The sequence below is a fragment of the Blastococcus sp. CT_GayMR19 genome, from assembly GCF_004570385.1.
In the GTDB taxonomy this organism is placed as follows: Bacteria; Actinomycetota; Actinomycetes; order Mycobacteriales; family Geodermatophilaceae; genus Blastococcus_B.
This window is the reverse complement of the sequence record NZ_SPQL01000007.1, coordinates 1-57,671: the sequence shown is the minus strand read 5'-3', so window position 1 is coordinate 57,671 and position 57,671 is coordinate 1. Positions and strand designations below refer to the sequence as shown.

At 70.9% G+C, this 57,671-nt stretch carries 40 protein-coding genes and 1 pseudogene (1 of these 41 running past the window's edge); 24 read left to right on the top strand and 17 right to left on the bottom strand.

Annotation, left to right across the window (positions count from 1 at the left end; genetic code table 11):
• The 5 genes from E4P39_RS11360 to E4P39_RS11345 all read right to left on the bottom strand — a co-directional run.
• Window positions 1-124, bottom strand: the beginning of a protein-coding gene (locus E4P39_RS11360; RefSeq protein WP_135136655.1) for a glycerophosphodiester phosphodiesterase family protein. 713 nt of this gene lie to the left of the window's left edge; 124 of the gene's 837 nt are visible here — the first part of the coding sequence; its start codon is at window positions 122-124; the stop codon falls past the left edge of the window.
• Window positions 125-239: 115 nt separating this feature from the next.
• Window positions 240-1,229 carry a glucosyl-3-phosphoglycerate synthase gene (locus E4P39_RS11355; protein WP_135136654.1) on the bottom strand — a complete coding sequence of 330 codons (990 nt, stop codon included), beginning with the start codon at window positions 1,227-1,229 and terminating at the stop codon, window positions 240-242.
• Complete coding sequence (locus tag E4P39_RS23195; RefSeq protein WP_280790849.1) at window positions 1,226-1,357, bottom strand: hypothetical protein; 132 nt, start codon at window positions 1,355-1,357, stop codon at window positions 1,226-1,228. Before E4P39_RS23195 ends, E4P39_RS11355 begins: the two co-directional genes overlap by 4 nt.
• A 27-nt stretch (window positions 1,358-1,384) precedes the next feature.
• Entirely contained in the window at window positions 1,385-3,955 is a 2,571-nt protein-coding gene (locus tag E4P39_RS11350) for a diguanylate cyclase (protein ID WP_135136652.1), read from the bottom strand.
• Window positions 3,952-5,922 carry a GGDEF domain-containing phosphodiesterase gene (locus E4P39_RS11345; protein ID WP_167761790.1) on the bottom strand — a complete coding sequence of 657 codons (1,971 nt, stop codon included), beginning with the start codon at window positions 5,920-5,922 and terminating at the stop codon, window positions 3,952-3,954. Before E4P39_RS11345 ends, E4P39_RS11350 begins: the two co-directional genes overlap by 4 nt.
• A gap of 303 nt (window positions 5,923-6,225) precedes the next feature.
• On the opposite strand from E4P39_RS11345, the gene E4P39_RS11340 reads away from it, so the two are divergent.
• From E4P39_RS11340 to fdh, 4 genes and pseudogenes are all read left to right on the top strand, one after another.
• Entirely contained in the window at window positions 6,226-7,332 is a 1,107-nt protein-coding gene (locus tag E4P39_RS11340; protein ID WP_167761788.1) for a hypothetical protein, read from the top strand.
• Between the two features lie 227 nt (window positions 7,333-7,559).
• Complete coding sequence (locus E4P39_RS11335; protein ID WP_135136648.1) at window positions 7,560-7,808, top strand: hypothetical protein; 249 nt, start codon at window positions 7,560-7,562, stop codon at window positions 7,806-7,808.
• A gap of 7 nt (window positions 7,809-7,815) precedes the next feature.
• Window positions 7,816-8,013 (top strand): hypothetical protein, encoded by a 198-nt coding sequence (locus E4P39_RS11330; protein ID WP_135136646.1) that lies wholly within the window; start codon window positions 7,816-7,818, stop codon window positions 8,011-8,013.
• A pseudogene (fdh, locus tag E4P39_RS11320) lies at window positions 8,010-11,288 on the top strand (formate dehydrogenase). Before E4P39_RS11330 ends, fdh begins: the two are co-directional and overlap by 4 nt.
• 44 nt (window positions 11,289-11,332) lie before the next feature.
• Here fdh and E4P39_RS11315 read toward each other — a convergent pair.
• Window positions 11,333-13,780 carry a GDSL-type esterase/lipase family protein gene (locus E4P39_RS11315; protein WP_135136642.1) on the bottom strand — a complete coding sequence of 816 codons (2,448 nt, stop codon included), beginning with the start codon at window positions 13,778-13,780 and terminating at the stop codon, window positions 11,333-11,335.
• Complete coding sequence (locus E4P39_RS11310) at window positions 13,777-14,868, bottom strand: PASTA domain-containing protein (RefSeq protein WP_135136641.1); 1,092 nt, start codon at window positions 14,866-14,868, stop codon at window positions 13,777-13,779. Before E4P39_RS11310 ends, E4P39_RS11315 begins: the two co-directional genes overlap by 4 nt.
• A gap of 635 nt (window positions 14,869-15,503) precedes the next feature.
• Between E4P39_RS11310 and E4P39_RS11305 the strand changes: the two genes are divergently transcribed.
• From E4P39_RS11305 to E4P39_RS22330, 4 genes are all read left to right on the top strand, one after another.
• Window positions 15,504-17,255: a streptophobe family protein gene (locus tag E4P39_RS11305; protein ID WP_135136639.1), complete on the top strand. Its 1,752-nt coding sequence runs from the start codon at window positions 15,504-15,506 to the stop codon at window positions 17,253-17,255.
• A gap of 13 nt (window positions 17,256-17,268) precedes the next feature.
• Window positions 17,269-17,727, top strand: a complete 459-nt coding sequence (locus E4P39_RS11300) for a hypothetical protein (RefSeq protein WP_135136637.1) — start codon at window positions 17,269-17,271, stop codon at window positions 17,725-17,727.
• A complete protein-coding gene (locus E4P39_RS11295; protein WP_135136636.1) occupies window positions 17,724-19,991 on the top strand; it encodes a zinc ribbon domain-containing protein in 2,268 nt (755 codons plus the stop codon). Before E4P39_RS11300 ends, E4P39_RS11295 begins: the two co-directional genes overlap by 4 nt.
• A gap of 221 nt (window positions 19,992-20,212) precedes the next feature.
• Window positions 20,213-21,280, top strand: a complete 1,068-nt coding sequence (locus E4P39_RS22330) for a hypothetical protein (protein WP_167761787.1) — start codon at window positions 20,213-20,215, stop codon at window positions 21,278-21,280.
• 31 nt (window positions 21,281-21,311) lie between these two features.
• Here the strand turns inward: E4P39_RS22330 and E4P39_RS11280 are convergent, their stop codons facing one another.
• Window positions 21,312-22,517 (bottom strand): glycoside hydrolase family 3 N-terminal domain-containing protein, encoded by a 1,206-nt coding sequence (locus tag E4P39_RS11280; protein ID WP_135136633.1) that lies wholly within the window; start codon window positions 22,515-22,517, stop codon window positions 21,312-21,314.
• A gap of 151 nt (window positions 22,518-22,668) precedes the next feature.
• Between E4P39_RS11280 and E4P39_RS11275 the strand changes: the two genes are divergently transcribed.
• The 4 genes from E4P39_RS11275 (at window position 22,669) to E4P39_RS11260 (ending at window position 29,846) form a co-directional block, all read left to right on the top strand.
• Window positions 22,669-23,721, top strand: coding sequence for a 4Fe-4S dicluster domain-containing protein (locus E4P39_RS11275; RefSeq protein ID WP_135136631.1), 1,053 nt, complete (start codon window positions 22,669-22,671; stop codon window positions 23,719-23,721).
• A gap of 46 nt (window positions 23,722-23,767) precedes the next feature.
• On the top strand, window positions 23,768-24,808 hold the full coding sequence (nrfD, locus tag E4P39_RS11270) for an NrfD/PsrC family molybdoenzyme membrane anchor subunit (protein WP_135136630.1): 1,041 nt from the start codon (window positions 23,768-23,770) through the stop codon (window positions 24,806-24,808).
• A gap of 765 nt (window positions 24,809-25,573) precedes the next feature.
• A complete protein-coding gene (locus tag E4P39_RS11265) occupies window positions 25,574-27,961 on the top strand; it encodes a glycosyltransferase family 2 protein (protein ID WP_167761784.1) in 2,388 nt (795 codons plus the stop codon).
• A gap of 646 nt (window positions 27,962-28,607) precedes the next feature.
• Entirely contained in the window at window positions 28,608-29,846 is a 1,239-nt protein-coding gene (locus E4P39_RS11260; protein ID WP_167761783.1) for a DUF1996 domain-containing protein, read from the top strand.
• Between the two features lie 70 nt (window positions 29,847-29,916).
• Here E4P39_RS11260 and E4P39_RS11255 read toward each other — a convergent pair whose 3' ends face one another.
• The 5 genes from E4P39_RS11255 to E4P39_RS11235 all read right to left on the bottom strand — a co-directional run bounded on the left by E4P39_RS11255 (window position 29,917) and on the right by E4P39_RS11235 (window position 35,768).
• Window positions 29,917-30,258 (bottom strand): hypothetical protein, encoded by a 342-nt coding sequence (locus E4P39_RS11255; RefSeq protein ID WP_135136627.1) that lies wholly within the window; start codon window positions 30,256-30,258, stop codon window positions 29,917-29,919.
• Window positions 30,259-30,455: 197 nt separating this feature from the next.
• Window positions 30,456-31,622: an endo-1,3-alpha-glucanase family glycosylhydrolase gene (locus E4P39_RS11250; protein ID WP_135136626.1), complete on the bottom strand. Its 1,167-nt coding sequence runs from the start codon at window positions 31,620-31,622 to the stop codon at window positions 30,456-30,458.
• Window positions 31,619-32,587: a hypothetical protein gene (locus tag E4P39_RS11245; RefSeq protein ID WP_135136625.1), complete on the bottom strand. Its 969-nt coding sequence runs from the start codon at window positions 32,585-32,587 to the stop codon at window positions 31,619-31,621. The genes E4P39_RS11250 and E4P39_RS11245 overlap by 4 nt, the downstream gene beginning before the upstream one ends.
• Window positions 32,588-32,742: 155 nt before the next feature.
• Complete coding sequence (locus E4P39_RS11240; protein WP_135136624.1) at window positions 32,743-34,128, bottom strand: alkaline phosphatase family protein; 1,386 nt, start codon at window positions 34,126-34,128, stop codon at window positions 32,743-32,745.
• The gene (locus E4P39_RS11235) at window positions 34,125-35,768 is read right to left on the bottom strand and encodes a glycosyltransferase family 39 protein (RefSeq protein ID WP_167761779.1); all 1,644 of its coding nucleotides are present in this window, start codon (window positions 35,766-35,768) and stop codon (window positions 34,125-34,127) included. The genes E4P39_RS11240 and E4P39_RS11235 overlap by 4 nt, the downstream gene beginning before the upstream one ends.
• A 515-nt stretch (window positions 35,769-36,283) precedes the next feature.
• Between E4P39_RS11235 and E4P39_RS11230 the strand changes: the two genes are divergently transcribed.
• Window positions 36,284-37,861: a right-handed parallel beta-helix repeat-containing protein gene (locus tag E4P39_RS11230; RefSeq protein WP_135136622.1), complete on the top strand. Its 1,578-nt coding sequence runs from the start codon at window positions 36,284-36,286 to the stop codon at window positions 37,859-37,861.
• 346 nt (window positions 37,862-38,207) lie between these two features.
• Here E4P39_RS11230 and E4P39_RS11225 read toward each other — a convergent pair whose 3' ends face one another.
• Window positions 38,208-39,365: an LCP family protein gene (locus tag E4P39_RS11225; RefSeq protein ID WP_245159776.1), complete on the bottom strand. Its 1,158-nt coding sequence runs from the start codon at window positions 39,363-39,365 to the stop codon at window positions 38,208-38,210.
• 275 nt (window positions 39,366-39,640) lie between these two features.
• Between E4P39_RS11225 and E4P39_RS11220 the strand changes: the two genes are divergently transcribed.
• Entirely contained in the window at window positions 39,641-40,558 is a 918-nt protein-coding gene (locus E4P39_RS11220; RefSeq protein WP_135136621.1) for a hypothetical protein, read from the top strand.
• A gap of 90 nt (window positions 40,559-40,648) precedes the next feature.
• Here the strand turns inward: E4P39_RS11220 and E4P39_RS22325 are convergent, their stop codons facing one another.
• The 3 genes from E4P39_RS22325 to E4P39_RS22320 all read right to left on the bottom strand — a co-directional run bounded on the left by E4P39_RS22325 (window position 40,649) and on the right by E4P39_RS22320 (window position 42,494).
• The gene (locus E4P39_RS22325) at window positions 40,649-40,789 is read right to left on the bottom strand and encodes a hypothetical protein (protein WP_167761778.1); all 141 of its coding nucleotides are present in this window, start codon (window positions 40,787-40,789) and stop codon (window positions 40,649-40,651) included.
• A 178-nt stretch (window positions 40,790-40,967) separates the two neighbouring features.
• Window positions 40,968-41,276, bottom strand: a complete 309-nt coding sequence (locus tag E4P39_RS11215; protein ID WP_135136620.1) for a hypothetical protein — start codon at window positions 41,274-41,276, stop codon at window positions 40,968-40,970.
• Window positions 41,277-41,573: 297 nt separating this feature from the next.
• Window positions 41,574-42,494, bottom strand: a complete 921-nt coding sequence (locus E4P39_RS22320; RefSeq protein ID WP_167761776.1) for a hypothetical protein — start codon at window positions 42,492-42,494, stop codon at window positions 41,574-41,576.
• A 165-nt stretch (window positions 42,495-42,659) separates the two neighbouring features.
• On the opposite strand from E4P39_RS22320, the gene E4P39_RS11200 reads away from it, so the two are divergent.
• From E4P39_RS11200 to E4P39_RS11155, 10 genes are all read left to right on the top strand, one after another.
• Window positions 42,660-43,328 (top strand): hypothetical protein, encoded by a 669-nt coding sequence (locus E4P39_RS11200; protein WP_209306489.1) that lies wholly within the window; start codon window positions 42,660-42,662, stop codon window positions 43,326-43,328.
• 162 nt (window positions 43,329-43,490) lie between these two features.
• Window positions 43,491-44,561 carry a glycosyltransferase gene (locus E4P39_RS11195; protein WP_135136618.1) on the top strand — a complete coding sequence of 357 codons (1,071 nt, stop codon included), beginning with the start codon at window positions 43,491-43,493 and terminating at the stop codon, window positions 44,559-44,561.
• Entirely contained in the window at window positions 44,554-45,507 is a 954-nt protein-coding gene (locus tag E4P39_RS11190) for a glycosyltransferase (RefSeq protein ID WP_135136617.1), read from the top strand. Before E4P39_RS11195 ends, E4P39_RS11190 begins: the two co-directional genes overlap by 8 nt.
• Window positions 45,488-46,555, top strand: coding sequence for a glycosyltransferase family 4 protein (locus E4P39_RS11185; RefSeq protein ID WP_135136616.1), 1,068 nt, complete (start codon window positions 45,488-45,490; stop codon window positions 46,553-46,555). Before E4P39_RS11190 ends, E4P39_RS11185 begins: the two co-directional genes overlap by 20 nt.
• The gene (locus tag E4P39_RS11180; RefSeq protein WP_135136615.1) at window positions 46,548-48,143 is read left to right on the top strand and encodes a hypothetical protein; all 1,596 of its coding nucleotides are present in this window, start codon (window positions 46,548-46,550) and stop codon (window positions 48,141-48,143) included. Before E4P39_RS11185 ends, E4P39_RS11180 begins: the two co-directional genes overlap by 8 nt.
• Window positions 48,144-48,342: 199 nt before the next feature.
• Window positions 48,343-49,707, top strand: a complete 1,365-nt coding sequence (locus tag E4P39_RS11175) for a polysaccharide biosynthesis tyrosine autokinase (RefSeq protein ID WP_135136614.1) — start codon at window positions 48,343-48,345, stop codon at window positions 49,705-49,707.
• A gap of 243 nt (window positions 49,708-49,950) precedes the next feature.
• Complete coding sequence (locus E4P39_RS11170; RefSeq protein ID WP_135136613.1) at window positions 49,951-51,867, top strand: hypothetical protein; 1,917 nt, start codon at window positions 49,951-49,953, stop codon at window positions 51,865-51,867.
• Window positions 51,868-51,869: 2 nt separating this feature from the next.
• Window positions 51,870-53,369: a lipopolysaccharide biosynthesis protein gene (locus E4P39_RS11165; protein WP_135136612.1), complete on the top strand. Its 1,500-nt coding sequence runs from the start codon at window positions 51,870-51,872 to the stop codon at window positions 53,367-53,369.
• Between the two features lie 247 nt (window positions 53,370-53,616).
• Window positions 53,617-54,936 carry a UDP-glucose/GDP-mannose dehydrogenase family protein gene (locus E4P39_RS11160; RefSeq protein ID WP_135136611.1) on the top strand — a complete coding sequence of 440 codons (1,320 nt, stop codon included), beginning with the start codon at window positions 53,617-53,619 and terminating at the stop codon, window positions 54,934-54,936.
• A gap of 481 nt (window positions 54,937-55,417) precedes the next feature.
• On the top strand, window positions 55,418-57,671 hold a 2,254-nt coding region (locus E4P39_RS11155), incomplete at its 3' end, for a PKD domain-containing protein (protein ID WP_167761774.1).

The window sequence follows — 57,671 nt, the reverse complement described above, 5'->3', positions numbered from 1 at the left end:
TCATCCGCACGTCGCACTCCACCGCGTCGGCGCCGATCGCGGCTGCGTGACGGTAGGCCGCCAGCGTGTGCTCGGGCGCCTCCGCGGTCGCCCCCCGGTGGGCGACGACCTCCGGATCGCTCACCGTGCTGGGGGCAGAGCGGCGGTCGGCACCCGGTGATCATCCCGTGTCGGGATGCCGCCCCGCGACGCGACCCACCCCCGCGGCCGAAATGGCCATGTCGGTCGCTGGGAGGCCGTCAGCCCGCCATCCCGGCCCAGCGGGAGCGGTATTCGGCGATCGTCGCCATCGGCGGACGCTCGTCGACGCCGACCGCGCTGCTCCGGGGCACGAAGGCCGTTCCGTCGTGGCGGAACTGGGTGAGCAGCCCGCTGGCGTCGAGCAGGGGCTGCCCCGGACGGCTCCCGGCCCGGGCCAGCACCGTCGACACCACCTGCCCGGCCATCGTCCCGAGCGCCTCGTCGCTCTGCGAGGTGTGCCGGCGCACGCCGAGGTCGACCTGGGCCATCGCCGCCAGCCCGGCCAGCTCCAGCAGGTCGATGAGCAGCCCGACCTCCACGCCGTAGGCCGCCACGAACGGGACCTGCTCGAGCACCGACCGCCGCCCGGCGTACTCGCCCCCCAGCGGCTGGACGAACCCGGCGAGTTCCGGCCACAGCGCGTTGAGCAGGGGCCGGGCGGTCAGCTCGGTGACCCGGCCGCCACCGGCCGGCCGGGTGCCGCCGTCGAGCTCGAGCGGCCGGGTGTAGCAGCCCTTGACGTAGTGCACCTGCGGATCGGTCAGCAGCGGCGCGAGCAGGCCGGGCACGTAGTGGGCGACGTCACCGATGAGGTCGGCGTCGAGGAAGACCACGAGGTCGCCGGAGGTCGCGGCCAGCGACTTCCACAGGGCCTCGCCCTTGCCGGGGCGCGTGCCGTGCGCGGGCAGCACCTCGGCGGTGGCCACGACGTCGGCCCCCGCCGCACGGGCCACGGACGCCGTCGCGTCGGTGGAATCGGAGTCGACGACGAGCAGCTCGTCCACGAGGGGCACCCGCCGCATCCACCGCTCCCGCAGCTCGGAGACCAGCCCGCCGACGGTCGCCGCCTCGTTCCGCGCGGGCAGGACGACGCTGATGCGGTGCCCGCCGCGGCGCTTGGCGCGCAGCAGGGCCGGGACGTCGAGATCGGCCGCGGTCGTGGCCGACGTGGTCCGGTGCTGGAACCAGGCGCGGGCGTCGGGTCTCATCGGCCCACTGTCGGCCAGGGCAGCCGAACCGGCCAGGACGGCACGGCGATGTTCATCCGTTCGTCACGGGGGATGCTGCCGGGCGACACCTGGGCCCGCGGCACGGCCCGGCCCCGTCGCTCGATCACGCGAGCAGCGTAGGCGGCGGTCGGGGATCAGCCGGGGACGGCGGCGAGCAGGCCGGCGAGGGCGGCGGTGGTCAGGTCGTAGGGCTGGTTGCGCCCGTGCACCAGGTCGGCGCCGGCCGCCACGGCGGCGTCGCGCAGCTCCGCGGTGGCGATGCCGCCGGCGATCGTGACCAGGTCGAAGTCCGAGGCGCTGCGCACGATCGAGGCCAGCACCTGCAGCGCCCGGTCGGTGTCGTCGCGGGCGGCGAGGGCGGCAAGGTCGATCCGGACGACGTCCAGGGGGATCCGCGCCAGGAGCGCGAACAGGCTGTGGCCCATCCCGTAGTTGTCCAGGCAGAGCCGCACCCCGGTGCGGCGGGCGGCTTCCAGCTCGGGCACCAGGGCGGCCGACGACGTCAGCAGCGTCTCCTCGGTGAAGGAGAGGATCAGGCGGGAGGGGGCGAGACCGGAGTCCGTCAGCGCACCGGCGACCTGCTCGGCCAGCCCCTCGGACGTGACGTGCCCCGCGGGCAGGCTGACCGCGACCGCGATCCGCTCGTCGGGCAGGCCGGCCACCTCGACGCAGGCCCGGCGCAGCAGCCAGCGCTGCAGCTCCGCCGACCGGCCCTGCCGCTCGGCGTTGCCCCAGAGGTCCTGGCCGCGCAGCACGCCGTGCACCGCGTGCTCCCACACCGGGACGGCGTGCACCAGATCGATGCGGCCCTCGGCGTCGCAGGCGGCGTCGAGACGGACCGTGAAGTCGCCCTCGGCGATCACGGCGTCGAGGTCCAGGCCGTCCGGCACGATCGAGGGGATGTCCGCGCCGGCCAGCCGGACGCAGCCCTTGCCGGCCTGCTTGGCGGCGCGCAGCGCGGCGTCGGCCTCCCGGAACGCGGTCTGACCGCCGGCCGCCTCGAGCGAGGCGACACCGACGGAGGCGCCGACGGCGAAGGTCCAGTCGCCGACGCGGTGCGGCATGCCCAGGACGTCGACCACGCGCTGCGCGACCTCGGCTGCCTCGCCCAGCGAGCCGGTCACCACGACGGCGAACTCGTCACCGCCGAGGCGGGCGACCAGGTCGTCGTCGCGGACGACGGTGTTCAGCCGCCGGGCGACGTCCACCAGGAGCTGGTCACCGGCCTCGTGCCCGGCGACGTCGTTGACGGCCTTGAAGCCGTCGAGGTCGAGGACGAGCAGGCAGCGGGGCGTGGGCGCGGGGGCGGCCAGCTCCTCGAACAGCTGCGCGCGGTTGGGGAGCGCGGTGAGGTGGTCGGTGTAGGCCATCCGCTCGAGCTCGCGTTCCCGGCTGCGGCGGGTGGTCACGTCGCGCAGGTAGAGGACGCGACGGTCGCTGCCCGGGCGCACGGTGGTGGTGGCCTCGAGCTCGCCGACGTCGCCCTCCCCGCGGTCGACGCGGAAGTGCAGCACCGGACCGCCGTCGCCGCTGCCCTCGATCGAGGTGCGGACGCGCAGCCGGTCCTCGGGCTCGACCAGGAGCAGCAGGGAGCTGTCGTGGACCCCGTCGGGCGGCAGGCCGAGCATGGCGCGGGCGGCCGGCGAGGTGAACAGCAGCCGCAGCTCGTCGTCGACGATGGCGACGCCGTCGGAGCTGGACTCGACCAGGCTCCGGAAGTCCTCCTCGTTGCGCACGAGGTCCTCGGTGACCCGACCGTCCTCGCGGATGCGCAGGCCCAGGCGGACGGCGATGAGGCCGAGCACCACGGCGATGCCCAGGTCGGCGGCGCTGCTGACCGAGCGGCCGTGCAGCAGGCTCTGGCCGATCGCGAGCGGCACCCCGAGCATGGCGAGGACGACCAGCGCCATTCCCCAGGGGCTGACCCGGGGGGCGATCGCGCGGGCGTTGCGGTCCTCGTCGGCCGGCGGCGCGGAGGCGGCGGCGAGGACGACGGCCTGCAGCCCGAAGGCGACCGAGACGTCGGACATCGCGACCCACACCGGGGACGGCGCCACGATGGCCATGGCCTCGGAGCAGGCGGCGGCCGCCTGGCAGCCCACCGCACCGATCATCACCGTGGCGGAGCGGCGCAGGGCCGCCGTCGAGACGGTGCACAGGGCGCCGGCCCCGCCGAGCATGACGGCGGCGTACGCGCCGTAGGTCAGGACGAGGGTGCGCAGGTCGTCCGGCGCGTCCGCGGGATTGACCAGCGGTGTGCGCAGGACCTCGGTGACCACCAGGAGGGCGACGGTGACCACCGCGCCGTCCAGGACCAGCGCCGTCCACCGGGTGCGGCGGACCCGGCGGGCGAGCATCGCGCACGTGACCAGCGGCGAGGAGGCGCCGAGGAAGAGGATGACGTCGTCGATCCCGAAGCCGTCGAACTCCGGCCCGGGGAACAGGCCGGCGAGCAGCTGGGCGGTCATGAACAGCGCGGCGCCGATGGTGATCGCCCACCAGGGGCGGGCGACCGCGGCGTCCATCCTCCGGATCCGCCGGAAGACCGACCGGACGGTGGACCCGGCTACGCACGCGAGCACGAGCTCGTCCCACTGCATGCCCGTGCCGTCCGGCGCGCTGAACGGCACCGCGAACGCCAGGCCGATCAACCCCAGCGCGACGGTCCAGCGGATCTCCCGGGGAATCCCGGTCGTCCCGGTCATGCAGGCATCGTGAGGGATGCGGCCGCTTCCGTGGCGGACCTCGGGGCGGGAATCGCCGCGGGCAGCTCGACATAGGCCTCCCAGGCGCCGTCGGCGAGCAGAGCCGCCTCCAGCGGCCGGGAGAAGACGTACCCCTGCAGGTACCGGTGGCCCATGTCACGCAGCAGGCCGAGGACGGCGGGGCTGTCGACGCCCTCGACGATGACGGGCAGGCCGAGGCTGGCGCCCAGCTGCAGCACCGCCCGGCACAGCGCGCGGCGCTGCGGGTCGTTCTCGACGTTGGCCAGGAAGTGCTGATCCATCTTCAGCACGTCGATCGGCATCCCGACCAGGTAGGCCAGCGACGACCACCCGGTCCCGAAGTCGTCGACGGCGATCCGGACACCGAGCTGGCGCAGCACGGTGAGGTCCTCGATGACATGGCTGTCGTCGAGCAGCACCGACTCGGTGATCTCCACGATCAGGCGGGAGGCCGGCAAGCCGCTGGCCTCCAGCGCCGCCAGCACGTCGGGCACGAGCTCACCGCTGCGCACCTGGCGGGCGGAGACGTTCACCGCGACGCTGCAGGCTTCCTCACCCGGGCCTGCGTCGCCGAGCGAGGCGATCGTGACGCAGGCCTCGCGGAGCACCCACCGGCCGAGCTCGGTGATCAACGCCGACTCCTCCGCCAGCGGGACGAACTCGACCGGGGAGACGTCGCCGAACAGCGGGTGCCGCCAGCGCAGCAGCGCCTCGACGGAGACCGTGCGCTGCATCGCCACGTCCACGACGGGCTGGAAGACCAGACGCAGTTCGCCGCGGGCGAGAGCGCCGTCGAGGTCGGTGCGCAGGGCACTGCGGCGGTCCTGCTCGAGCCGCAGCGCGTCGTCGTAGCGGTGGACCGAGCCGGGGCCGTCGGCCCGCGCGCTGCGGAGGGCGAGGTCGCCGTGCCGCAGCGCCTCGCCCGTGTCGACGTCCTCCGACAGCGTGGTCACGCCGGCGGCCGCGGTCAGTCGCAGGATGCCGCCGCTGGGGGTGCGCAGGGGGCCGACGGCGGCGACCAGGCGGGCGGCCACGATCTCGGCGTCGGCGATGCCACCGTCGACCAGGACCACGAAGTCGCCGTCCTTGCCCCGGGCCAGCCAGTCCTCACCGCGCAGGGCGCGGGTCAGCCGGGAGGTCACGGCGCGCAGGACGGCGGCCTCGGTGCTGGGCGCGAGGACGTCGTCGGCGAGCCCGTCGATGCCGATGAGGGCCAGGGCATGGCGGGAGTCCGGGGCCCCCCGCTGGACCGCCCCCAGCCGGCGGACCAGCGCGGCGCGGTTGGGGAGGCCGGTGACGGGGTCGGTGAGGGAGAGCTCGAGCAGGTCGGGGTCCACGTCGGCCACCGGGGCGCGAGTGACGTCGCGGCAGTACAGCACGAGAGCTCCGACCTCGGGGTCGGAGCGCAGGTCGCGGACGGCGGCCTGGATCAGCCGCCATCGGCCGTCGGCGTGCCGGACGCGGGCGGTGCGGACGGTGAGTTCGTTGTGCCGGCTCGGCGGCCCGTTCAGCGCGCCCAGCAGCGTGGGGGCGTCGTCCGGGTGGACGGCGGCCTCGATGGGCCGGCCCAGCGCAGCGGCCGGGTCGACGCCGAGCAGGTCGGTGACGGCCTCGGAGACGAAGGTGACGCGGAGGCGCGCGTCGAGGATGACTACGGGGTCGACGCTGCTCTTCACCAGAGTCCGGAACGACACCTGGCTGCGGTGCAGGGCCCCCGCGAGCCGGCGCTGCCGCTGCCAGAGCACGGCCTGCGAGGCGACGAGCAGGAGCAGCCCGGTGGACGCGATCAGCAGCCCGGATCCACGGACACCCGGCACCGTGACGACGACGGTGAGGACCGCCGCGGTGGCGACCACGAGAGCGGGAACGGCCAGGAGCCCGGCGCGCCCGTTCGCGGGCGTCGCCGGGCGTGCAGCCGCAGGCTGCCCCAGACCAAGGAGGGTCACGTCTTCTCTGTCGGGATGCGAGGGGCCGCGCTGCAGCCGCGTTCCCGGCTCCTCACCCGTCCGGGTGACCCGTTCCGCGGGGCGCGGAGTACGGCGTGTCCCTTCGCGACGCGCCGTCCCGCCGCCCTTTCGTGCAGGGAGGGTTACGGCTCGGGTGTGTTCCGTCGGGCGAGGGGTACGTCGGCGACGCGCTTCGCAGCACGCGCGGGACGCCGCCGTCCTCCGGCGGATCCGTTCCGCGCCGCCGATGGCAGGGGTCCGTGCTGCTCGGCGCCTCGGCGCGGCGGGTTTTGGGGGAGAGACATGAGCCTGGGGCACCAGGGACGGCACCGGAGCTCCGGCGACGGTCACGAGGGACGGCACCGCGATCCGCACGAGGATCGGCACGAGGAGCAGCGCGAGGGGCGGCACCGGGCGGTCGCCGTCCAGCGCGCAGCCATCCCTCCCCTCCTGACGGCGAGCGGAGCCGTGGCGGCCGCCGCGCTGACGGCACTCGTCCTGTCGGGACAGCAGGAGTCGCTCGGCCATCTGTTCGCCGACCGCCAGCAGGAGCCCCGGCCCTCGGCGACGTCGCCGAACGCGCGTGGGGGCGCACCGACGGACGCCGACATCGCCCTGGCGGGTTCCTCGCCGGGTTTCGGTGGGATGGGCAACAGCCTGGGCGGCAGCGTCTGGGACGTGCTGTTCCAGCAGGACCCCGGCGGTTCGTCGTCGGTGCTGGCCCTGCTGTGCGACGGACTTCTGGGCGGCACCGCGAGGACGGCAGCCGCTGGTACGGGCGGTTGGGGGTCGGGCGGCCCGACGATGACGAGTGCCTGGATGCCGTCCTCGTCGGCGTGGACGTCGACGCCGCTCTCGTCGGCGTCCGGCGCCGGCGGCTCGTCCGGCCCGGGAACGCAGCCGGCGGCCCCGGCGGTGGTCGCCGACCCCGTGTCCGCACCGCCGCCGTCGGGCGGGAGCTCCGGCGGCGGCGGGTCCGCCGTGCCCGTGCCTGGGCGCGACGCGACGGAGCCGGTCGTCGCGCCGGTGACGACGGTGGCCGAGCCGGTGACCAGGGCCGCCGAGCCGGTCGTTGCCCCGGTGACGACGGTGGCCGAGCCGGTGACCAGGGCGGCGGAGCCGGTGGCCGAGAAGGCGGAGCCGGTCGTTGCCCCGGTGACGACGGTGGCCGAGCCGGTGGTCGAGACGGCGGAGCCGGTGGTCGAGAAGGCGGAGCCGGTGGTCGAGACGGCGGAGCCGGTGGTCGAGAGGTCGGAGCCGGTGGTCGAGACGGCGGAGCCGGTGGTCGAGACGGCGGAGCCGGTGGTCGAGACGGCGGAGCCGGTGGTCGAGGAGGCGTCGAGGGAGGTCGAGCGGGCGTCGGAGTCGCTGCCGTCGACGGATGAGGGCTCGGTGAAGCTGCCCGGTTGAGCGGGCGCGCACGGGCCATCCGGGCGTTCTCGGGGCAGCGCGTCGCGGCCGCCGGGCTCGTCGTCGCGACGCGTGCCTGACGTGGTGAGTTCCGTGCCTGACCCGTCCGGTAGCGCTCCGGAGCCGCACGGCCCACGATGTCGCGCATGACCTCAGCGCGGAGGCAGTCAACGGTCCCCGAGTCACGACCATCGGCCGGTCCGCGCAGCCCCGGTGACCTGCGGCGGATGGTGCTGCTCCTGGAGACCGCCGCGGTCCTGGAGGCGCGCGCCCGGCGGTGTGCCGACCCCGCTCAGGTGCCGGTGCTGCTGCGCCGGGCCGAGCATCGGCGCCACGAGGCCGGGCGGTTGCGGCAGGAGCTCGCTGCCAGGGGCGCGGCCCTCGCGCCCGAGCAGATCGAGCGGGACACGGCGACGGTTGCTCGCCGTGGACAGTTCATGGCGGCGTCACCCGCCGGTAGTGGAAGTCGATCATGATGCCGTCATGATCCTGGCCCTGCTCATGGGATGGCTGGTCGTGTCCGTGCTGTTCGCGGCACTGTGGTCGCTGGTGGTCCGCCGCAGCCACGAGTTGAACTTCGGACAGAGCGAGGCTCTGTTCGACGCGACGGAGGGAACCGGGTTCCAGGGGCTGCCGTCGCCGCGCCGGACCCCGGGCGGGATGGCAGAGTTCCCGGGGTGAAGACCTGGCTCGACGCCTGGCCGGTGTACCGGCAGCTCACGGGATCCGACCCCCTGGGTCGCGGCAAGGCCGCGCGCAGCAAGGCGACCGAGGCGGTGGTGTCGCGGACCGCGACCGCCGACCGGATCGCGAAGAGCGTCTGCCCGTACTGCGCCGTCGGCTGTGCGCAGAACGTGTACTTGAAGGACGAGAAGATCGTCCAGATCGAGGGCAATCCGGACTCGCCGGTCAACCGCGGCCGGCTCTGCCCCAAGGGCAGCGCCAGCAAATCGCTGGTCACCAGTCCGACACGGGTGACGAAGATCCGGTACCGCCGCCCGAACGGGACCGAGTGGGAGGACCTCGACCTCGACACGGCGATGGAGATGATCGCCGACCGGGTGCTCGAGGCCCGTCGCAAGACCTGGCAGGACGTCGACGCCGAAGGCCGGACACTGCGCCGGAACATGGGGATAGCGAGCCTCGGAGGGGCGACCCTCGACAACGAGGAGAACTACCTCATGAAGAAGCTCTACAGCGCGCTGGGAGCCATTCAGATCGAGAACCAGGCGCGCATATAGCACTCCTCCACGGTGCCCGGTCTGGGCGCCTCGTTCGGTCGTGGCGGTGCCACGAACACCCAGCAGGACCTCGCGAATGCCGACTGCATCGTCATCGAGGGCTCGAACATGGCCGAGTGCCATCCGGTGGGCTTCCAGTGGGTGACGGAGGCCAAGGCGCGGGGCGCCAAGGTCATCCACATCGACCCGCGGTTCACCCGGACCAGCGCCGTCGCCGATCTGCACGTCCCGCTGCGCGCCGGCTCGGACATCGTCTTCCTCGGCGCGCTGGTCAACCACGTGCTGAGCAACGACCTGTACTTCAAGGAGTACGTGGTCGCCTACACCAACGCCGCCACGATCATCGGTGCGGAGTTCCAGGACACCGAGGACCTCGACGGACTGTTCTCCGGCTTCGACCCGGAGACGCAGCACTACGACCAGAAGAGCTGGCAGTACGAGCCGGACGAGACCGGGGCCGACGGTATCTCCGAGGACCAGCCGGGGGAGGCGCAGCAGCAGGAGCGGCTCTCGCAGAAGGGCGCGGTGAAGGACGCGAAGCAGGCGGAGGCCGCGGGCTCCGGCGGGCCGCCGCTGCACGGCAAGGGCAAGCGGGACGAGACCCTGCAGCACCCGCGCACGGTGTTCCAGATCCTCAAGCGGCACTTCGCCCGGTACACGCCCGAGATGGTGAGCGAGGTCTGCGGCATCGAGCCGGAGGCCTTCGCCAAGGTCGCCGAGTGGGTCACCGCCAACAGCGGCCGCGAGCGGACGACGGCGTGGGTGTACTCGGTCGGCTGGACGCAGCACACGGTGGGCGCGCAGTACATCCGGACGGCGTCGATCCTGCAGGCTCTGCTCGGCAACATGGGTCGCCCCGGCGGCGGAATCATGGCGCTGCGCGGGCACGCCAGCATCCAGGGCTCCACCGACATCCCGACGCTGTTCAACCTGCTGCCCGGCTACCTGCCGATGCCGCACGCCCACCAGCACCAGTCGCTGGACGAGTACACCGCCGAGGCCGCCGGGACCGGCGGGTTCTGGGGCAACCAGCGGTCGTACATGGTCAGCCTGCTCAAGGCGTGGTGGGGGGACGCGGCGCAGCCGGAGAACGACTTCTGCTTCGACTACCTGCCCAGGATCGACGGGGACCACAGCTCCTACCGGACGATCAGCGACATGGTCGCGGGGAAGGTGACCGGCTACTTCCTGGTGGGGGAGAACCCGGCGGTGGGGCACCCGAACTCACGCATGAACCGCCTGGGGCTGGCCAACCTCGAGTGGCTCGTCGTCCGCGACCTCCAGGAGATCGAGTCGGCCAGCTTCTGGTACGACGCGCCGGAGATCGAGACCGGCGAGCTCGTCACCGAGCAGATCGCGACCGAGGTCTTCCTCATGCCGGCCGCCTCGCACGTAGAGAAGGAAGGCACCTTCACCCAGACGCAGCGGATGCTGCAGTGGCGGGACAAGGCGGTCGAGCCGCCGGGCGACGCCCGCAGCGACCTGTGGTTCTACTACCACCTGGGCCGGATCCTGCGGGAGCGGCTGAAGGACTCCACGGATCCGCGGGACCGGCCGCTGCTGGACCTGACCTGGGAATACCCGACGCACGGCGAGACGGCGGACCCGGACGCCGAGGCGATCCTGCGCGAGATCAACGGCTTCGGCCCCGACGGCGAGCCGCTGTCGTCCTACATGCAGATGAAGGACGACGGATCGACGTCCGGTGGCTGCTGGATCTACTGCGGGGTCTACGCCGACGGGGTCAACCAGGCCGCCCGGCGCAAACCGCGTCAGGAGCAGAACGAGGTGGCCCCCGAGTGGGGCTGGGCGTGGCCGCTCAACCGGCGCATCCTCTACAGCCGCGCCTCGGCCGACCCCGAGGGCAAGCCGTGGAGCGAGCGCAAGAAGTACGTGTGGTGGGACGAGGCGGCCGGCCGCTGGGACTCGACCGGCGACGTGCCCGACTTCGAGGCCACCAAGCGCCCGGACTACGTGCCGCCGGACGGCGCCAGGGCGCAGGACGCCATCGGCGGTGCCGACCCGTTCGTGATGCAGAGCGACGGCAAGGCCTGGCTGTTCGCGCCCAAGGGCGTCGTCGACGGGCCGCTGCCGGCGCACTACGAGCCGGCGGAGTCGCCGGTCGAGAACCCCCTGTACGGCGTCCAGTCGAACCCGGCCAAGGAACAGATCCGGGCGCCCTGGAACCGGACCCACCCGCCGCAGAGCGACGTCTTCCCCTACGCCTTCACCACGTACCGGCTCACCGAGCACCACACGGCCGGGTCGATGAGCCGCACGCTGCCGTATCTGGCGGAGCTGCAGCCGGAGTTCTTCGTCGAGGTGAGCCCGCAGCTGGCCGACGAGCGCGGGCTCGAGAACGGCGGCTGGGCGACGGTCGTCACCGGCCGCGCGGCGGTGGAGGCGCGCGTGCTGGTGACGGAGCGCATGCGCCCGCTGCGGCTCAAGGGCGGACGGATCGTGCACCAGATCGGCGTCCCCTACCACTGGGGTTCGCAGGGTGTCTCGACCGGCGACTCGGGCAACGACCTGCTCGGCATCACCCTGGACCCGAACACCCACATCCAGGAGAGCAAGGTCGCCACCTGCGACATCCGGCCGGGACGCCGTCCGCGTGGACCGGAGCTGCTCCCGTTCCTGGAGGAGTACCGCCGGCGGGCGGGGATGGAGTCCGGCGCCATCCCGGTCGGCGGCCGGGCACCGGTGGAGGACTGAGGGGGTGGTTCGCGGCCTGTCGGCCGCGAACCACCCCCGCAGCATCACGCCGCGTCCGGCACCGCCTGACGGCGCCGCCACGCCACGCGGACGACCAGCCAGCCGCCCAGGATCAGGAGAGCGCCGAGCAGCCCCACGCCGAGGGAACCCCAGATCGGCGGGTCGGTCACCTCGAGCGCCTGCCCCTGGACCAGGTAGTTCCCGTCGGGGTCGAAACCGGCGGCGTAGACCGTGTGGTCGCCGCCCAGCTCTGCGGGCACGGTCACCGTGAGCCGCACCTCGCCGTTCTCGTCGGCGTAGGCACTGCCGAGTGTCTGCATGGTGCTGGCGATGCCGACGGTGACCAGGACACCCGGCGCGTACCCGCTGCCGAAGAGAGTGATCGGCCGGCCGGCCGGCGCGGTGAAGTTCCGCAACGGTCCGCTCAGGTCGATCTCCCGAACGGCGTCCACGCGGTCGTCGATCCAGCCCTTGACGCCGTCGACCGCGCCACCGATCGCGTTCACGCCTGTGTTCAGGTACGACGCCGGGATGGGCACGCTGTCGTCCAGCGGCGGCGGGTTCTCCCGCGACGACCACCGCAGCAGGGCGCCGGCGATGGCCTGGTATCCCGCCGCGGTCGGGTGTACCAGCTCGTTCTTCTCGCGACCGTTCAGCTTTTCGCCGATCGGGACGACCCAGGGGTCCCGAGTGTCGCAAATGGTGTGGTTGGGCAGCACCGCCGTCTCGACCTCGGCCGCGTAGTGCAGACGGCTGCCGGCGTCGGCGGTGCCTGAATCGCGCACCTCGGCGACCGCGGAAGCGATCTTCCGGTTGAGCTCGCCCTGCAGCCAGCGGATCAGCTCCAGCTCCTGACGGGACACCCCCGGAAGGCCCGAGAAGCAGGCGTTGGCTCCGCGATCGTCGACCGGGACGACGTTGACGTACGGAAGCACGACCACCGGGGCGGCGCCGGTCTCCCCCAGAACGGTCTTGTAGTACTCGACGAGCTGTGTGCGGAGGTCACCCAGGGCGAATTCCCAGAAGACCGGGTTGGCGGAGGCTTCCGCCTCGCATGAAGCCTTCAGGCTCGGTATCTGCCTTCCGGTGCAGATCAGCAGGCCGTCGCAGCCCACACCGGCGGCACAGTTCGTGATGATGTCCGCGAAATGCACATCGTTCCCACCCATGGTCAGCATGACCAGGTCGATGTCATCGACGTCTTTCAGTTGGGCGCGCTGGCTGCGCAGTGGTGATGTGCCGTCCTCAGCCCGTCCGTAATTGGGGTCGGAATGATCTTTGACGACAGCCCCCGAGCAGGCCAGGTTCGTCACCCGGGCCTGACCGAAGAGCTGCACCGCGTAGGTGTTCGGGCTGCGGTGGCAGGCCCCCATCGCTTCTTCGTACCGTCCGCCACCTTCGCCGGAGGAGAAGGAGTCACCGAGCACGACGACGTGGTCGGCGTCCTGGAACAGCTTGCCGGCGTCGTCGATGGACAGGCCGGCACGCAGTTTCACCGTGCCGCCCTTCTCCACCGGCCTGGCCCCGGAGCTGATCGCCCGGGCCGTGTACTTCAGCTCGCCCTGGGTCTTCGCGGTGGTCATCGGCACCCGCCAGGAGACCTCCCGTCTCTTGCCGGCCTCGAGGTTGCCGAGGATCCGCAGGGGAGCCACCACCGCGGGGGCGCCCGCGCTGGCCCCCGGGAGGAAGCGCAGGTCGACGCGCACGTCCGTCACCAGCTGCGAGCTGCTGTTGGTCACCGTGGCGGTGACCTCCAGCTCGGTCTGCGACTCCGGGTAGAAGGTGCCTGCGGCCTTCGCGTCGAGGGACACGATCGCCTCGCCGAACTGGGAGAGGCGGTCAGCGAGCGAGTCGGCGCTGTCCGCCGGCGTGTACGTGCCGCCGGTCGCGTCCGACAGGCAGGTCAGCTCCTGGTGGGCGGGGTCGTCGGCGGCGAGGGAGAAGCCGATCGTGTCGATGGTCACGGAGAGCCCGCTGGAGATGAGCTTGCGGGCCACCGGGCACGGGTCGGCGCAGGTGCTCTGGCCGTCGGAGACGACGATGATCGTCGCCTCCGTGAAACCGTTCCTGAGCAGATCCTCCCCGGCGGCCTGCAGCGCCTCGGCGGTCGGGGTGTCCCCGCTCGCGGTCAGCGTGCGGATCTCCGCGCTCATGCTGGCCGGCGCCCGCTTGGCGACGTCGATCACCTCCTCGCCGGTGTCGCACCCTCCACTGCCGGCGGGATAGTGGCGCAGGCCCATGACCGTCTGCTGCGGCAGCCGGTTGAGCAGGCGGAGCAGTCCGGTCTTGGCGCCTTCGATCTTCTGGACGCCGGCGACGTCGTCGTCCCCCATGGACCCCGAGGTGTCGACCACCAGCAGCACGGGGTGCGAGGCCGCCAACGGGATCGGGTCGCTCGGCGCCGCGGCGGTGGGCGACACGGGCACGACGAACACGCCGGTCGCCATGACCAGCGCCGCGGCGGCGAGGACGGCGCGGCGGAGAACCGTCACTGCGTGTCCAGGGAGCTGATGCCTTCGGGGCTGCCGGTCACCCGCGCGTTGCCGAGTGCGAGGCGTCCGGAGCCCTCGCCGGTCGAGGAGTACTGGATCTCGACCCGGAGCACGTTGCTCGTGGGCACCGAGATCTCCCGGGACTGCCCGTAGCCGACGTCGACGGACGCCACGGGCCGGCCGTCGGCCAGCACGACCATGCGCACCGACACGTCGGTGTCGCTGTCGTCGCTGATCCCCACGGTCATGTCCAGGCTCGTGGTCACCCGGTCGACCAGATAGGCGGCCGTGCTCTCGTACGAGCTGGCGCCGCAGAGCAACGAGTTCGGGAAGTCCGTGCCGTTGATCGACGTGTCGTCCTTGCTGCAGCCGCCCTCGACCGGGTTGAGATCGGCGAGGAAGATACTGGCCGCCGGGCCCGCGACGGTCACGGTGATCATGCTGGTCAGGGGGCTGCCCGGCGCCGGGTCGAGCGCGAGCACGGTGCCCTCCGCGGCCGCGGGGTCGAACACCTGCTCCTGCTGGAACTCCGCACCGAGCTGGAGCAGCGCGGTGCGCGCGTCGTCCGCCGTCTGGCCGACGAGGTCGGGCACGGCACCGGGCACCGAGACGTACAGCGTGACCTTCGAGACCTTCGTCGTGCCGCCCACGGGGTCCTGTCGCAGCACCGTGCCGGCGGCCAGCGCCGAGGGCGCGTCGGCGGTCTCGACGACGTCGACGGGCAGGCCGGCGTCGACCACGGCCTGCTGCGCGTCGACCAGGAGCAGCCCACGGACGTCGGGAAGCACCGGAACGCCCCCGGCGGCATCGGTCGGTGCGGCGATGACCTCGGTGACCGTCTCCCCGCTCGGGCCGGCACTTCGACTTCCCAGCGCCCACCCGGTGGCGACCCCGAGCGAGAACACCCCGAGCGTGATGAGCACGACCCCGATGAGCGCCAGCCGCTTCCACGGGATCCGTCGTCGCTTGCCCGGAGGCGCGGTCGCCTCGCCGTCCGCCGGAGGCGCGCCGTCCGCCGGGAGCGCGCCGTCCGCCGGGAGCGCGCCGTCCGGCGGGTACGGAGCCTCCGGCTGCCCGATGCCGTCCACCGGCGCCGCCCACCCTTGGGTGGCCTCCGGGCGGGGAGGAACTCCTGGTATGGGTACCGGTGTCCCGGCTGCCGCTGCCGGTCGGGTGCCTTCGACAGGCACCCCAGGCACGGCGGGCGGTGGGGAAGCTGTGAACGATCCCGGGAACACCTCGCTCCCGGGCGGGCCCGACGGCGGTGGCACGGGAGGGTTCGCGGCCGGAGGCACGGGAGGGTTCGCGGCCGGAGGCCAGGCGCGTCGCTGGGGCTGCTCTGGCTGCCGGTCCTGCGGGTCCACCTGACATCCGTTCGTCCGGAATCGAATCGCTGCGGAGCCGAATGCTGCATCACCAGCGGGCTCATCGTGGAGAACCGAGCCGGTGGGCTCCCGAAATGTCGCGGAAGGGCCCGCCGTCGAGGTGTTCGGCCGGCCGAGCAGCCGGTGTGGGGATCGACTGCATCAGGGGCCGCCGCCGCGGACGCGCATCGGCCGTGCGGCGAGAGGGACAGCAGGGGCTGACGGTGCGAATCACGTCGGCCGGGGGAAATTGCTGGTCACGTCGGGCTCGAATGCCGTGGGTTCGCGAAACGCAGTCCCTAATCTGACGGCCAGTCGCGCCGATCGGCGCAAACAGGCAGTTCCAGGAGGACGAACGCATGACGGGGACCTACTGCAGCAGCTGCGGTGCGGAGAGGGTGCCCGGCGCCAGCTTCTGCGCCAACTGCGGCGCAGCCGTGGCCGGACCTCCCGTGGGACAGCCGGCGGCGCCGGGCGCGGGTCAGGGGAGCGTCGAGGCCCGGACGACGCAGGCCCAGCAGTACGACGGGGATCAGTACCCGACCGCGGCCGGCGCCGACCAGCCGCCACCGCAGCCGATCTACGCGGCCCAGCAGCCGCCTGTCCCGCCGGCGTACTCCGCTCAGCAGCCGCCTGTCCCGCCGGCGTACCCGGCTCAGCCGACGTACCCCGGCGAGCAGGCGCAGTACCCGAGTCAGCAGGCGCAGTACCCGAACCAGCCGGGGTCGTACTCCGGCCAGCCGTCGCCGTACGCGGACCAGCAGTACGCCGGCCAGCCCCAGCAGCCGTGGGCGGCCACCGCGTCCTACCCGGCCGGGCCGGCCCAGCCGGCCTCCGCCCCGTGGGGAGCAGCGCCCGCGGCCGGACCCGCGCGGACCGGAACCCCCGGTCGCAGTGCCGTCGACGCACTGTTGACCGGCGACTGGGGCGGTGCTGCCCGGACCGCCGCGATCTCGGTCGGTGCGATGCTCCTCGTCTCGCTGGTCGGCATGCTCCTCCTGACCGAGGGCGGCGTCGGCTTCCGGGAGACGCTGGCTCTCGTCCTGGCCGGCGCGTGCCTGGCCGTCGGCGGAGACGCGTACGCCGAGGCCGACGCCGAGACGTTCGGGACGTCGTTCAGCGTGGGCCTGCTCCCGCTCACCGTCACGCTGGTGGGCCTGGGCCTCCTGGGCTGGCTGTTCGCCAAGCAGGTGCGGAAGCTCGGGCCGACGAGCACGACGGAGGTCGTGCTGCACGGTGTGCGGACGGCCCTGGTGTTCACCGCCTTCTTCCTCCCGCTGTCCCTCCTCACCCGGTACTCGACCGAGGCCACCGACGTCATCGGGCTGGTGGGGCGGCTCGGTGTCGGCGTCGTCTCCACCGTGATCGGTGCGCTGCTGTTCGCGGTCGCGGTGCTGGGCCTGACCGCATTGCTCCACCGCTCGACCGTGCTGCCCGGCCGGTGGGCCGTGGTCCGGGACAAGGCGCTCGCCCCGCTGTTCGCTGCCGTGGCGGTGTTCTCGGTCGGGGTGCTCGCCGTTCTGGCGGGGCTGATCTACGGCCTCATCGAGGAGGACAACAAGCTCGCCCAGCTCGGGGGTGCCGTGCTGGGCGCCGGGAACGGGGCCCTGGCCAGCGTGCTGTGGGCGGCGGGTGTGCCGATGAACGTGGACGGCTCCACGACCGCCACCCCGCTGGGTCAGTTCACGCCGCAGGGCTCCGAGAGCATCACCCTGTTCACCTTCACCGACACCAGCGCATGGTTCTGGCTCGCTCCCGTGCTGCTCCTGGCAGTGATGGTACTCGTGGCCACCGCCCTCGCGGTGCGCCAGAACACGATCGAGGACGCCCGTCGGGAGGGCTTCCGGTACGCCGGGGCGCTCGCCCTCGTCGCGTTCGTCGCCACCCTGCTGCTCCGGATCGGCGTCGACGGTGAGGCGTCGGAGTTCACGACCGCCGCCAACGGATCGATCATGTTCAACCCCCTCATGGCGGCGTTCGTCCTCGCGATCTGGGGTGTGCTGACCGGCCTGCTCGCTCCGGTCGTCGCAGCCAAGGTCTCCGGCGGGTTCGTCGCAGGCGTCCGTCGTCGGTTCGGTGCGGCGGTCGAGCCGACGCCGCCCGTCTACTAGCCGGCATCGGTCGGTGCGGCGCCAGCTCGGCTGTGTGCTGTCCGCCGCCGCGGTACTGATCGCGACCGTGCTGCCCTGGAGCAGCACGGGCGCGGTCGGCCGCAACGGCTGGGACACGGCCTCTCTCGCACTCGCCCTGGACGAGGTGGTGCACCAGCCGGTGCTGACCGCACTGGCCTCCGTCTGGTTCGCGGTGCCGCTGTCCGCGGCGGCGGCGCTCGTCCTGACCGCCGTGCTGCCCCGCCGGGGGGCCGTTCTCGCCCTGCGTGCCCTCGGAGCACTTCTCGTCCTGGTCGTCCTCGTCGTCCTCGCGGTTCTCATCGCGGTGCCCCGGGGCGGCCCGGACTTCGCCCTGCTCGGCCCGGGCCTGGCCCTCGCCGGTGGTGTCGCCCTGGTGGCGCTTCCGGCCCCCTTCAGAAAGTCCCCTCGTACACGGCGCGACGCCGCTGCAGCCTCAGGAGTTCGGTCATGAAGTTCTGCCCCAGTTGCGGAGCACGTCTCCCGGAGGGTGCCCGGTTCTGCGAGAACTGCGGCGCACCGGTCGGGGTGCCGGTCGCCGTCGCGGCGCCGGTTGCCGCCGGCGCGCCCCTGCCGCCCGTCGTCGCCACCTCCGAGCCGGTTCGGCAGGGCGCCGGGCCCCTACCCCAGTACGTGCAGCAGCCGCCGCTCGCCGACGCCGGGACCGCACCGGTCTGGTCGGCCGGGCCGACGGCGTCTCCTGCCGGTCCGCGGAAGAGCCGGCGGGGTCTGCTGACGGGCATCGGCGGCGTGGCCGCGTTCGGCGTGTTCGGTGTCGTCGGCTACTTCGTCTACGACCAGTTCACCGGGCCCAACGGCGGCGCCGACTCGCCGTCGGCCGCCGTACTCGAGCTCTCGGCCGCCGCGGACGGCGAGGACGCGGTCACCGCGCTCAGCCTGCTGCCCCCCGGCGAGGTCGGCCCGATCGTCGACCTCTACCAGACCATCGAATCCAAGGCCACGAGCACCGGCGTCGCCGCGAAGGACAACCCGTTCGCCGGCTTCGATCTCCGTCTCGACGACGTCGCCGTGCAGACCGAGGAGCTGGGGCCGGACGTCGCGTCGGTGACCATCACCAGCGGAACGGTCTCCTGGGCGCTGGACCCCGACAAGCTGCAGGGGCCGCTGCGGATCGCCGACGGCGACGTGCGGCGCGCGACCGAGGGCTCGGCCGACCTGGTCGAGGTGACCCGGGACGCCACCGAGGGAGCGCCGCTGCGGCTGATGACCGTGGAGCGGGACGGCAAGTGGTATGTGAGCCCGACGTACACGCTGCTCGAGCTGTGGCGGGTGAACCAGGGACTGCCGGCTCCGGACTTCTCGAAGGAGATCGACCTCACCGGTACCGGTGCCGACTCGGCGACCGCGGCCGTGGAGGAGGCGGCCCAGGCGCTCGCCAGGTACGACGTCGACGGGTTCCTCGACCTGCTCAGCCCGGACGAGGCCGCCGCTCTCTACCACTACCGGGACGCGATCGTCTCGTCGCTGCACCAGGACGGTGCGCTGGCGGAGCTGCAGTCCGAGACGCAGCTGACGGTCGAGGCCGTGAACGCCACAGCGGGGGACGAGGTCGATGACCGGGTGCCGGTGACCATCCGTTCGGCGAACGGTTCCCTGGCCGGCAACCGGGACTTCATCACCTGGACGCTGGACCGGAACTGCCTCAGCTACGTCGAGAACGGAGACCCCGAGGGCGGCTGCCTCGATCAGGCACTCACCGATGCGGGAGTCAGGTCCGAGGTCGCGTCCGAGTTCCCCTCCCTGACGCTCCTCACCCAGGAGGTCGACGGGCGCTGGTACCTCAGCCCGATGGCGACGGTGGTCGCCGAGACGCGACGCCTCGTGGCGCGGCTCGACGCCGACGACGTGGCATCGCTCCTGCACGTGCCCCAGTTCGGCGGGGTCGACGGGCAGTTGGAGGAGGGCAAGACGCTCGACGGTTCGGTGGAGCAGCCCTACGACTACGCCCTGTACGAGATGGACGTCCCGGCCGGGAAGGTGTTCTCCCCCTGCGTCGACAACTCCGCCGGATGGTCGATCTACGGGCCGGACGGCCGACCGACCAGTTCACAGGCCGTGCTCGCGGAGGACGCCGGTCGCTACCGCGTCCTGGTGGTCGGCGGGGAGTCCGGGTCGTTCAGCATCAGCCCCACGCTGTCCTCCGTCGAGGAGGTGACGGTCCCGTCGACCGTCCCCGCCGCAGGGGGAGGGGCCTGTGGTGCGCGGATGCTGAGCTTCGACGCCACGGCCGGCGAGGTGGTGCTGTTCGGCACCGGGAACGACGACCTCGTGGAGATCCTGACGCCCAGCGGCGAGACCGTCTGGACCTCGGTCTTCGAGCCCGCCGAGACCGGCCGCCACTTCCTCAACGTCGCCGCTGACCAGGACGTCGACATCGAGACGCTGCCCGCGGACGTGCTGACGGTGGGGAGCTCGGTGACCGGCACGGTCGCCGGCTCGCAGCCCTCCACCATGCGGGTGTTCGTCCCTGCCGGTCAGGAGGTGGCGATCGAGGTCGAGGGCGAGGGATCCGTCTACCCGTACGTGGAGCTGCTCACCATGGACGGGTCGACCGTCAGCAGCGACTCACCCGGGTACTACTACTCGACGGCCACGGTCTTCCCGTACTACGAGTCGTCGGCCCAGATGTACGAACTCAGCGTGGAGGACTACTTCGGTGAATCCGGCACGTTCCGCGTGACCGTCGTCCCCCAATGAGTTCGGCACGGCGGGTGCGACCCGCCGTGCACGGCGCGAGGCGGCGGAAGCTCCACAACCGGGGTGGCGCCACCTAGGCTCGCGGCGTTCCGGAACGGCACGTATCAATGGCTGCTCGTCGCCGGCACTCGGCACCAGGGGGCAGCGTGGCGCAGGACGGCGGGGGCGGAATGACGGACGACGTCCGGGGGAGTGGTCCGAACGGCGGCGCGGAGCCGGCGATGGCAGACCGGTCCGCGGCGGCGGGGCATGCCCTGCCGCCCCACGGGCCACCCGCGGGCGCCGCACCGCCGGTCTGGCCGGCGCAGGCCGGCTGGCAGGGTGGTCCGGCGGGTCTCGGCGGCAACGCACCGTTCTCCGGTGGCCGGCCGGGCGGCGGGGCTCCCGCTGCACCACCCGCCGGTCACCCGTACGGCGCGATGCAGCCCCCTGCGCCGGCTGCGAAGCCGGCCAAGCATGCGGCCCCCTGGGCCACGGGGTTGTCTGCCACGCCACCGTCCGCGGCCGCGCCACCGTCCGCGGCCACGCATCCGTCCGCGGCCATGCCGGTCGGCTATCCGGGACCGGCCGTCCCGCCACCCCCGGCGCCGTCGCGCCGCGGACCGGCCGGGAGCGGCGGCCGGCGGATGCTGATCGCGGCGGTCGTCCTGTGCCTCGTCGCCGCCGGCATCGGTGTCGCCTGGTACCTGCAGCGCCCGCAGGGCATCGAGGACGACGCCTCATCGGTCGCGTTCGGTGCCCCGCTGTCCGAGGCGGCGCCCGGGCCCGGCGACGCCGACGCGGCCCAGGAGGCGGACGGCAACGCGTCCGCCTCCGCCTCCGCTACGCCGTCCAGGAGCTCCGCGACGACCACCCCCGCCGGCCCGACCGTCACTCCCGAACAGCAGGCGCTGGTCGAGCTCGAGACGCTGCGTACCGAGTCGCTGCCCCGGCTGGTTCTCGACGGTCGCTGGGTCGCGCAGGTGGCCAGCAAGAGCGTCGGCATCACCGACCCCCTGCAGAGCGCGGCCAACGGGACGCACACGTTCTACGCGGTCGACATCCTGGCCGAGAGCCGGGCGGCGGTGGCCTCGGTGTCGGACTCGTCGGTGCTCGTCCTGCGCAGCACCGACTTCGGCAAGCGCTCCGTGGCCGCGGACGGCCAGGCGTACTGGATCACCCTCGTCGACGTGGGCTTCACCAGCAGCGACCAGGTCAAGTCCTGGTGCGCCAGCACCTACCCGACGCTCACCGCCGAGCAGCTGGCCAACGCCTGCGCCGCACGGACGCTGACCTCGCCGCACGACTGACGGGCGGCCGGCGACCCGTCCCAGGGGCCCCTCAGCCCGGCAGCATCCCGAGGCGGGCCTTGGCCAGGAGGGCCGTCCGCACGGCGCCGTCCACGGCGGCGGCGAACGCCGGATCGGCTGCCGCCCGGTCGCGGACGGCGGCCAGCATCTCGGGCGCGACGCGCGAGTCCACGGTGAGGACGAGGGTTCCGCCGGCGGCCAGGAAGCGGACGGCGCGCTCGCCGGGGGGCAGGTCCTGCACGGCGATGGCCGCACCCAGGTCGTCGGAGATCACGACACCGCCGAAACCGAGCTGTCCGCGCAGGAGGTCGGTCACCACGGGGCGGGAGAACGCCGCCTGGCCAGCGGGATCGATCTGCGCGTACGTGGCCGACGACATCATCACGAAGGGACTCGACGGCGACCGGGCGAGCCGGCCGAAGGCAGCGACCTGCTCGTGGTCCGCGCCGATGACGGTGTCCGTCACGCCGACCGCGTTGTCGGTGTTCTCCTGCACGTGCCCGAGCCCCGGGAAGTGCTTGAGGGTCGCCGTCACGCCATGCGCGGCGAGGCCGTCGATCACGACCTGCGCGGTCGGGGTCATCGTCGCGGCGGTGCTGCCGTAGTGCCTGCCGAGGGCGCCGATCGGTGCGTTGCCACCCTCCGTCCCGGCCGGGACGACGTCGGCGACGGGCGCGAGGTTCAGGGTGACCCCTGCGCTCGCGAGCGAGGCGCCCATCCCGTCGGCGACCGCGGCGAGCTGAGCCGGCGGGAGCTGCGCCTGCTCCCACGCCGCGGGGAGCGCGCCGAATCCCGGGCCGCTGAGGGTCTGGACCCGTCCGCCCTCCTGATCCGCGGCGACCCAGGGCGCTGCGCCCGGCGACAGCGATCTCCACCGGGCCGTCGTCGCGGCCAGCTCCGTGGTGGACACGGTGCTCCGGCCACGCAGGAAGATCCCGCCGACCCGGGTGTCGCGCACCAGAGGGTCCGCCGCGGAGAGGTCGTCGAGATGGACCCCCACGACGAACAGCTGGGCCAGCTGCCCGTCCCGGTCCAGGCGCGCCAGCGTCGCCGTCACCTGTGCGTCGAGTGCCGCCTGCCGCGCGGCTTCAGGGTCCGGGGTCGGCGTCGCCGCGGCGGACGACCGCGCCGGCTCCGCCGTCCGTTGCGCCTCGGGGACGGGCGACGACGCGCAGGCGGTGGCCAGGCAGCACAGCAGGGCGAGCAGCGCGGATCGTCGGGGCACTGACCGGCGCATGCGACTCCTCACGCGTCGTCGACCGTCGGGATCGGAGCCCGCCGGCCGTGCACGCAACAGGGCTCCGGGACGCCGCGGGGACCGCTCGTCGGGCGGCCCATCTTCGGCTCCAACATACTGTGGCGATGACGACCGGCCCGGGAGTTTCACGATGACGGTGAGCTCGGCGAGCCCAGCTCTCAAGGAGAACGATCCCGGCAACCGCCTGTTCGGGCCGCTGCCCGACGTCCAGCAGGTGGACGGCTACGAGCCGGACCACCCGCCACGGGTCGGCTTCTTCACCGACACCTCGGTGTGCATCGGCTGCAAGGCCTGCGAGGTGGCCTGCAAGGAGTGGAACACGCTCCCGATGGACGACTCGCACGGCAACCGGGACGCCCTCGGGCTGTCGGGCATGTCGTACGACAACACCGGCCAGCTCGGGGCGAACACCTGGCGGCACGTCGCCTTCATCGAGCAGGCGCGGACGGTCGACCTCCCGATGCCGGGTGTCGGCCTGCCGGGGGCTGGTGCGGGGACCGACCTCGGCCTCGACCTGCGCGAGCCGGACAGCCTGGCCAAGGCCCAGTCCAGCGTGCTCAACGCCGAGGCGCTCGCCGAGTTCGACCCGCAGACGACGCAGTCGGGGGACCGGGAGATCCGGTGGCTGATGTCGTCGGACGTGTGCAAGCACTGCACGCACGCCGGCTGCCTGGACGCCTGCCCCACCGGGGCGCTGTTCCGCAGCGAGTTCGGCACCGTCGTCGTCCAGCAGGACATCTGCAACGGCTGCGGCTACTGCGTGCCCTCGTGTCCCTACGGCGTCATCGACCAGCGCAAGGGCGACGGCCGGGTCTTCAAGTGCACGATGTGTTACGACCGGCTGACCGACGGGCTGATGCCGGCCTGCGCGACCGCGTGCCCCACGCAGTCGATCCAGTTCGGGGACCTCGACGAGCTGCAGGCGCGGGCCGATGCCCGGCTGGCGACGCTCAAGTCGCAGGGCGTGGAGACGGCCCGGCTGTACGGCCGGGACGAGAACGACGGCGTCGGCGGCAACGGGGCGTTCTTCCTGCTGCTCGACGAGCCGGAGGTCTACGGGCTGCCGCCGGACCCGATCGTCCCGGCCCACGACATGCCCGCGATGTGGAGATCGGCCATCGCGGGCGCGGCCATGATCGTCGGGGTGGCGCTGTCCGCCGTCCTCGGATCCCGGAAGCGGTGACGTCCGTGACGGCCAGAATGGCCATGATGGCCGCGGGGGGTCGGGCATGACCGAGGGAGTGGCGACGCCGGGTGCCGGCTGGCGCCGGGCCGACGGCTGGGTCGGGAAGAAGAAAGGCGGCGGCAAGGGACGCCGCAGCGGACGCCGGGCGGTCGGCGAGGTCGCGATGGTGGACGACGCCGAGTTCACCTCCTACTACGGGCGCCCGATCATCAAGGCGCCGGTGTGGAAGTCGCCGGACGTGCCGCTCTACCTCTTCCTCGGGGGAGCGGCGGGCACGTCGGCGATCCTGGGTGCGATGGCCGACCTCAGCGGCCGGCCGGCGCTGACCCGCGCGTCCCGGCTGGTGGCCGGCGGTGGGTCGATCGCGTCGGTGGTGTTCCTGGTGCACGACCTGGGCCGGCCGGAGCGGTTCCTGCACATGTTGCGCGTGATCAAGCCGACGTCCGCGCTGTCGGTGGGCACGTACATCCTGTCGCCGTTCAGCGCGGCGGCGGGGGCGACGGCGGCCGTGGAGCTGCTCGGCTGGTTCCCTCGGCTGAAGCGCTTCGGTGGACTCGTGTCGGCGCTGTTCGGCGGGCCGATGGCGACGTACACCGCGGTGCTGCTCGCCAACACGGCCGTGCCGTCGTGGCGCGCGCCGCACGAGCAGCTGCCGTTCGTCTTCGCGGGATCGGCGATGGCCGCCGGTGGGGGCCTCACGATGATCTTCACGCCGGTGGCGGAGGCCGGACCGTCGCGGAAGATGGCGGTGGCCGGGGCGTCCATCGAACTGGCGGTGGTGCACCGGGTCGAGCACGACCACGGGATCGTCAGCGAGCCGTATCACGAGGGCCGGGCCGGACAGCTGATGCGAGCCGCGAAGGCGTGCACCGCGGCAGGCGCGGGGCTGACCGTGGTGGCCGGGCGCACCAGGCTCGGGGCGGTCGCGTCAGGAACACTCCTGGCCGCCGGCTCGCTGCTGACCCGCTTCGGGGTCTTCGACGCCGGCATGGTCAGCGCTCGAGACCCGAAGTACACGGTGATCCCGCAGCGCGAGCGCATGGTCGCCCGCGAGAACGGGCACGTCCCTACCGTCACCCGCTGAGCCGGCCGCTCCACGGAAAGCTTGTATCCGTGCCCGTCGCGGGCGGATCTCCCGGACGTTCGTACGCTGCCTGGCCTGGCGAGGCGGCCTCAGGGTGGCGCCGGCGGAGGAACTGTTCGGCGCACGGCGGCCCCGGGCGGCGTCTGGGTGTGGAGCGCGATGGCAGTCGACCCGCGCGACAGGTCTCCCGGCGTCCGGCCACGATCCGCGCAGCTCAGCGACACGGGGCAGAGCATGCACTTCCCGGGCTGGCCGGATGATCGAACAGTACGCACCAGTAACGTAACCCGCTGTAGAGGTATTTCGAGGGTTGTCGCGGTTGCGCACATGGCCGTTCGGAAACGTCAGATTTCTCGAGGCGGTAGCCATTGTGCGGTCACGGTGGTGACCCCTAGTGTTCCCGCATAGTTCACGCGGGATTCACTTGATGAGGGAGGTCGCAACCCGTCTCAGGTGACATTTCGCTGAGCTCGTCCGTGCTCACCTTGATCGCCGCAGATCTCCGGACTTCCCGTGCTGGGTGTGACGTTCGACCATGCCCGTGAGGCGCTACTGGCGATGATGCCGGACGGGCGCCAGTCGTCCGCGGAACTACTTTCGCCGCCACTTTAGCGTGCGGCGCCTCCTCGACAAGAATGGGTAGTCGCCTTGTCTTCAAACGATCTCCGGACTTCTGATCGAAACACGCAAGACCAGGCTGTGGGGTTTGAGCCTCAGATTATTACGGTCAACGATGACCTGAACATAGTCTGGCCGGAGCTCACCGTGATCATCCCGACACGGAATGAACGCGAGAACGTGGAGCCGTTGCTGGACAGGCTAAGCGCTGCGCTGGCCGGGACCGCCGCCGAAATCATCATCGTCGACGACTCCGATGATGAGACCCCGGAGGAGGTCGCCCGGGTGGGGCGCCGGCTCGATCTACCGGTCCGTCTCCTCCGGCGGGCGCCCGGCCAGCGGGCCGGTGGCCTGAGCACAGCCGTCGTCAGTGGGATGCGGGCGGCTCGCGGCGCGTGGGCCCTGGTGATGGATGGGGACCTACAACACCCCCCGGAGATCGTCCCGCAGCTGTTTGCGACGGCCCGTCGACAGGCCGTCGACCTCGTCGTCGCGAGCAGGTACGCAGGCCACGGCAGCTCGACCGGTCTGGATGGCAGTGCTCGCAAGGGTTCCTCCAGGTTCGCCACCCGGGTGGCGAAGGTTGCCTTTCCCCGCCGCGCAGCGCGGGTCAGCGACCCGATGAGCGGCTTCTTCGCCGTCCGCCTCGCGGCGCTCGACACCGAGCGCCTCCAGCCCTACGGCTACAAGATCCTTCTCGAGCTCATCGTCCGGAACCCGCATCTGCGCACCGCCGAGGTGAGCTTCCGCTTCGCTCCGCGACACGCCGGCGAGAGCAAGACGTCCGTCCGTGAGGTGCTCCGCTTCGGCCGGCACCTGGCGCGGCTCCGGCTGCAGATTGCGCGTGAGCGCAACGCCGAGGCCCGCCGGGCACCACGCGCGCGCTCGAGGCTCATCCTGTTCGGCCTCGTCGGGGCGTCGGGGATCGCCGTCAACTCGGCGGCGCTGTGGCTGCTCCACCTTGAGGTCTTCGCGCTGCCTTTGCTCCTGTCAGCAGCCCTGGCCACGCAGGTCTCCACGCTGTGGAACTTCCTCCTCACCGACCGCGTCGTGTTCCGTACCTCGGGCAAGGGTGGCGCGTGGGGACGACTGTGGCGCTTCGCCGCGATGAACAACCTCGCGCTGCTGTTACGGCTACCGCTGCTGTGGACTCTCGTGCATGTCGGCTTGGGGGTGCTGTCGGCCAACTTCATCACCCTCGTGGCGCTCTTCGCGGCGCGCTACGTGATCAGTGACCGCTTGATCTTCGGCCGCCGCGCGGAGGCGATAGCCGTGCAGACAGAGTTGCCGCCGGTCGAGCCCGTGAAGCACCTCGTGGACCTCGCGGCGGACGGGTCGAAGGTCGACCGCGCTCGGGCGAAGCGGATCCGGTACCTGCCTTACCGCTACGACGTCGCCGGCATGATCACCATCGGCTCGCAGGTGCGACTGCCGGAGTTGGAGTACTTCCGGGCTCAGTGGCTCGACGGGGACATGGACATCGCAGTACGCGTTGGCGACGTCGGCCGTGGCATGCCGATCGGCCGGGCCGTCGTGACGCAGTTCGTCAACCCAAGGGCGCTGCGCTACGAGGAACACCTGGGCCGGCTGGGCTCCAACTTCCGGATCGACATGGGCTCGACCATCGAGGTCACCGTGGGGCCGCTCTTGGCCCGGTCACCGCACGTGGTCTACACCAACATCCTCGAGGCGCTGCTCCGGTTCGTAGTGGCCGACCGTGGCCGGATGTTGCTGCATTCGGCATGCCTGAACCTCGATGGTCACGGCATCATGCTCTCCGCGCGCACCGACACGGGAAAGACGGGCACGATCCTCCGGCTGCTGCGCGAGCACGGCGGCGAGTTCCTGTCCGACGACATGACAATCCTCGACCCCCAGGCTACGGCGCTGTCGTTCCCGAAGCCCCTGACTATCAGCCAGCACACGCTGCGCGCCGTGGAGGCCAGCGACCTCAGTCCCGCGGAATGGCGTCGGCTGCGGATCCAGAGCCGGCTGCACTCCAAGGAGGGGCGTTCGCTGGCCCTCGTGCTCTCCCGGTACAACCTGCCGATCATGGCGATCAACTCGATCACCCAGATCCTGGTCCCGCCACCGAAGTACAACGTGGACCGGTTGGTCCCCTGCCGGACCGGATCCTCGACGACGGTGCGCGATCTCTTCCTCATTGAGCGTGGCGACGACAGGCTCAGCGAGGTCACGGCCACCGAAGCCGTTGATGAGCTGATGGTGAACACGGCAGATGCGTACGGCTTCCCGCCGTTCCAGTACCTGGCGCCCGTGTGGGTGCTGGGTGACCGTGACTACGCCGAGCTGCAGCGAATGGAGCGGGCGGTCCTGACGTCCGCGGTATCGCGGATGGGCCTGCGCAGGATCGCTTCCCCGTCCTTCGGTTGGGCTGACACGATCCCGGCATTGCTCGAGCAGGATCGGCGCACCGCTCCGGCAGTTCCAGAGGCACCTCGCTCCCCGGTGTCAAGGCCCCGCACCTGGGGCGGCGCCGAGGCGCACCCCCGTAGCCGTAGCGCGGCGGACTGAGCGATCCCGCGCCAAGCCGCCCGCGGCGCCCTGCTGGAGATCTCCAGCAGGGCGCCGCGGCGGTTCGTGACCGGCCCGTCGCGACGGCCCCCTCCTCGGATCCGTTCGCGCGGCGGCTTGATCCGCCCCGGCCTCTGCGTGATGGCGCACTTGCACACAGTGAGATAGACGTGAGAGCATCGCACTCGAGCGAGGTCGATTCGAATGGAGGTCGCGCCGGCAGCACGTTGAAACTGCCGACAGTTCCTCGAAGGCGGTCACGGTCATCAGAGGCCTTCTTGACCCCCACGTCTCCTGCACATCTCTGCGTCCGAGCCAGACCGCGCTGGGCAGTTTGCGCTGGCGCGCAGGCCGCCGACAAGAATCTGGCCATCAGCTCGGCATTGCCTGGCTTGTCCGGCGGATCACGCGCCGAGACCTCCTGGGACGAATGCGCTCACAGGTGCCGTATGGCCGCGCTCTGTGCTACACGTCCAGTCCAAGTGGTTCGCCGAGCGACTCCGTGACAAGGACCTCGCCGACGCAGATGACGATTCGGGCTGCCTCGTGTCGGGGGGTGAGAGGCGCTCGTGACCAAGACTCCAAACCCTGAGCTCAAGATGAGGCGATTGCTGTCATGTCCCGTGTAGGTCGATCCAGATTGTTGGTGGCCGCCCTTGCCGCGACGGTGTTCGGTGTCCTGACAATTCTGGACGGAACGAACAACCCGGCTTCCGCGGACGGCTTCCGGATCCTGTCACCGTCCGCGTCCGACTTCCCCCAGCACGTCGACTGGGTCACCACATGCCAGGTGACGAAGAACGCTCCGGATGATCCGATCGTTTTCCCCGGCATGCCCGGGCGCGCCCACGACCACACCTTCAGCGGAAATACCAGCATCAACGCCTATTCCACAGCGGAGCAATTGGTCAACCAGCGCACCAACTGCACGAACTCCGGGGACACCGCCTCGTACTGGATGCCCACCCTCTTGGTCGACGGCAAACCGTTGAATCCTTATCAGGTGCGCGCGTACTACCGTGCCGCCACGAGGGATACGTCGAAATTGGTCGCCATCCCCTTCGGCCTCAAGATCCTCGCGGGCGATGCAATGGCCACATCGCCCCAGAGTGCCGGGATCGCGGGCTTCCAGTGCCGCATCGAAGGAGAGGGTGCGACGGTGAGAAAGCAGTCGTTGCCGCCGAACTGCGGTCCCCGCGCGTTGCTGGAAGCCTCTGTGGTCTTCCCCAACTGCTGGGACGGCAAGAACCTCGATTCCGCCGATCACAAGTCGCACATGTCGTACGCGAAGGACTTCAAGTGCGACGCTGCCCACCCTGTGCAAATCCCGCAGCTGACCTTGGCCGAGCGGTTCACCAAGGGGCGAACAGGCGGCAAGATCACCTTGGCCTCGATGAACAGTCCGATGACGCTGCACGCGGACTTCCTGAACGCCTGGAAGCCCGCGGCCATGGCCGAACTCATGAAGCACTGCATCTACGCTCATCGCTTCTGCGAGACCGTGTCCGACAGCCGGATGCCTCCTGGTATGAAGACGACGGTGCCGTCCGGTTCGGCGGCGGCCCCGCGCCCCACGGCCACGGCTGCTCCGGCTCCGACCAAGTCCCCGTCAGCTACCGCGTCGTCGTCAGCGCCTGCTATCACCCCGGCTCAGCGGTCGGGCACGCGACTTGCAGTTGATGGTGCCCGCTTCCCCGCGCACGTCTCGGCGAAGGTCGTCGTATCGTTCGGCGGCTCCAAGCGCAGTGCTGTGGTGGAGGCGGGCCATGATGGGACCTTCTCCGCCTCGCTGAGCATTCCTGGGTCGTGGTCCGGATCCGCCGAGGTGTCCGTGACCGCCAACGCCGGCAAGCTGTCGGCTCGAAACACCGTCGAACTGCGGTAGGAAGTCTCGAACGGCGCACGACAGCTGATGTGGTGAAGAAGCGGAGGGATGCACTCCTTCACCACATCATTCACGGGCCCGCTTGCAGACCGCGGAGAAGCTCTTCCTCCAGCGCGGCGTCAGCGCCGGTGACCACGAGGGCGTGGACGTCGCACGGGACGTCCACGCCTGGGTCGCGCCAGACGACGACGAGCACCGGTTCGTCCAGGAGTTGGCCCTGGAGTATCTCAGCCTCTGCCCCGTTATCGAGGACGCGCGACGAGGTGACGTGCAGGTCGTCGTAGGTTTCCGTGAGGTCGTCCACGTACCCGCCGGCGACGGTCACGGCCGTGAATCCGTCGCCGGCCCACGTGCTCTCCACCCCGAGAACCGTGGGACTGAACCCGACGAGTTCACGGCTGGTCTGCACCACGTGCAGCGAGGCGGGCGGATCCCAGGAAACGTCGGGACAGGTCTTCTTGGCGGCGGGCCTGGGCGATGACGTGGCCTGGCTGCCAGTGGCGCTCGTCCCGACAGATCCCTCGCAACCGGCCGTCGCCAGCAGCGAGCCGGCGACTACCAATGCGCTCCCGTACCTCCACAGTGGGCCCGAGTGGGCGGGCCCTAGCCTCACAGTTGACCGCCCTGGCGGCGCCGCCGAATCCCCAGGACGGCGAGGAGGGCCACGAGCGCAACGACAGTCCCTACCGTGAAGGCTGCCCGGGCAGGGGACCCGACTCCTTGTGGATCGCTGGAGTCGAGCTCCTTGCCGGGGGGTGGCGGGGCCCCTGTTAGATCACCTAGGACGTCGAGGTACCGGGTTCCGAAGCCGGTGCTGGGCTCGATGTGGGTGTTCTCGCTGAACTCGTTCCACGAGATGACACCGATCGCGTCGGGAACGGTGGCCAGCGCCGCCTCCCAGGAGCTGCGCAGCGTTTCACCGTCTCGGCGGACCACGACGCGGGTGCCCCCCAGCTCGCGGGCGTCGTAACCCGGCATCACGGGGGCCACCCAAACACCGCAGTGCTCCCGGACGGCATTGGCCATGTCGAGCAACTTCTCCCGGTAGCCGCGGGTCTGTTCGGGATCCCCTGACGACCAGTAGTACAGCTCGCCTTCCACGGTCGCGGCCACCCGCTCGTAGTCCGCGACGTTCTTCTCCGTCGCCAGGACCAGTAGTCGGGAGGCCACCGGTGCGGTGATGGACCGCAGCTCCTCCTCCGTGTAGTGCCAAGTTCCGGACAGGGCGACCACCGGCCGGCGCCCGAGCAGGTGGAACACGGGGTCGTCGGCGTAGGTGGCGGCCAGCTCCTCCAGGTCCCGCTGCACCTGGGCCACCGGCAGCGGGTTCCGGTTGAAATCCTGTGCCTGGTAGGTGATAGCCAGCTTGAAGTCGTTGTCCTCAGCGACGCTGCGCAGCGCCGCGAGTCGGGGGTTGAGCGTGTCGGTGCTCCTCCAGCCGACGATGAAGCCGTCGATCCCGGCGGCGCGTGCCTGCGCGACCTGCTGCCTCATCACGCTCGTCTGGCTGCTGGAGTACCGCCCGACGGTCGGGAAGTCGGTCTTCGCCCGGTTCCACGACGAAGGTTGGAACCAGATGTAGAAGTGAGCGAGAACTGGCGCCTGCCCAGGCTGCACGGTGGTGTGCGCCGGGCAATCGTTCGCAATCGCGGGCGCCGAGGGGGTCTGGTCTTGAGCGTCTGCTTCCAAGTTCCGGCCGGCAGCTGGCAGCAGGATACAGAGCGCCGTCGTCAGTGCTAGGAGACAAGTGCCGCATCTCGGGCCTAGGGCCCTCATCCGGTCAGCTGCTCGGAGGACGGGATGGTGTTCGTCTCCTGCGTGCTCTCCGTAGGCCTTCGTGTCTCGGCTAGGGAGGAAGCGCTACTGCGCGATGGCACGCGTCCGTCCGTGTCATCGCGGCGCCGCCGAACCCGACCCGCCCAGGCGAGCCCCCCTGCGAAGCCGAATATGCCGACGAGGATAACGACGATGTCCAGCCAACTGTAGAAGGCGAGCTCGATGGTCTGGTCGCGTGAGACTGCCAGAGGGCGCGGCATCGAGGGACCCGGCCCGTCAATAGCGATCGAGTAATCGCCTCGCGGCAGCGCAGGCAGGCTCAGCTGCCCGTTGTCATCGAGACCAAAGCGCCTGGTGGCCCCGTCGGGGTACGTGAGTTCAATGGCGCCGCCGTAGGCGAAATCGAAGATGGCGTCGTGGACACGGGCGTCCAACTTGAAGAACAGCAATTCGATGTCCACAGCCTGCTGCTGTGCGGGGACGAAGCGCTGCTGCGAGACGTTGACCACGTTGGAGCCCGCGTACTCGACCCGCTGCACGCTCCAGAGAAGCTCCTTGACTTCCAGCGCGCCAGCCCGCGGGACCACACGGCTCCCTTGGAGCCATGCACCCTCGTGTGCCGGTGCCTCGAGTATCTCGCCGACCTCGCTCTTGAGGCGGACCGACTTGACGGCCGACGCGTCGACAGGGGCCCCATCGACTCCGCTGAATCCGAATTGGACTAGATAGCTCAGGCCGAGGGCGATTCGAGCCTCTTGGGGGCCAGACGAGTAGACCCGGTCGGCCCGAACGCGGACCTCTTGTGTCCCTATGGGGACCATGGCTGTGTTCAGCGTGATGCGCTGCTTGAGGTCTTCCCGATCTGTCACCGGGGCGGTGAAGGACGCGTTACCGCTGACGTCGGTGAGTACGGTGACGCCGTCCAGTGTCACCGGGAAGCCCGGTACCGCGGGGACCGTGCTCATGGTGATAGCGCCTAGCGGGCCGCTCGGTACGGCTGCGAGGCGTAGTCGTGAACCGTCGTTCGCCGTCGGTCCGGCCAGCATCCCTACGACGAGGGCGACGGCGGCCAGGATCGACGGTCGGACTCTGTGGCGTCCCTGGCGGCCGGCTGATGGTGTCACGGGGCGACCTTCCTCAGGTGTCGCCCGCGTCGACGGCGCGTGGCGACAAGGCGATGCGCGGCGGCGACGAGGGGAAACACGAAGAGTGCTGCCCCGTAGGAGGTATAAACGACGCCAGTGTTCGTCTCGGGCAGCTCTTCCGATGAGCGGCTGCGGCTGAGCAGGAAGGGCTCGCGCGGACCGGCCGCGAAGTCGAATGCGGAAGTGATGTCGTTGGCCGCCGCGTCGCGGTCGCCGAGAGGTGGCACGCCCCAGTTGTTCTCGATGAACTTGAGCTGGGAGGTGAAGTCCAACGTCGTGGAGTCGACGTGCCCCTTCTTCGCGTAGGGGCTGACCAGGAGCGCCGGCGCGCGGAAGCCGTACCCGTACTCGTCCACCTGGGGAGGTGGGACGTGGTCGTACCAACCGCCCCAATCGTCGTACGTCCACATGAACGCGGACGAGCTCCACGCCGAGCTGGTCATGAGGGAGTCGGTCAGTGACCGGACGAAGCGCTCTCCAGCCTGAATGCTGCCGGGCGGGTGCTCGCTGGCGCCGGAGGGCACCATGAAGCTGACTGCCGGCAGGGTCCCTTCCGCCAGATCTTGGTAGTACTCGCTCATGTCGACGATCCGGCTGGACAGGTCCGGGTCGTCGAGGAAGCGGTTGTAGTTGAGCGGCGGCACCCAGACTATCTGGGCTCCCTCATCCCCGCTCCCGGGAGTGCGGAAGTTGATTTCCGGCTTGTAGTTCTGCACGTAAAACTTCCACGAGACGCCGGCCTCCTGGAGGCGGTCGAAAATGGTGGGCACGTGGTCGAAGCCGCCGGGAAGGAGTAGGTCTCCCTCGGGGTTGCCGGGTGTTCCGGTCACCCAGAACATGTGGTTCCAGACGCTTCCGCCGGCGGCCGACGTGAACATCCTGTCGAAGAGCACGTAGTTGTCGGCAACATTCCAGTAGAAAGGAATATCGCGGTCGTCGTAATAACCCATCGGCTGACCCTTGAGTTCGCGTCGCTCAGCGAAGGCTTCAAGAAAGCCGTCCATACGCCCGTCGTTGTACTGGCGCTCGTGCACGTCCCCGCTATGTCCGAGGTCCAGGATCGCCCGATCCCCGATGTGGAACGGCTCGACGCAGTCATCGTTCGCGGGCGTCTCGCCGGGCCTGCTGACGGCGTCGACCGGCATGCAGGTTCCATCCGGGATGCCGTCCGCCCCGGGATAGGTGCCGAAGTAGTTGTCGAAGGAGTGGTTCTCCTGCATGAGCACCATGAAGTGCTTGATCGGAGTCGTGGTGGATAATTGCTCAGCCGGAACAAAATCCTCAGCTGCTGCTGAAGCCGGCACCGCCACGATCCAGCCGGCCGTGGCCAGCACCCCCAGGGCGGCTGAGAGCCGTCTCACGGTCGCACCTCATAGATGATGATCACTGGTCTGCGCACGGAACCCTGGTTGGTCTCCACGTTGATGAACTCCTGATGGACGATCCTGCCGTGGTAGCGCTCCGCGTAGGAGAGCAGACGGTCCGAGAAGAATGGTGACCGTTCCGCAGAGAACGAGTCCCAGACCAGGAATTGAAGGTCGCTGTGCCGGATGCTCAAGTCAGGGTTGTGGACGGGGTCGTAGACGGGATTGCGGCTCAGTGGGTTGGGGCTGACGGACAGGCCGTACACCCTGCGCTGCCCGTAGAACTGGATGATGTTTGCCATCGACGGCCCCAGCGCGAGCATGGTCACGCCCTCGGGAAGGTTCTCGTCGACCCACTGCCCGGCCTCCCGTCCGCCAGGCACGCCGCCCGTACCGGCCAGGAAGCTCGAGCCCGCGGTCGAGGGTTGCACTCGAACCCAGGACGTAGCCGCGAGGCTGGCAACCAGCGCCACCGCCACGACACCGCGCAGTCCCGCCGTGGTGACGCTGTGGGCGCCGGCTTTCCGGTTGACCTGCGGTAAGGGCACGCTGACCACCACCATCGCGGCAAGCACCGCCATAGGTACGGCGATGGGCAGCAGGTACTGGAAGCCCTTCACCGCCCAGATCGTGAAGAAGAGGCTGGGCACCGTGATCCAGCTGACGAGCAGGTGTTCCGACCAGGTGAGCGACCGGCGCAGCAGCAGCAGGCCCACGACGACGACACCGACTACGCCCAGCCCCAGCGCAGGCGGGACGACCTCCAGGTAGAAGCCCCAGGAGTGGTTGGCGCGGCGCAACAACTGCCAGACCAGGAAAGCGCCGCCGGTGGAGGAATTGCCGGCCAGCTTGAGTGAGACTGGGTAGGGCAGGACGGTCAGGAAAAGCACGCCGAGAGCCAGCGCCGCCTGGGTCAGGCGCAGTCTGGTCTTCCGAGTCAGGGCGAAGAAGGCGTAGGCCCCGCCCACCAGCAGGATGGCGGTCTCCTTCGTGAGTGTGGCCAGCCCTAGGGCTACCGCCGCGGCGTACAGCCAGCCAGCCCGTTCGGTCTGGACGAAGCGGATCAGCAGGTACAGGGCGAGAGACGTGAAGAAGACCATCGGGCCGTCCAGCAGGACCTGACGGTTCACCACAACCATGTAAGGCATGACGCCGATCAGGAGTGCGGCGAGGACACCCACCCGCTTCCCATAGAGCCGGTTGCCGATTGCATAGGTCAGCGCGACCGTGGCCAAGCCGAAGGCGACCGACAGAAGGCGTCCACCGAGTGGCGAGACCCCGAAGATGCGGTATTCCAGCGAGAGCAGCGACTGGAACAGCAGTGGGTGGGCGCGGAACACCGGGAAGTAGGGCAGGAAGGCCGGGTCGCGGGCCAGTGATGCCCCCTGTCCCGCGTAGACGGCCTCGTCGCTGTTGAGGCCCAGCGAGTCGAGTGCCCATACGCGGAGCACCAGTGCCGGCACCGCCACGAGCAGGGCGACAACGACGGTGGGCAGGAATCCCGGCCGCCTGAGCACCCTGCGGACGACGCCCGTCGCCACGACGTTGCCAGCGTTCCGTTGGCGTTCCGGGGCAAGGGGGAGCGCCCCGTGAAAACCGTCATCCGGCGGCTCCACCCGGCCGCTCGTAACCGTCATCCGGCGAAACACTCCCTGAGGGTGGTCAGCGTCGAAAGCGCCTCGGCGCCGCCGCGGGGTTCCGTCGGCTGTCCGAGCACCATTAACCATCCGGAGCGCAAAGAAAAGAGCTTGGGGAATCGGCCTTGAAGCATGGCGACGCAACGATTGCTCGGGGTTGTCTGCGCGTGACCGTGCGTGCTCGGCGCGCCGCTAAAGTCCTCTCGTCGGTCGGTGCTGGTGTCGCTCCTTCACTGAGTCTTCACATGGCGCTTAACGACATTACGGGGTCCGCCGCGGTCAGCACGACGAACGCCGTTCGTCAAGACCTTCCTGCGCGGTGAGGACACGATCCACTGCTGCCTCTTGGATCTTGGTCAACTTATTGCCGGTCAGTGAGGGTCTTCCCCCAGAGTTTGACAACATATATCGTCTCACCGGCGCCGGGGTGTCATCACTCGCCCCCTCGAGCGAACTGGACGAGTGACCGGAAGCGATCCGGCACCGTCCCCAATCCGCCCCTGAGGAGAGTGGTCATGTCCGCGATCATGAGGCGCGCGATCGGCCTGACATTCGCCGTACTACTCGGCCCAGCGGTCATGTCGATCGGTACCGGTCTGAGTCTGCCGTCCGCGTCTGCCGCGGAGCCAGTGACGGTCACGGCCGCGGCCGACAGTTACGTCGATGCGGCGCTGCCGACGTCCAACTTCGGCACGCGCACGTCGTACCTGATCGATGCGAGTCCACAACAGATCGCGTACCTCAGGTTCGACATCCCGGCAGCAACCGACCTCACCGGGGGCGTCAAGCTGAGGGTGTTCGCTCAGTCGACGCACACCGCCGGCGTCACCGCCTACGGCGTCGCGGACACCGCCTGGACGGAGACCGGCATCACCTACGAGAACAGGCCCGCCTTGGGGCCCGCCTCCGGGAAGAGCGGTGCGCTCACCGCGTCGACCTGGAAGGAGATAGACGTGACGTCGGTCGTCGGATCGACCGGACCGGTCAGCCTCGCTCTGCAGACCACAAGCAACACGTCGCTGCGCATCACCAGTAAGGAAGGCGCCAACAAGCCGCAGCTGGTCATCGGCGACACGACCCCTCCGCCGCCGCCGCCACCACCCGGGGAGTTCCTGGTTAGCCCGGTGGGAGACGGCACTTACCAGGCGGTCTCAACCACGGCCACCTTTACCGGGACACTGAAGACCGTTGGGCAGAGCGCGGTCGCCAAACTCAAGGCGGGCGGCGGTGGGACTGTCCGCTTCACTTCCGGCGACTTCGACTTCGGATCCGAGTATTTCGTGCTGTCGAACCTGACCGACATCGACTTCGTCGGCGCGGGTATCGACGCGACGATCATCAGGAACAACTCGAGCGCCGCTGCCGACACCGAACCCTTCAGCTTCACCGGCACGAACAGAGTCAAGGTGCGCGAGATGACGATCGTCGCCGCGGGCTCGGCCCGCACGTCGAGCGATGCGCTGGACTTCGACAAGGGCAACAATTCACTGGTCGAGAACGTCAAGATCACGGGCTCGCGTTCGAGAGGGATCGTCTTCGACGGTAAGGACGCCGGCGCGACGGCCGAGAACAACGTGGTTCGTGGCTGTCAGATCAGCGGCATCCCAGGCGCCGCGGTGCAGTTCCTCGCCTCCAGCCGCAACACGGTCGCTGGTTGCACGATCAGCGGGACCGGTGGCCCCGGCATCTACGCCCAGCAGTCGTCGAGCACCGCTGCGCAACCGAACAAGAAGTCGTCGGACAACACATTCAGCAACAACACGATCGACCAGGCCGGTGGCGACGGGGTCTACATCAGCAACGGTGACCGGAACAGCATCACGAACAACACGATCACCAACAGCTCAGACCGCGTGGCCAGCCGTGACGGTATCCGGATCACCTCGGTGGTCGCAGGGCTGACGTGTGACGACAACTCGGTGTCGGGCAATACAGCGACCGACAATCAGGCGACGAAGACTCAGTCGTACGGGCTCAACATCGCCAGCGCACTGTGCAACCGGACGGTGGTGGGCTCCGGTAACAACTTCGCCGGGAACCGGCTAGGCCCCATTCGGGACGTCGGCACGGCAACCGTCTACCAAGGGCCCTAGCCGGCAGACGATCGGATCACCGCTATCGAGGGGCGTAGGCCATCCCGCTCGCAGCTCTCGGAGGGCCGCGACAGCAGCGCTTGACCGGCTGTGCTTGTCTCCGAGGTTGCGGTGGATGTTGCGCAGGCGGTGGCACCCTCGGTGGCCCAGTGGAATGCTGACCAAGATGGCGGGCCGTCGTGGCGCGCCGCACAAGGAGCTGCCGTTCGCCTTCGCGGAATCGGCGATGGCTGCCGGTGTGGGCCTCACGAGGATCTTCCGGCCGGTGGTGCAGGCGGGGCTGATCGCTGCCCCGCACGAACCGGACGACACCGCGTCCGTCCACGCGGAGGCGTATCAACCCGGGTCAGCGGGGGACGTCGGGCAGGGCCTCCTTCGAGAACTCCGCGCCGTTGCTCGCGAGTGAGTCGCTGCGCAGGTACGACCACATCCGCTCGCCGGTGACGTTGTCCAGGTAGACCACGCTGGCCGGGCCCTCCATGCCGGTGCCCAGCACTGGCGCCGTGAAGAACTGGATGTTGTCCGGCCGCACGCCGCGCATCGAGTAGACCAGCGACACCAGGTCGCCGTTGCCGAGTGTGTCGTCGATGGTGACGGCGCTGGTCACCGCGAGCATCGCGGCATCGAGCTTGGCCGGATCGGTGAAGGTGTCGGAGCTGAACAGCTTCGCGAACATCGCCCGCAGGTACTGCTGCTGCCGCTTGACCCGGTCGAAGTCGCCCCCGGGCAGCCCGTAGCGCTGCGCCAGGTACCAGCGCACCTGCTCGCCGTCGAGGTGGTTGGGCCCGGCCGGGAACGTGAAGGGCCCGTTCTCCGTCGTCTCGGCCACCACGACGTCGACCCCACCCAGATCGTCGGTCACCTGGATGAGGCCCGCGAAGTCGATCGCGACGTAGTGGTCGATCCGCACCTGGGTGAGCTGCTCCACCGTCTGGATCAGCAGGGACGGGCCACCGAACGCGTAGCTGGCATTGATCTTGTTGCGGCCGTGGCCGGGGATGTCCACCCAGGAGTCGCGCGGGATCGAGATCAGCTGCGCGTGGGTCCGGTCCGCCGCGAAGCGCGCGATCATGATCGCGTCGGAACGGCCGTCGGGGTCCTCGCCGGCGGCCACCTCGTCCCGCGTGTCCGAGCCCACCAGCAGGAAGGTGACCGGGTCCTGCGGCGCGCTCTGGGCAGGCGTCGCAGCAGCGGGGCGTGCGGCCTGGTCGAGCGACGCGAACACGTCGGAGACCCGGTCGATGTTGCCCGCCCACCGGTCGGCCAGGAACCACAGCCCGCCGCCGACGAGGAGCGCAAGCACCAGGGCGATCGCGGCGAGGCTGATCAGCACGCGCCGGAGGGGGTGCCGTGGACGGGTGGGGCCGGTCGGATCATCGCCGTCGGGTCCGGCGTCGGTAGCGGGGTCCGGAACGTCGGTCGTCTCCAGCCGGGGCAGGGCCTCGGCATCGTCCGCGGTCCGCGTGGCAGCGGCGACCCGCCCGCCCGTGCCGTCGACGCTCATTCAGATCCCCGTCTGTCGGATGAACGTCCGAGGCTACGGCGCGGGTCGGCCTGCCGGGGGTACGTCCACCCCCGGCGGGTGAGAGCTCGGGAGGGTGCCGGAGCAGAGGATCAGCCTTCCCGGCTTCCGGCCCGATGCCGGTTCGGCATGCTCCCCCGCAGCGTCTCCCCTGGGCGGAGGGGGCTCCTGGGTCCGGTGGGACCACAGGGGCCGACACCGAAGATTTTCGTGACGGCGTGGTCAGGTTCGGTCCCGAACCTGCCGATGATCACCGCGTGTGGTGGCTCTGGGTTGTCGGCGGGCTGGTCGCGTGGATCGTGGTGGCCTGTGCCCTCGCCGTCATCATCGGGCGGAGCGTCCGGCTGGCCGATCAGCGCTCCGGGGCCCCGGCCGTGCTGACCACGGCGAATGTCCCCGCTCCGGCGCGGGCGGCCGCCACGGCAGCGGCCGCTCCGGTTCGCGAGCGCCGGCGTGCTGTGCCGCTGCCCACGTTCGCCGTCGTCCTCGTCGCCGTCGCGCTGGCCCTCGAGACCACCGGCTACGTCCTCCGGCTCACCGGCGCTACCGGGGCGTCGGCGCAGCTGCTGTCGATGGACAGCCCCTTCTCGCTGCCGCGCATGTTCGTGGCCGGTCTCTTCGCGGCCGCGGCGCTCGCGGCCGTCGCCGGTGCCGGCGCCGTTCCCGGACGCCGCACGTGGTGGCTCGCCGTCGGCGCCATCGCCGGGGGGATCGCCATGGTCAAGGCCGGTGGCAGCATCCACGCCGACGCACTGAAGCTGCTCGACGACTCGCTCGGCACTGGCCTGACCATGCTGGTGAGCGCTCTCGCCGCCGGCTCCGTCGTGGGCGCGCTGTGGGTTCTCAGCCGCACCGAGCGCCGTGACCGGCGCCGGGTGCTCGGCGTCCTGGCGCTCTACGCCGCGGCCTCGGTCGGGCTGTCGGCCGTGTCCTCACTGGCGGCCGGCGCCTACGGGAGTGCGAGCAAGTGGGCGGCCGGTGCGACGTTCCTCGAGGAGACCGGTGAGGCGCTGGCCGGTGTCGCGTTCCTCGTGGCCGTGCTCGTGGGTGTGGCCCCCCGGCTCGCACTGCCGGCGCGCTGGGCACTGCGACGCGAGGCCGACGCGCACACCCTCGACCTGCCCGAGCGCCTGCCCGGGCAGACGGTGGCCGGAGGCGGCTTCACTGCGCCGTGAGGCGCGCAAGCTCCGCCCTCGACCGGAATTTCATGGATCGACGGGCGAACGACCCATCGGGCGCTGGGTCCTCCCCGCGCCGACGCCCAGCTACCGGGGTGCTTCGGCGAGCCCCTCGGACGACCCCGGTCGCCGCGACTCCTCGGCCCTGTGGATCGCGCTCCCGACCAGCACAGCCAGAGGTGCGGCCAGCAGCAGCCACACGAACAGAAGGAACACCACCCGGGTCATCGGGGTCTCCTCCGTCAGGAGTCGGGAACCTCAGCGGCCGTATCCGTCGATGACCTTCCGCACGCGGCCACCGACCGGGAGGTGCCGGTCGGCGCAGCGCCGAAGTGCCGATCCACGGGGTGCGAGGGTTGGCCAACAGGGCCGATGCGGAACGTAGACCTACACGTCTGCGCGGCTGTCACGGGGTACCAGTCGTCGGCGGAGGGGCCGACGGGCGCGGGTGCGGAGCCGCGGTCCTGGTCGCCTGGTCGCCACGAGGCGTCGGCACGCTGAGTTCGCGGGGTGGGTCGGTCGTCCGCGTCACTTCGGCAGAAGGTCGATCCACGACCGGTCGATCGACGACGAAGTTGGGCTGATCCGCGCTGAGATCGCCCACGACGGTGTCGCTCGCCTGCCTGTCCGCGACGCGGACCGCGCCTGCGATGAGCACGGCGGCTGCGGCGGCGAGCACGACCCAGGTGACCCCGATCACCAGAACCCAGCTCATAGGTCCTTCTCAGGTAGGTGCGTGCCCCTCGAGGTCTCGGGAGGCTCCCCCAGTGGTGGTACGACGAACGAGCACCTTGCGGTTGCTTTCCCCCGGGCGAGCGGTGTCATGCGACACGGCCCCAAGAATTCTCCGCTGCGAATCGGAATGATTCCCAACGGCAGGGGAACTATGCGACATGAATCACGCCCGTTCACCGCCGGGGTGTCGCCATGACGCGCCGACGCAGGCAGGTGGTCACGCACTGTCACAGACCTGGAACGGCGCGTCGCTCAAAATCAGCCTGTAGCAGGAGCATCACTGCATGTAGTGGCCACGGCGGCCGTGACGCAGAGTTACCCAAATGGGATGATCTTCACGTAGCTTCCCCGGCATGCCGCGCAGACCGCCCCCCGTCGGCGCCCCCCGGTGGGGGGTGACCGTGATCGTCGTCGGGTCCGCAGTGTTCGCCGGGCTCGTTCCCGTTGCGATCAACCGCGGCGTGAGTGGGGAAGCGCCGAACCCTGTCATGGAGATCCAGGCCGCCACGCCCACGACGGCACGGCCGTCGAAGGCGGAGGCGCCGCAGAGTGTCGCCGACGAGGTCTCGACGCAGGAGTCCTCCGCGCCGGCCGCGCCGGGACCGACGACGATCGCCGCGCCCGCCGGCACGAGAGCCCGCGTCGTGGCGGCGGCGGTTCCCTCGCGGCGAGAGGTGGTCGCCGCCCGGCGCCCAACGACGAGCAGCGCCGCCCGCACCGGTGCTGCGGTCGGCCCACTCGTCGTCACGTCGAATTCCTCGACACCCTTGGTGCCGCTGCCCCCGATCACGCAGATCCCGGTCACGACGACGCCGGTCACGACGACGCCGGTCACGACGACGCCGGTCACGACGACGCCGGTCACGACGACGCCGCCCCCGGTGACGACGACGCCGCCCCCGGTGACGACGACGCCGCCGCCGTCCTCTGAGCCGCCGCCGTCGTCCGAGCCGCCGCCGTCGTCCGACCCGCCGCCGTCCTCCGACCCGCCGCCGTCCTCTGAGCCGCCGCCGTCCTCCGAGCCGCCGCCGTCGTCCGACCCGCCGCCGTCGTCCATCTCGTCGTCGAGCACTTCTTCGAGTGCGGAATCGTCGACGTCGACGTCGACGTCGACGTCGACGTCGACGTCGACCTCCTCCACGTCAGCGACGACCTCTACGTCGGCGGCCGGCGCGTCGCCAGGCGGCTGAGCGCCCACGCCGCACCACCGGTGCGGTCCACATCGCGAGCGGCCGTCGAAGAATCGGCCAGGCACGGGAGCCGGAGTTGTGGCGCTCGGTGCCTGCTGGAAGACCTCACCGTCTCGGGTGAGGTCACCCGGAAAGGGACCGGCGCCGGGAAAACCGGATGCAACACTGGTCGCGTGGCGTCATACATGTCTGCGGAGGCACCCTTCACGGTGCTTTTCGTCTGCACCGGCAACATCTGCCGGTCTCCGATCGCCGAGCGGGTGACGCGGAGCTACCTCGACGCCGCTCTGGGGCCGGATGCCGACTGCGTCCGGTTGGGGAGCGCGGGCACCCAGGCGGTCGTCGGCTCCGGCGTGCACGCACGGAGCGCCGCCGTCCTGACGTCTCTCGGCGGCGACAGCGGTGGCTTCGCCGCCCGGCAGTTGACCGACGACATGGCCGTCGCGGCCGACCTGACGCTCGGGCTCACCCGCAACCACCGGCGCGCGGTGCTCAAGCGCTCGCCGCGCGGGCTGTCGCGCACGTTCACCGTTCTCGAGGCTGCCGACCTCGCCTCGCTCATCCCGATGGACGCCGAGCTGCCGGGAGCCACGTTCGCCGAACGTTGCCGTTCCCTCGTCCGCGAGATGGCCGCTGCCCGGTCGCGCAGGGCCAGCGACGTGCGCGACGACATCCCGGATCCGTTCGGGGAGTCCGAGGCCTTCCACGAGGAGGTCGGCGACGCGATCGCGGACGGCATCGTGCGGCTGTTCAGCCGGTTCGCCGACCTCAGCACCGTCCCTCGCGTCGTCCCGGGCCGGGAGGACCAGGAGTCGTGGGCGTACCACCTCAGCCGTCACTAGGTGTCCGTCGCGGACGTCCGCGTGCACCGCTCCTCCCGGCGCGGGCACGTACATGACCATTGCATTCGCGTCGCCGAGCCGTCTGACCGCGGCCGGCGGCCAATAACATCCAACCCGCCGCGGACGTGACGGGGAGCATGTCCGACACGGGGGAGTGGTGAGGTGCGGGTCGTAGTCCTCACGCAGGGCGATCGAGGTGGCGGAGCGGAATTCGTCGCGCGCACGTGGGCCGCCCGGCTGGCACAGCGCGGGCACGAGGTCTCCTTCGTCGTCACGTCCCCGCCGCAGGGCGAGCCGGTGGACGGCGTCGTGTACCTGCGGGACTCCGCCAGCGGTACGTGGGCGGCGGTGCAGCGGCTGCGCGCCTATCAGAAGGCGTGGAAGCCCGACGTCGTCCTGTCGCTGCTGACCTTCCCGAACCTGGTGGCGCTCCTCGCCGCGCTGCTGTCCGGACGCCGGACGCCGGTCGTGATCAGCGAGCGCAACGTGCCAAGCGTCCTGCTCCGGCAGCAGGGGCTGTCCCAGCGCGTGCAGCTGGTGCTGGCGCGGCGTCTCTACCGCTACGCCTCGTCGGTGGTCGCGATCTCGCACCCGGTGGCCGCCGACCTCGTCGCCGCCTTCTCGGTGGACCCCGCCCGGTGCACGGTGGTGCCGAACCCGGCGACCGGAAAGCTCGGTGCCGACCGGCCGGCGCGGCAGGCCGGGGAGGGGGAGTCCCTGACCCTCGTGCTCCCGTGCCGGCTCGTGGCGCAGAAGGACCCCTTGCTCCTCCCCGCGGTGGCGCAGATCCTGGCCCGACGGGGTCGGAAGGTCGGCATCACGGTCTTCGGCGCGGGCCCGCTCGAGGAGCAGCTCGTGCGCGAGGCCGAGCGTGCAGGCGTCGCGACCACCATGGCCGGGTGGCAGGAAGAGTGGTTCCGGCTGTGCCCGCCGGGTTCGGTCGTCTGCCTTCCGTCGCACGTGGAGGGGTTCGGCAATGTCCTGGTCGAGGCTGCGGCAATGAACGTCCCGGTGGTCACCATGAGCTCCGCGCTGGGCGTCGCGGACGCCGTCATCCCCGGGGTCACCGGTTATCTCTCGGCAACCCGTGACGCGGAGGAGTTCGCCGACCTCGTGGAGGCTGCTGACCGCCTCCCGGCGTGGGAGGTGGACGGGTGGCTCGACCGGTTCAGCCCTGAGGCGAGCACGACCACCCTCGAACGGGTGCTCCAGCGGCAGGTGACCGGTGATTGAGCCGCATCCGGGCCTCGCGGGACGCAAGCTCCTCCTCTGCGCGTCGACCGGCGGGCACCTCTGGCAGCTGGAACGCATCGCCCGCGCCTTCGACGTCCGCGACGACTCGCTCTGGGTCACCTTCGACACCCCGCAGGCGAGGTCCCTCCTCGAGGGCCGGCGGGTGCTCTACGTCCCCTACATCGCCCCGCGTGACTTCCGCGGCGTGCTCACGGGAACCGTCGCGATCGATCGCGCGCTGAGGAACGAGTCGTTCGAGGCGGTCCTGACCACCGGCGCCGGGATCGCGCTCTCGACCATCCTCCCGGCGACGCGCCACGGCCTGCGCCGTCTCTACATCGAGAGCGTCAGCCGGGTGACCGGCCCGTCGCTCAGTGGGCGCATCGTGCACGCCTCGCGGCTGTTCGAGACGTGGACGCAGCACCCGGGGTGGGCGACCGGGCGGTGGACCTACCACGGGTCGGTCCTCGGGACGCTCGCGCCGAGGATCGGCACGGAGAAGGAGGTGCGGCGCGTCTTCGTGACGCTCGGGACGATCAAGCCCTACCAGTTCGGGCGACTCGTCGAGCACCTGGCGGCCGTTCTCCCGCCGCACGTCGAGGTGGTCTGGCAGCTGGGCGTCACGCAGCCGCCGCCGGGCCTGCGCGGCACCGTGCACCAGTTCATGTCGTCCTCCGAGTTCACCCAGGAGACGCGTCGCGCGGACGTGGTCATCACCCACGCCGGCGTCGGCACCGTCATCGGGCTCATCGAGTCCGGGATCTTCCCGGTCGTCGTCCCCCGGCGATCGGCCCACATGGAACACGTGGACGACCACCAGGAGGAGATCGCGGAACTGGTGACGAACCTCGGCATCGGACTCGTTCGCGAAGCCGACGAGCTGACCCTCGCCGACCTCGCCATCGCCGCCGCCAGGGAGGTGACGCATGAGCCGCAGCCGGGATGACGATCGGATCACCGTCCTGCACCTGGGGAACGACGCGGGCAGCGTCCGCGGGGGTATCGCGGCGGTCATCCGCCAGCACCTGTCGAACCCGGACGCGCGCCTGTCGGTCTCGGCGGTTGCCACGTACGACCCGGCCGGTGGCAACCACTGGAGCCGCAACGCCCCGTACGGACGTGCGCTGCGCCGGGTCGTCGCCGGCCGTCGGGGGCGCAGCGTCGTCGCGCACGTCCACCTCTCGCAGGGCGGCTCGCTCCTCCGGGAGGGGCTCCTCGTCCTCTTGCTGCGGCTGCGCCGCACCCCTGTCGTCGTGACGCTCCACGGCAGCTCCAGCCTCAGCAACGGCCGGGTGCCGTTCCTGCTGACCGGGCTGGTTCTCCGGGCTGCCACCCTGGCGCACTTCCTCAGCGACGCCCACCGGAAGCGGTACGGGCAGCTCACCTCCCGCCACGTCACGATCCCGAACGCGGTCGAGGTCGAGCGCGGTGCGGGAACGAGCAGGCGGCAGGACGTCGTCTTCGCCGGCGTCGTCGGAACCCGCAAGGGCGTGGACCTGCTGCTGAAGGCGTGGCAGTCTCTGCCCTCGGAAGGCTGGACTCTTTCCCTGTACGGCCCTCCGGACGCCGACTTCCCGCTGCCGAAGGACATCCCCGGGGTCCGTGCCCACGGCGAGGTGGCACCGGCCGTCGTCCAGAACGCACTGGCCTCGGCGTCGATCGCCGTGCTGCCGTCGAGAGAAGAGGCCTTCCCGATGTTCCTGGTGGAGGCCATGGCGCACGGCTGCGCGATCGTCGCCACCGACGTCGGAGGAGTACGCGAACTCATGGACGACGCCGGAGCCCTGGTGCCTGCCGACGACGCCGATGCTCTCGGCGCGGCGCTCGCCGGCCTGATCAGCGATCCGCATCGACGCGCGGAGCTCGCGGCGGCTGCCGGCCGCCGGGCCGCCGAGCGGTTCGACGCGGGACCGGTCTCCCGGCAGTGGGCCGACACCTACACCACGCTCATCGGGGCGCCGGCCACCTCGGGCAACGGGGCGCCCCGTGGCTAGTGGTCGCCGCGGTTCCGGGGTCGTTCCGGCCGGGCTGCTGACCGCCGTCGCCGCAGCGGCGGCCGGCGTCCTCGTCGCCGTGTCCGAGGGACGGGGCCTGGCCCTGGTGCTGGGACTGGTCGTTCTGCTGGGCGCGGCGCGCCTCGACCCCAAGAAGCTGGCTGTCCTGGGCGTGATCGCCGTGCTGCTCGCGCGGACGGTCGAGATCGCGACCGACGTGGCGGCCACCGCCTACATCGACGAGATCGTCATCGCCTACGTCACCGTGGTGCTCGTCGCGCGCCGCCTGCTGGCGCATCATCACCTGCGCTGGCCCGCCGGGAGCTGGATGTTCGCCGGGTTCGTCGCATTCGGGGCGATGAGCAGCGTGGCATCGGCCGTTCCGTTCGGCATCGCCGCGGCCGGCGGGATCCTCGTGGTCAAGGGCGTCCTGCTGTACTTCGCCCTGGCTCAGGTCGACTGGACCCGTGAGGACATCCCGTGGCTCGCCCGGACCGCTGCCTGGGCCGTGGGCGTCACGCTGCTCTGCGCCCTGGTGAACCTGCTGCTCCCCGGCGCGTGGACCGCAGTGTTCGCCAACACGGGCTACGCGCAGTACCGATCGGTCCTGCCCTCACTGATCGGGCCGTTCACGCACCCGCTGCAGTTCGGCAACTTCATGGCGATGGCGGCGATCGCGTGTGCCGCCCCGCTGCTGTACTGGGCACAGACCCGGACGCAGGCGAAGGGTGCGCTGTGGCTCTTCCTCGCCAGCGCCCTCGCGGTCGTGCTCAGTTTCCGGCGGACGGCCATCGTCGGCATGCTCGCGGGCCTGTCCTACCTGGCTCTCCGGCGTCGGCACGCCAGTCTCCTGATCACCGCACTACTCGTCCTGCCCCTGGCCGGGATCGTCCTCTACCCGGTGCTCCAGGAGGTGGCGGTCGCCACCTACGAGAACTACATCGTGCTGGGGGAGGAGACCGCACGAACCCGGCTGACCGTGGACAGCGTGACCCTGGCCGTCCAGCACTTCCCGTTCGGAGTGGGGTTCGGCCGCTTCGGCTCCTCGATCGCGGCCGACGAGTACAGCCCCGAGTACGCGCGCCTCGGCTACGACACCGTGCGGGGCCTCGGCGGCCCGAGCAACCCCAACAACCACGGGCGCTGGCTCACCGACACGCAGTGGCCGGCCATCGTGGGGGAGGCGGGGATCGTCGGAGCGGCCTTCTTCACCGCGGGCCTGGCGCGCATCTTCATGACCTTCCGGAAGGCCGGCCGCGGCACCCACCTGCCGCTGGCCCTGCTGGGCCTGACCGGGATGGGATGGACCCTCAACGTCCTCATCGGGAGCGTCGCCTTCCCCGTCTTCGTCACGGCTCCGACGTCGCCACTGCTCTTCGGCCTCGCCGCCATCGCCTATGTGATCCTCACCGGCTCGCCGTCGACCCCGGCCGCCGTGGACGGGTCGCCGCCGGCCGCGGGGAGGCCGGGTGCCGCGCTCGCCGGCGTGGCGGGCCCCCCCGCCACGGCAGGCGCTCGCCGGCGGGGGACAGTCCCGGGCGGGGTGCCGGACCAGAACGGCGACCGGGAGCAGCAGCACCCGGGCTGACCGGGCCGCACACACGGCCGGCGCTGCGCTGAGCAGTCGCCCGGGGCCTCCCGGCGCCGGCCTCGAGGACCCTCCGGAACTCACTCGGAGGTGCCAGGCCGAGCGTGTGTCCATGGGCAAGGCCGGTTTCCTCACCTATCGTCCAATGTGAAGCCGCCGCCCCTCGGGGCCCGCGGGAACGAACGATCGGGGATTGCGCATGGAGTTCAGGGACGTGCTCGCCGCCCTCCGGGCCGGCTGGTGGCTGGCCGTCATGGGCTTGGTCATCGGCGGTCTGGCCGCTCTCGGCGGCAGCCTGCTGATGACGCCGAAGTACACCTCGTCCACGCAGCTGTTCGTCTCCACCGACGACGCCTCCTCGACGTCCGCCGTGTTCCAGGGAAGCCAGTTCTCCCAGGACCGGGTCAGCTCCTACGTCGAGCTGCTCGCCGGCGAGGAGCTCGCCGCACGGGTCGTGGACGCGGCGAACCTGGACCTGTCTCCCGGTGAGCTCGCCGCTGAGATCGGGGTGTCGACGGTTCCCCAGACGGTCCTCATCAACGTGACGGTCACGGACCCCTCCCCGCAGCAGGCGCAGCGCATCGCCCAGGAGATCGGCGAGCAGTTCCCCCGGATGGTGGCCGAGCTCGAGACGACCTCCAGCGGCGCCCTGCCGGTCCAGTTGGACGTCGTCCGTGAGGCCGGCCTCCCCACGGTGCCGAGCTCGCCGCAGACCCTGCTGAACGTGGCCTTCGGCGCCTTGGCCGGACTGCTCCTCGGCGCGGTCGCCGCGATCACCCGCGCCCGGCTCGACCGGTCCGTGAAGAAGCCGGAGGAGGCAGCCGCGCTGGCGGGGGCCCCCGTCATGGGCGTCGTCCTGCGGCACCAGGATCTCGACTCCGGCAACGCCGCCAACCGCGGCCGCCCGCCCCGGGTCGCCGAGGACTACCGGCAGCTGCGCGCCAACCTCCAGTTCCTCGACGTCGACGAGCCGCCCAAGGTCATCATGGTCTCGAGCGCCCTCCCGTCGGAGGGGAAGACCACCGCGATCATCAACCTCGCGCTCGCGCTGGCCGAGGCCGGCCGGAAGGTCACCGTCGTGGAGGCCGACCTCCGGCGTCCGAAGATCACCCGCTACCTCGGCATGGTCGGCGGGGTGGGCCTGACCAACATCCTGGCCGGCACGGCCGATGTCACCGACGTCACCCAGTACTACGGCGAGCACCGGCTGGCAGTCATCGCGGCGGGCCCCACCCCACCGAACCCCAGCGGGCTGGTGGCCTCGGCGAGCATGGCCGAACTGCTCGGGAAGCTGCGCGCCGGCAACGACTTCGTCCTCGTCGACTCGCCGCCGATCCTCCCGGTGGCCGACTCGACCGGGTTGGCGGTCCTCGTCGACGGGGTCCTGCTCTCGGTCCGGTACGGGAGCACGCGGAAGGATCAGCTCCAGCAGTCCGCCACCACGCTGCAGCGGGTCGGCGCCAGGACGCTCGGCATCATCCTCAACATCGTGCCGCCCAAGGCGGAGATCGCCCAGGCACTGGGTCACGGGTACGGCTACGAGGCCGAACCCGACCAGAGGTAGGCCGAGAACCTCTCCCCGCGTGTTCTCCGGTTGGAGCCGGTACCGGCCGAACCGGCCAGGCACCATGCCGTAGCGCGCGCGTGCGTTGTCAAATCATGACGGTCCCAGCATTCTTGCTCGGTCCGCGCGGATCAACAGGAGTCCGGAAATGCAGCAGGTACGTGGACTATCGGGCCCGGCGGGGGCGCGGGACCCCTGGGGGTCCCGTACCGGCCAGGTGCGCCTCACCTGCGACACCGCCCCGTGACGCGCCTGAGCCGGCCGGGAGTGGACGTCCGTGATCTGCTCCGTCGTCGCCGGGACAAGGCGCGGCGCCATCTGCGCCCCGGGGTTCCCCTCGAGGAGTTCTTCGACGAGCTGAACCGCCTGGGCGTGCGGTACGCCGTCCTCCGCTGGTTCGAGACCCTGCCGGACGTGGCGCCGGGGGAGGACGTCGACATCCTCGTCGCGGACGAGGACCTGCACCGCCTGCGGCCGTTCCTGCGGTCCTACCTGGTGCCGATGGGCACCCAGAAGTTCGACGTCTACTCCGTCAGCGGTCTGCCCGGCTCCGATTTCCTCGCGGTGCCCTACATGACGTCCGGCTTCGCGAGCGGGCTGCTGGACCGCGCCGTCCTCCTGCGCGACCGTTACCGGGTGCCGAGCGAGCAGGACCACTTCGACTCGCTGGCCTACCACGCCGTGTACCACAAGGGTGAGCGGTCGGGCCTGCCGGAGAACGCCGCGGCGGAGCCGGCGGCCGCACCGGCGGAGCACGACTACGCGGCCGTGCTGGCGGCTCTCGCGGACCGCCTGGGGCTGTCCGTCGTCCTCACGCTCGAGGGCCTGGACAGCTACCTCGCCGACAAGGGGTTGCGCCCGCCGCTCGACACGTTGGACAAGCTGAGCGCCACGAACCTGTGGCTGCGTGCCCGGCTGGAGAAGCTGTGGGGGCCGGCCGACGCCGGTATGCCCGGTCTGGCGGTCTTCGTCCTCCGGGAGCGCGCGCAGCACCTGATCGACGAGCTGGGCACCGAGCTGGCCCGCGAGGGCTTCGAGGTCCTCGAGACCGTGCACCTCACCGGGGACGTCGTCGATCGGGTGGCCGAGGGCGTCCGCGGTGGCAACTGGGGTCAGGGCCCGTGGCCGGTCGGCGGCGGGGGTCCCGTGGCCTACGTGATCGCCTACGACCTCAGCCGGAGCCTCGGCGACGACGCCCTGCCGGCCAACCCGCTCCGGGTGAACGACGCGAAGCTCGCCATCCGCGAGCGGCTCCTGGCGGCGCACGGAGACGGGCCGCGGTTCAACCCGTTGCACAGCTCGGACGACCCGCGGCAGGCGCTGGACTACCTGGCGCTGCTCGGGGACCCCGGCATCGTCACCCGGCTGCGCCGGGGTATCGCCGAACTCCGGGAGCACATGACCTTCCCGTATCCGCTGGTGGAGGTGCTGCCGAGCATCCAGCGCCGGGCGGTCACGGCCGTGGTGCGCCATCCGGAGCATGGCGAGTGCGTCTGCAAGCTGTTCTATCCCGGCAGCCGTCGGTTCCTGGACCGCGAGCTGCGTGCCCGGACCGAGTTCGCCCACCTGCCCGAGATGCCTGCGTTGCTCGAGTCGGGGCCGAACTACCTGCTCTCGCCCCGGTACCGGGACACCGGTGCGCACGTCCGGAGGGCGCTGCCCGGCCTGCGGCACGTGCAGCTCACGCCACGGACGTCGGCTGCGATGGCCCGGATGGTCCGGGACCTGCACGAGCGGGGGGCCTACCTCCTCGACCTCTCCACGCAGAACCTGATGACGGACGAGGTCGACGGCCTCAAGGTGATCGACTGGGAGTTCCTGCAGGACTTCGCCGGAGACCGGCCACCGGTCCATCGGTCGCCGTCAGTCCTCGGCCGGGCCGACGGCGCAGCCAGGGCGGACGGTCCGGTCGGGCTGGCCGGCGGCTCGTCGGGGGGGCGGGTCACCTTGTTCCGCCCGCTGTACACGGGCGTGCCGAGAGCGCTCCTGGTGCACATGCCGGGTCGCGTCGTGCCTGTCCTCGCCGAGCCGGGAATGGTCCTCCTCTACGTCGCCCGGCTGCTGCGGGGGGCGGTACTGCTGGCCGGAACCCGCGCCCGGCGCGGGGTCAAGATGTCGGTCAAGGCGGCGCTGACACTGCTGTTCGCCCGTCCGGACTGACGGTGAGTCGAACGACCGACCTCGATCCCTCCGCGGGGCCCGGCCAACGGTCCCTGACGGGGCAGGCGTTCCGGGGGATGTCGTGGTCCTTCCTCGGGGCGATGGGTCAGGCGGTCCTGCAGTTCGTCGCCATCGCCGTCCTCTCCCGGCTGGTCACGGTCCAGGAGTTCGGCACCGCGGCGGCAGCCACGGTGGTCACCGGCCTCGCCGTCATGCTGAGCCAGCTCGGCATCGGCGCCGCCGTCGTCCAGGCCCGCCGACTCGAGCGCGACGACATCTCGAGCGCCTTCGTCCTCGCCTCGGCCCTGGGCTTCGTGCTCGCCGCCGTGCTCATCGCGCTGGCGCCGCTGATCGGGCCGCTCGTCGGACTGTCCGCCGATGCCTCCTATCTGCAGCTGCTGTCCATCGTCCTGGTGCTCGGCGCGATGAGCGTGGTCGCGCAGGGCCTGCTGCAACGGCAGCTGCGGTTCCGCGCCCTCGCCCTGGTGGACCTGCTGTCCTACGCCATCGGCTACCTCGGCACGGCCGTGACCCTGGCCGTTGCCGGATTCGGGGCGGCGTCGCTGATCTGGGGGCAGATCGTCCAGGCGGCGGTGGCGGCCGTCGTGTCCTACGCCCTCGTCCGGCACGAGGTCCGCCCGCGCCGCCCGTCGGCCATGCTGGCCAGTGCGCGCCGGCTCCTGGGATTCGGATCGGCCTACTCCGTGGCGCAGCTGGGCAACTGGACGGCCAACAACGGCGACAACCTGGTCGTGGCCTCACTGCTCGGCCCGGCCCCGCTCGGCATCTACGCCCGCGCCTATCAGCTCCTGGTCCAGCCGGCCAACCTCATCGGCAGCGTCGCGGACAAGGTCCTGTTCCCGACGATGTCGCGCATCCAGGACGACCACGCCCGGCTGAGCCGGGCGTACGTCACCGCGAACTCCCTCATCGCGATGCTGACGATGCCCGCCGGCGTCCTGCTGTTCGTGCTCGCCCCGGAGGTGGTGGCGATCCTGCTCGGGCCGGGATGGGAGGCCGTCGTCCTGCCGCTGCAGATCTTCGCGGTCGTCCTGCTACCGCGGACCGCCTACAAGATCAGCGGCTCGCTGACCCGCGCGACCGGTGCCGTGGTCGGTGGCGCCCTCCGGCAGTGGATCTACGCGGGCCTGGTGGTGGTCGGCTGCGCGGTCGGCAGCCGATGGGGCATCAACGGCGTCGCCGTCGGGGCGTCCCTCGCGATCGTCCTGCACACGGCCATCATGCTGAAGTTCTCCGCGCGGATCCAGCGCGGTCTCGTGGCACGGGTCCTCGTCGCCTACGCGAAGTCGCTGCCGCTCGCGCTCGTCGTGGCCGCCGCGTGCTGGCCGCTGGCCTCATGGCTGCGCGGGACGACGCCTGCGGCGCTCGTCGGGCTCGCCACGGTGGCGGCCGGGGTCTCGGCGGCCGCGCTGACCCTGCTGCTCACCCGGCGGTTCTTCGGCGAGGAGATCGCCCTGCTGCGGCGCGGGCGGCGCGGATGATCCCGGGGGGAGCGGTCGGCACACGAGGGCACCGCCATGCGGCGTTGCCGGCGTCGTGCCACCCCTTCCGAGGGGTACGCCTGTTGCGGAGCCTGTGGATGTCAGATGATTCGAACGACATGTCTCCGGTGAGCCGCATCGGGGACAGGCGGGGAGATCGGGCCTGTCGAGTTCCACTCGACGGCAGGCGCGGTCGCGTCACCGGTGCGCCCTCGCCCTCCGGTTTTTCCAGGAAAGCGAGCTTGGCATGAAGATCTCCGTCGTCGGATGCGGTTACCTCGGGGCAGTCCACGCAGCGTCGATGGCCGAACTCGGGCACGACGTCATCGGTGTGGACGTCGACGAGCGCAAGGTCGCCGCGCTCAACGAGGCGCGGGCGCCGTTCTTCGAGCCCGGCCTGGACGCGCTGCTGGAGCGCACGCTGCGCTCGGGCCGGCTGCGCTTCAGCTCCGACATGGCCGACGCCGCCGGCGCGCGGGTGCACTTCGTCTGCGTCGGCACGCCGCAGAAGCGGGGCGAGTACGCCGCCGACCTGCGTTACGTGGAGGCGGCCACCGAGGGGCTGCTGGCGATCCTGGCCCCCGGCGACCTCGTCGTCGGCAAGTCCACCGTCCCGGTCGGCACCGCGTCCCGGCTCGCCGAGATGGTGGAGCAGAAGGTGCCGGGCGCGATGCTCGCCTGGAACCCGGAGTTCCTGCGCGAAGGCTTCGCGGTCCAGGACACGCTGCACCCGGACCGGCTGGTCTACGGCATCGCCCCGGGCGAGCCCGGCCAGCGGGCGCAGGAGCTGCTCGACGAGGTCTACGCGACCATCCTCGAGGCGGAGACCCCGAAGGTGGTCACCGACTACGCCACGGCCGAGATGGTGAAGACCGCCGCGAACTCCTTCCTGGCCACGAAGATCTCCTTCATCAATGCGATGGCCGAGCTGTGCGAGGCCACCGGCGCCGACGTCAAGCAGCTCGCCGACGCGATCGGCCACGACGACCGGATCGGCCGCAAGTTCCTCAACGCCGGCCTCGGCTTCGGCGGCGGCTGCCTGCCCAAGGACATCCGGGCGTTCATGGCCCGTGCCGGCGAGCTGGGCGCCGACCAGGCGCTGACCTTCCTCCGGGAGGTCGACAACATCAACATGCGTCGCCGGATCCGGATGGTCGAGCTGGCCCGGGAGGTCTGCGACGGTTCGCTGCTCGGCAAGCGGGTGGCGATACTCGGTGCCGCCTTCAAGCCCGACAGCGACGACATCCGCGACTCGCCCGCTCTGAACGTCGCCGCCCAGCTGCAGCTCCAGGGCGCGGTCGTCAGGGTCACCGACCCGGCAGCCGTCGAGAACAGCCGCCGCGCCTGGCCGGACCTGGACTACGCCGCGACGGCGGAGGAAGCAGCCGAGCGGGCCGACGCCGTGCTGGTGCTCACCGAGTGGCAGCAGTACAAGGACCTGGACCCGGTGGCCTTCGGCCGCATCGTCGCCAAGAAGCGGGTGCTCGACGGCCGGCAGGCGCTGTCCCGCGAGGCATGGACCGCCGCAGGCTGGAGCTACCGGGCCCTGGGCCGGCGCACGGACTGAACCCGACCGGCGGGCGCGGACGGTCAGTTCCGTACGGGGATCGAGCCCGCGTCAGGCACGCCAGGTTTGGGACCGCGGACCGCGGGGCATCGGGAGCCCGCACGGTTGTCGCCTTCCAGGTCGGCTGAGTCAGGCCGATCGGGGAGGGCGAAGCGCGGGCTACGCGCCGTAGTGGTGTCGGCCGTCTCTGTAGTTGACTGTGCCCTTCTTCGTGGCTGCGTGTATCGCTACCCGCTCGTACCGTAGTTTTTTGTTCCGCTTCCCTGATACGGCTCTCCGCACTGTTGGTGTCTGCGCTCCGGTGGCTTACGTTCCGGCACGGAGTCGACGCAATTGTGTTGCGTCCACGCTGTCCGGAGACGGGTCACTGACCCGTGCTCGCGGACCTCAACGGGTGTACGGGAGTCGTTCGATGGTGGTTATCCGTAGGGCGGCCCTTGCCGTTCTCGCCTCCTTGCTGGTAGCGCTCGGGATGGTGGCCGTGCCGACGGCCGCCTCGGCTGCGCCCGGCGATATCGGATTCGAAGGCGCCTCGTACGGCACGGCGACCACCCCCTCGGCCGACAAGCCGCAGAGCAAGCTGTGGTTCCACGACGGTCGCTGGTGGGCCAACATGTTCGACCCCACCTCCACCGACTGGCACATCTTCTACCTGGACCGTGCCGCCCAGACGTGGGTCGACACGGGGGTCGCAGTCGACGGGCGGCCGACGTCGTCGTCCGACGCGCTGTGGGACGGGACCTACCTGTACATCGGCACGCACGCGGTCCGGACGGGCAGCAACGCCTCGTCGACCACCGCGCCGATGAACCTGTACCGGTACACGTACAACACCACCACCGACCGGTTCGTGCCGAGCTCCGGCTTCCCCAAGGTCATCAGCCAGAACAGCAGTGAGTCGCTCACCATCGACCGGGACTCCGCCGGCACCGTCTGGGCGACCTGGACCAGGGTGACCGGGACCACCGGTACGGTCATGATGAACAACGGGACGGGCAACGGCACCACGTGGGGCACTCCGTTCACCATGCCGACGACCGGCGGTACGAATGCCACCGTCGCCGTCGACGACATCTCCACGCTCGTCGCTTTCGGCGGGAACCGGATCGGCGTCCTGTGGAGCAACCAGAGCACCAGCACGGTGTACTGGTCGATCCACTCGGACAGCGCCGGGCGGACGACGTGGAACGGCGGTGTCGCCGTTCAGGGCAGCGGCATGGCCGACGACCACCTGAACATCAAGTCGGTCCAGGCGGATACGTCGGGGCGCGTCTTCGCGGCGGTCAAGACGAGCCTGGACACCGTCTCCGGCGCCGATACCCGACCCCAGATCAACCTGCTCAGCTGGTCGCCGAGTGCCGGCTGGGGGAGCACCATGTTCGGCCGGATCCGGGACTGCCACACCCGCCCGCAGGTCGTGCTCAACGGATCGAACGTCTACGTCTTCGCGACCGGTCCCACAAGCACGGGAACCTGCACCGCCAGCGGTGCGGGCGCCATCTACATGAAGTCCACCTCCATGGCCTCGCCTTCGTTCACCACCGGCGTCGGCACCATCATCATGAAGGACGCCTCGTCGGAGAACCTGAACAACGTCACGACGACGAAGCAGAGCGCCTCGAGCGTCTCGGGCATCGTCGCGCTGGCGAGCAACGACAGCATGAAGCGGTACTGGCACGCCGACGTCGTCCCCGGCAGCGGCTCGGGGCCGACCGCTCCGGTGGCGAGTTTCACGAGGTCGCCGGCGTCGGGGACGGTGCCGTTGACGGTGGCCTTCACCGACACCTCGACGGGGTCGCCGACGTCGTGGGCGTGGAACTTCGGGGACGGTGGGTCGGCGACGACGCAGAACCCGTCGCACACCTACAGCAGCGCCGGCACCTATCAGGTGACGTTGACGGCGACGAATGCGGCCGGATCCAGCACCTCGGCGGCGCAGACGGTCACGGTGAACCCGGGCGGCGGTGGCGGGTCGGGTGCGGTGACGGCGGGGTCGTTCACGTCGGCGTCGGGGGCGACGGCGGGCACGGCGGTGACGGTGCCCAAGCCGGCGGGTGTGGTGACCGGTGATGTGCTGGTGGCGCAGATCAATGCGGACCTGAACCCGGACGTCTCGGCGGCGCCGGCGGGCTGGTCGACGGTGATCGCGCCGCGGTCGAACGGGACCGGGAACCGGTTGTTCGCCTACTACAAGGTGGTCACGAATGCGGCGGGGGAGCCGGGGTCCTACACCTGGACGTTGTCGGCGGCGGTGAAGTGGAACGCGGGGATCGCCGACTTCCACGGCGTCGATTCCGGGAATCCGTGGGATTCGGCGGCGTCGGGGGCGACCGGGGCGGCGGCCACGTCGCTGACGGTGCCGGGGGTGACCACGACCACGGCCGGGGCGATGCTGATCGGCGGGGTGGGCTTCAACAGCACCACCGCCACGGCGTCCCCGCCGAGCGGCTGGGTGGAGCTGGGTGAGCCGACCGGCGGGCAGAACCTCGAGGTGGCCGGGCAGGCCCGGCCGACCGCGGGTGCCACCGGGAACGCGGTGTGGACGTTCAACGGCTCCTACTCCTCGACCGGATGGCTGCGCGCGCTGCGGCCGGGGGACGCGGGCGAGCCGGGGCCGACCGCTCCGGTGGCGAGTTTCACGAGGTCGCCGGCGTCGGGGACGGTGCCGTTGACGGTGGCCTTCACCGACACGTCGACGGGGTCGCCGACGTCGTGGGCGTGGAACTTCGGGGACG

Coding starts and splice junctions, on each gene's coding strand:
- E4P39_RS11355 (WP_135136654.1), bottom strand. CDS start 1,229: ATGAGACCCGACGCCCGCGCCTGGTTCCAGCACCGGACCACGTCGGCC.
- E4P39_RS11350 (WP_135136652.1), bottom strand. CDS start 3,955: ATGACCGGGACGACCGGGATTCCCCGGGAGATCCGCTGGACCGTCGCG.
- E4P39_RS11340 (WP_167761788.1), top strand. CDS start 6,226: ATGAGCCTGGGGCACCAGGGACGGCACCGGAGCTCCGGCGACGGTCAC.
- E4P39_RS11335 (WP_135136648.1), top strand. CDS start 7,560: ATGGTGCTGCTCCTGGAGACCGCCGCGGTCCTGGAGGCGCGCGCCCGG.
- E4P39_RS11330 (WP_135136646.1), top strand. CDS start 7,816: ATGATCCTGGCCCTGCTCATGGGATGGCTGGTCGTGTCCGTGCTGTTC.
- E4P39_RS11305 (WP_135136639.1), top strand. CDS start 15,504: ATGACGGGGACCTACTGCAGCAGCTGCGGTGCGGAGAGGGTGCCCGGC.
- E4P39_RS11295 (WP_135136636.1), top strand. CDS start 17,724: ATGAAGTTCTGCCCCAGTTGCGGAGCACGTCTCCCGGAGGGTGCCCGG.
- E4P39_RS22330 (WP_167761787.1), top strand. CDS start 20,213: ATGGCAGACCGGTCCGCGGCGGCGGGGCATGCCCTGCCGCCCCACGGG.
- E4P39_RS11280 (WP_135136633.1), bottom strand. CDS start 22,517: ATGCGCCGGTCAGTGCCCCGACGATCCGCGCTGCTCGCCCTGCTGTGC.
- E4P39_RS11275 (WP_135136631.1), top strand. CDS start 22,669: ATGACGGTGAGCTCGGCGAGCCCAGCTCTCAAGGAGAACGATCCCGGC.
- nrfD (WP_135136630.1), top strand. CDS start 23,768: ATGACCGAGGGAGTGGCGACGCCGGGTGCCGGCTGGCGCCGGGCCGAC.
- E4P39_RS11250 (WP_135136626.1), bottom strand. CDS start 31,622: ATGAGGGCCCTAGGCCCGAGATGCGGCACTTGTCTCCTAGCACTGACG.
- E4P39_RS11245 (WP_135136625.1), bottom strand. CDS start 32,587: ATGAGCACGGTCCCCGCGGTACCGGGCTTCCCGGTGACACTGGACGGC.
- E4P39_RS11235 (WP_167761779.1), bottom strand. CDS start 35,768: ATGACGGTTACGAGCGGCCGGGTGGAGCCGCCGGATGACGGTTTTCAC.
- E4P39_RS11230 (WP_135136622.1), top strand. CDS start 36,284: ATGTCCGCGATCATGAGGCGCGCGATCGGCCTGACATTCGCCGTACTA.
- E4P39_RS11225 (WP_245159776.1), bottom strand. CDS start 39,365: ATGAGCGTCGACGGCACGGGCGGGCGGGTCGCCGCTGCCACGCGGACC.
- E4P39_RS22325 (WP_167761778.1), bottom strand. CDS start 40,789: ATGACCCGGGTGGTGTTCCTTCTGTTCGTGTGGCTGCTGCTGGCCGCA.
- E4P39_RS11215 (WP_135136620.1), bottom strand. CDS start 41,276: ATGAGCTGGGTTCTGGTGATCGGGGTCACCTGGGTCGTGCTCGCCGCC.
- E4P39_RS11185 (WP_135136616.1), top strand. CDS start 45,488: ATGAGCCGCAGCCGGGATGACGATCGGATCACCGTCCTGCACCTGGGG.
- E4P39_RS11175 (WP_135136614.1), top strand. CDS start 48,343: ATGGAGTTCAGGGACGTGCTCGCCGCCCTCCGGGCCGGCTGGTGGCTG.
- E4P39_RS11160 (WP_135136611.1), top strand. CDS start 53,617: ATGAAGATCTCCGTCGTCGGATGCGGTTACCTCGGGGCAGTCCACGCA.